Here is a 57358-nt window from a genome sequence, read left to right as displayed (position 1 = left end):
GGTGTGAACAGCAGAATAAACGGCAGCAGAATCAGCGCGTTAACCACCGCTGTCAGCAGCACCTGCTCCGGACCGTCATAGGCCTTGAACAGGGTATTCTGAATCAGGATTTTATGACCCAGATCCAGCGTGGCATTGAGAAAGGCAACGGCAACAAACGGCAGGAAGCCGACGATGCGCCAAAGGGGGCGATCCTGGATCTGCTGATGACCTTTACCGGATGCCATGCCCCCTCCCTTGAAGCAAACTTGGATCTTAGCGCCGTGTCAGATAGACACCGCACTCCAGGTGATCGGTGTAGGGAAACTGGTCGAAGATCGCAAACCGCTCGATTTGATGTGTTTTGGTAATCTCACGCAGGTTCTCGCGCAAGGTTTCCGGATTACAGGATATATAGAGGATATGCTGGTATTCGACCACCTGTGAAACCGTTTCATCATCCAGCCCGGCCCGCGGCGGGTCGACCAGCACCGTAGTGAAATCGCACTCTTCAAGCGCCAGCCCCTGTACCTTGCGGGTTTCTTTCCTGCCCTTGAGCACCAGCGAAAGGTCCTCGGATGGCATGCGCAGCACATCAATATTGTCGATGCCGTTTTGCTCAATATTGAAGCGCGCCGAACGCACGGATTCCTTGGAGATCTCGGTGGCGACAACACGGCGGAAGTTCTGCGCCAGCGGCAGGGTAAAGTTGCCGTTGCCACAGTAGAACTCGACCAGATCGCCTCCCGCATCCTTGCTGGCATCCAGCGCCCAGTGGATCATCTGGCGGCAGACTTCGGCATTGGGCTGGGTAAAACTGTTTTCAGTCTGTTTATAGCTGTATTCCCGGCCATCAATATCGAGCTTTTCGATGACAAAATCGGTATCCAGCACAATCTTGTTTTTGCGAGAGCGGCCAATGATATCGATACCGAACTGCTCACGCAGCGGACGCACCGCTTCAATCCATTCATCACCGATGGGGCGGTGATAGAGCAGACTCACCAGCAGCTCACCGGACAGGGTGCTGAGAAAATCGATCTGAAACAGTTTGAAGCGCAGCCTGGGATCCGGGCGGATAACGTCGAGCAGCTCGAACATCATGCTCTCTATCCGCTTCGACACCATCGGGCATTCATCGATCCGCACAGGCGCACGCTTGTCACCCGGTTCGAACATCACATAGTAGAGATCGTCACCGTCATGCCAGACGCGAAACTCCGCGCGCATGCGGTAATGGGATGTGGGGGAGCGGTAGAGGTCGATATCCGGCAGCTCGAACTCTGCAAAGTCGCGGGCTATTCGCTCACGCTTACGGGCAAGCTGGCTTTCATACTGGGCAGGTTCAACCTTGGGCAGCGGCATCGGATCCTCGATAGACTGGCAAAACAGGCGGCGATTCTAGCAGCCGCTCTCAAGGTCTCCAACCGCTGTCCGCATGCGGACCCTGCTCAAAGCTTTACTTGAGCTGTGCGGAGAGTTGTGCGGCCAGCCCTTCCCACTGAGCACGACGATCAAGCTCACCGATCTGATCAAGATAATCAACAGACAGCCGGCCCGCGGTTGAACAGCCGGCGCGGTTTTTGACCCCTTGCAGCATCGCATCGGCCACATGCACTGCCGTCAGCGATGTATAGGCGTTGTCTAAAGACGCCTGGGGAACATGATGATAGAGAACCGCGCGCACGGTGCGCGGGGAGATTCCCCAGTGGGTAAGAATATGAGCAGCGACCTCAGCCTGGGTGACGTTGTATTCCAGCTTTTCGATCGCGTAGATCGGCTGCTTGAGCACCGCCGCCCGCTCCATGACATGGAAATAGCGCTGCGGGTCCAGCTGCACCAGCGCACGCATACCGATATCAAGAAAGAAACCGGCCGCACAGGCATTGCTTGTATTCACCCGGTCCGAGCCCACTGTCCGCGCAATCTGTTCAGCCAGCTTGCCACAGACCAACGAGCGCTCGAACTGCGCCTGAAAAGAGAAGCCATCGAACGTTTCGGGCTGAGGAAAAGCATCCTGAACATAGGCCAGGATGCAAAGATCGCGGAATCCCCTGAGGCCCACCAGCTTGACCGCGTCTGTCAGGCTGAAGAGAAAATTCTTGGCGCCAAACAGCGGATTATTGGCCAGCGCCATAACCGCCTTCATATAACCGAGATGTCCCTTGAACAGCGGCGCCACCGGCGCGGCACTGTCGCTCAGGCGCTGATCGATCAAGGCATCCAGGCCTTCTATTTGCGACGGCAGCGGCGCGACCTGGCCGAGAAAACTGGCCACGGTATCGAATTTGCGTGCAAACACGCGGTCCTTGACCTGCTGAGCGCGCTCGATGGCATTAACGACCTGGGCCTCGTCGCAGCGGGCTGGCAGCGCGGCTTCAACGACCTCGCTGGCCTCGGTCAGGTAACGGGCGCTGGGAGCAAAGGAGATGATAACGCGCACCAGATCAGGTCGAACCCTGGCTATGCGGCGCGCAAACGCCAGCACATCGAGATTATCACCCTCGACCCTGAGGAATAGCAGGTCTACCGACCGATCCTCTATCTGGGCCAGCAACGCCTCTTCATCGGCTGCCGCCCGGCAGCGCCAGCCCTGAAAGTCGAGCGGCTCAAAAGGAGCCTCTTTGCTGTAGTCCAGGTAAACCAGTGTAGCCATCGCATATCCCTGCTATCTGCGCTTAACAAACAAAATTAAGGTTAAATAAACCAACAACAAGCGTCTGTCTACCGCACATCCTACCCGGCAGATGCCCGAACGTCTCCCTCTGCAGGTGAATACCTTCATAAACCGGGTAAACCGGCGTAGAATCACCCGCCTGTTTTCCTCTTCATGAACAAGATATTGAGCGTCCGATGACCGACAGCAAGCGCAAGATACTCGTCACCAGTGCCCTGCCCTACGCCAACGGCCCGATCCACCTGGGCCACCTGGTAGAATATATCCAGACCGACATCTGGGTCCGTTTCCAGAAACAGCGCGGTCATCAATGTACCTACGTCTGCGCTGACGACGCTCACGGCACGCCGATCATGCTCAAGGCCAACCAGATGGGTGTTTCGCCGGAGGAGCTGATTGCCAAGGTAAGCAGCGAGCACCAGCGGGATTTCGCCGGTTTCATGGTCGGCTTCGATAACTACTACTCTACCCACTCGGAAGAGAACCGGGAATTTGCCACGCTGATCTACCAGCGTCTGCATGACGCCGGTCATATCGCGCGCCGCACCATTACCCAGGCGTTCGACCCCGAGAAGAAGATGTTTCTGCCGGACCGCTTCATCAAGGGCGAATGTCCGAAGTGCGGTGCCGCCGACCAGTACGGCGATTCCTGCGAGGCCTGCGGTGCAACCTACCAGCCGATCGAGCTGAAGAACGCCTACTCGGCGATCTCCGGTGCAACACCGATCGAGAAGGATTCGGAGCACTTCTTCTTCAAACTGGGCGACTTCGAGAAATTCCTCCAGTCCTGGGTTAACGAGCACGTGCAGACCCAGATGATCCACAAGCTTAACGAGTGGTTCGAAGCCGGTCTGCAGCAGTGGGATATCTCCCGTGATGCGCCCTACTGGGGCTTCGAGATCCCCGGCGCGGAAGGTAAATACTTCTACGTCTGGCTGGATGCGCCGATTGGTTACATGGCCAGCTTCAAGAACTGGTGCGACCGCAACGGCGTCGATTTCGACGAGTACTGGAAACCGGGCACCGATGCCGAGCTGTACCACTTTATCGGCAAGGATATCGCCTACTTCCACACCCTGTTCTGGCCGGCCATGCTGCACGGTGCCGGTTTCCGCACGCCCACCGGGGTCTTCTGTCACGGCTTCCTGACCGTCAACGGCCAGAAGATGTCCAAGTCCCGCGGCACCTTCATCATGGCGGAAACCTACCTCAACCACCTGCGCCCGGAATACCTGCGCTACTACTTTGCCGCCAAGCTCAGCTCCGGTGTCGACGATATCGACCTGAGCCTGGAGGACTTCCGCTTCCGCGTGAACTCCGACCTGGTTAACAAGGTGGTTAACATCGCCAGCCGCTGTGCCGGCTTCATCCACAAGAAGTTTGATGGCCAGCTCGACAGCGAACTGACCAATGCAGCGCTCTACCACGAGGCGGTAGCCGCCGGGCGCAGCATTGCTGAAGCCTACGAGAAGCGTGAATACGGCCGCGCCATGCGCGAAATCATGCAGCTGGCGGACAAGGCAAACCAGTACATCGACAACGCCGAGCCCTGGGTACTGGCCAAGCAGGAAGGCCGCGAGTCCGACGTACAGGCCTGCTGCACCCTGGGCATCAACCTGTTCCGCGTGATCATCAGCTACCTTGCGCCGGTACTGCCAAAAGTCGCCGAGGACACCGCCCAGTTCCTGAATATCGATGGTTTCGCCTGGGATGCCGTCGAGCAGCCGCTGCTGAATCACAAGATCGACAAGTTCAAGCCGCTGATGCAGCGCGTGGAGCCGGAGGCGATCGAGAAAATCATCGAGGATTCCCGTCAGAACCTGGAAGCCGCCCAGCAAGCGCAGCCGAAGAAGCAGGCGGAAAAACCCGCCAAGGAACCGATCGCCGATACCATCGAGTTTGGCGACTTCGCCAAGGTGGACCTGCGGGTGGCGCGTATCGCCAAAGCGGAGCACGTTGAAGGCGCGGACAAGCTGCTGCGCCTGACGCTGGATCTGGGCGACGAAACGCGTAACGTCTTCGCCGGCATCAAATCCGCCTATGCGCCGGAAGATCTCGAGGGCAAGCTGACCGTCATGGTTGCCAACCTGGCGCCGCGCAAGATGAAGTTCGGCCTGTCAGAAGGGATGGTGCTGGCCGCCGGCCCCGGTGGCAAGGACCTCTGGATCCTCGAGCCGCACGCAGGCGCCCAGCCGGGCATGCGCATCATGTAATAATGGTGCGTCAGGAGTAATCCTGATCCGGGTTGAGCAGCTTGACCTCAAGCGGCTCGACCCGATCCTCCGGCATCCCGATCATTTCGTTGTAGGGAGACTGGTGAACCAGCCGGGTATCTTCAATACCCAGACCCTTGAACGCTTTTTTCGCATCCAGTTGGCTTCGAAACGTCAACGGCGTTCCGGCGGCATTACAGACGGACCAGCAGCCCTCTTCCGTTCTTACGTCGGTCAGGTAAAGACTGTTTTCGAACGACCTGAGTAGCAACTGCTGCACACGGATATTCCCGGAAAATAACTGTTCAAGTGTAATCTTCATGGTTGCCATCTCTGCTGATTGAAATCACCCGCCACGCGCGCAAACGACTTACGGGAAAAACGCCTGTATGGTTCTGCGGGATGGCCGCCACAAGCTTTAGCAAAGCGCTGACAACAAGGAACGTGAGAGGATGAGATTTTTGATTTTGGGCGCGGGCGGCATCGGCTGTTATTACGGCGCCCGCCTGATTGCCGCCGGCCACCAATGCACCTTTGTTGCCCGGGGCGAGCATCTTAAGGCTCTGCAAAATCGCGGACTGGAGGTACGTCACCCAGAGTTTCGCTTCAGCGCCAAGGTTGACGCCACGGACATTCAGGGCCTTATAAAGGGCTACGGCGCCGCAGACTTCGATCTCGCGCTGATCAGTCTGAAAGGCGGCGCCACCGCAACTATCATCAACGCACTGGCACCCTGGCTGGTCGACGGTTCAATGCCTCTGCTGTCTTTGCAAAACGGCGTCGATAATGAGCTGCTAATTGCAGAGAACGTTGGTGCTGCGCGAACCATCGGCGGGCTGGCGGTCAGGATCGGGGGCCACATTCTGGAACCGGGCGTGATCGATGCAACGGGACCGGCACAGATCATTATGGGTTCCTGGCCAAAAAGCGCCGATCACAGCGATACACAGGTCTTCGTCAGCAAAATGGCAAGGCTTTTTAACGACGCCGACATCCCGACACAGGTCAGCGAGGATATTCGTTACGAGTTATGGCGAAAGCTGCTGATCAATAACGGCGTCAACCCCCTATCGGCACTGACTGGACTGGATACCCGGACCCTGACCTCGGACCCAGTCCTCGGCCCGACCATCCTTAGCCTGATGAAGGAAACTGCCTCCGTCGCTGCCATTGATGACGTTGAGCTCACTGATCGCGACGTGGACGAAATGTTCGACCTGATCAGCCGCTTCGATGCGATCAAAACCTCCATGCTGGTCGACCGCGAAAAGGGCCGGCCGCTGGAACTGGATGGTATCTCCGGTGCGGTTCTCTCACGCGCTGCCCGCCTGGGCATCGACACACCGCTTACCGCTTTGATTCACCGGCTGCTGGAGATGAATATCGCCAGCCCGACACTGTTTTCCACCATAAAAAAGGATGAACCGATGACCCCCGAACAACTGATCGACGCTCTTGAAAACAACCAGCCCGTAGAGTTTGAAGACTCAATGGCGGTAATCGACGAACACTTTGACTACACGCCTGCGGCCTTTACCAATGGCGAACAGCAGAACGATGCGGGTCAGAACGCCGGTTCCTGCAAGATTCTGGCGTTTGGCCAGCTGATGAACCTGAGCGAAGAGCAAACCCTGCGCTGCTTTGGTCGCTTTTACCAGGACGTCCTCAATACACCGGAGGGCAGCGACCACGGAAACATCCGCAATTTCATGAAATCCGGCTGGAACGGCGTCACCTTTGCGTCGACACCGCTCCAGCGTCGCTAACTCGCACGCAGGTGGATCAACTCCTCCCGGTGCGACTTCAGCCCAGCCTGACTCAACTGCCTGGCGAGCTGCCGTAGCGGCTCGCTGACATCTGCACGGCGGAATTTACACAGCTTCGCCAGCTCTCTCTGCGCCGGTGGCAGGTTGTCTCTCAGGTGCACCATGCCACCCTCGCCATCCTCCACCAGGTAGATAATTTCACCTATGCCCGCGTAGAGAGCACGGCTCAGGCACATCGGGCAGGGCTCCAGCGACACCAGAAGGCTCAGACTCTGGCTGGGCGGAGCGCCCTCCAGCGACTCAAGACAGTCCAGCACCTGCATCTCCGCGTGGCCGGCCGAGTTGAATCGCTCAGCCAGCATCTCATTGCCGGCCTCGGCCCACACCCGGTGCTGGTCATCCATCACCAGGGCCCCTACACCGTAGGTCCCTCTCAATAATGATTTGAGTGCAAGTTCACACACATGCATCGCCTGCGCCTCATCCCTGAACCGGAGATCCGGCTCCACCCCCTCGAACTGCATCTGCAGCTCGGCAACCAGGCTTTCTGATAGATCCATTTTTTGCCTCCAGATGGCGCTGTGTTCCTATTTGAAACTATCCTGATGTTAAGATCAGTGCAAATAACAATAGGGTCCCAAGGAGTAAGCCCATGACTGACAAAAATGAATGGACAGGCCATGAACGCCGTTCAGGCGAGGATCGCCGTCAACAGCCGGATCGGCGCGAGGATATCCGCTTCGAGCCCGGCAAAAAGGATCGCCGCCAAAACCGCGGCCGTCGCAAAGGCGATCATGATCTCTGGGAAGATGCGATGCGGGAAGATGAGTAGCATTCAGCTAGCCGTCATCCCGCTGTCACGGGAGCGTCAACCCTGCGTCACTTGATCGTCTTATGCTCGTCGCAGACGTGTAACAGTGCTGAGACGAGATATGCAGATCAACGTAGAACAGGTTCTTCTGAGCAAGTACCCGGGATTCGCCACCAAGCCATCCCCGGTACGCCGCTCCACTCTTTTCTGCCTGCGGCGCCTGGTCCGCGAAGGCGAGATCAACCGTTTTCTGGAAGACAACCGCGAGGTCACAGGCTTCGAGTTTATCGACCGGGTACTCGACTATTTTGGCTTCAGCTACAGCGTATCCGCCAAGGACCGCGTAAACATCCCCTCCAGTGGGCGCGTGGTGATCGTCGCCAACCACCCCCTCGGTGCCCTCGATGGCCTGGCCCTGTTAAAACTTGTCGGTGAAGTCCGCCGTGACGTGCGCATCATCGCCAACGACGTATTGATGCACTTTGATCCGCTCCGCAACCTGTTCCTGCCGGTGGACAACCTGGGCAAGGGCACGCGCAAAAAAGATATCGCCCGCATCGTCGACAGCCTGCGCAATGAAGAGGCGGTCATCGTGTTTCCCGCCGGCGAGGTCTCCCGCGCCAGTCTCACCGGCATCAAGGATGGCCCCTGGAACAGCGGCTTCCTGATGTTCGCCCGCCGCACCAACGCCCCCATTCTGCCGATCCATGTGGGTGGCAAGAACTCGGCTATCTTCTACGGTCTTTCGACACTGAAGAAGTCTATGTCGACACTGCTGCTGGCACAGGAGATGTTCAACAAGCGCGAACGCACCCTGCCGGTGAAGATTGGAGAGCCGATCCCGTTCAGCCAGATCGATACCCTGCCGGTGCCGAGCAAGATCAAGGCAAAACTGCTGAAAAAGCATCTCTACCGCATCGCGCGCAACAAATCGCCGATGTTCAAGACAGAGAAGACCATCGCACACCCGCAGAACAGGCAGCTGCTCAAGCAGGAACTGCGTGACGCGGAGCTGCTGGGCGAAACCGGGGACGGCAAAAAGATCTACCTGTTCAGCTACCGCTGTGACTCTGCCGTTATGGCCGAGATTGGCCGCCTCAGAGAAATCGCGTTTCGCTGCGTCGGCGAAGGCACCGGCGCTCGCTCCGACCTGGACAGCTACGACCGCCACTACAAACACCTGATTCTCTGGGACGAGGATGACCTGGAGATCGCCGGCGCTTATCGGCTGGCGGAGCCCGGCAGTGACAAGTCGCTCTACAGCGCCAGCCTGTTCAGCTACAACCAGGCGATGCAGCCCTATTTCGAGCAGGGGATCGAGCTCGGGCGCAGCTTCGTTCAACCCAAATACTGGGGCCGTCGCAGCCTCGACTACCTCTGGTACGGCATCGGCGCCTACCTGCGCCGCCACCCGGAGATTCGCTACCTGTTCGGCCCTGTCAGCCTGAGCAACAGCTACCCCCAACGGGCTCGGGATCTGCTGGTCTGGTTTTACCGTCACTATTTTCCCGATACCGAAAACCTGGGCCGCTCCAACAATCCCTATGTTATCGACAACGACACCCGTGCCGAGATGAGCCGCATCTTCGATGGCGAGGATTACAGCACCGACTTCGCTATCCTGCGCGCTCAGCTTGAGTTTCTCGGCGTCTCCGTCCCCACGCTCTACAAGCAGTACAGCGAGTTGTGCGAACCGGGCGGTGTGCGCTTTCTCGATTTCGGCGTGGACGCCGATTTCAACTTCTGCGTCGACGGACTGGTGCTGGTGGACACGCAGCAGGTCAAACCGCGTAAACGTCAGCGCTATATCGGCGAAGATGCCTGAACTGCCACGCCACCCGGTCTACACTGAAACCAGATATTCAATCCGGACCGGGTGGTGCAATGGGAAAATCGTTAAAGACCGTATCCGACAGCAGGGAGATCGACACTTTTCTGAACCAGGCGCGGGAGCTTGCCACAACCTCTGCCGGCGCAGCGCGATTGATGTTTGCCATGGATGCAACCGCCAGCCGCAGCCCCACCTGGGATCATGCCTGCCAGCTGCATAACGAGATGTTTCTGGCCACCGGCGACAGTGGCAAACTTCAGATCCAGCTCTGCTACTACCGGGGCTACCGGGAGTTTCATTACAGCCGCTGGGTTAACCAGCCCGAAGCGCTGCTGCAGGAGATGAACGCTGTCACCTGCCTGGGTGGCCACACCCAGATCGGACGCGTGCTCGAACACGCCCTGCGCGAACATCAAAATCACTCGCTCAACGTGGTCGTACTGGTAGGCGACTGCTGCGAGGAGCCGCTCGACCCTCTGTGTGAACTGGCCGGCCAACTGGGTCTGCTGGGAATCCCCCTGTTCTGCTTTCACGAGGGCGACGACGCCCACGGCCGTCTCCTGTTTGAACAGCTGGCTCGCCTCTCCGGTGGCGCCTTCGCCCGTTTTGACCTGCACAGCGCCGACCGTCTCAAACAACTTCTCAGCGCCGCTGCTGTCTATGCCACAGGTGGCATCAAAGCGCTTGAAGAATTTGCCGGTAAAAACCGTGACATACTGGCACTCACTCACCAGCTAAACCGATAATCAACAGTCCATCAGTAAACCGAACGGAGAAGCCGTGAATCCAGTTGGCCTGATACTTCTCACAATTGTGGCCGGCGGCGGCCTGCTTTGGCTGAAGCGCCAACCGGCGGCCGAACGCACCAAGGCTGCATTTAAACTTGCCCTGCTGATGATTCTGCTGGGCCTGCTGTTCCTGGCCATTACCGGCCGCCTTCACTGGCTGGGCGCCCTGGTAGCGCTGATGCTGCCGTTCGCTCAGCGTATGCTGCCGCTGTTGATGCGCTTTCTGCCCTGGCTGCAACGCAATCTAAGCTATAAAAACCGGCAGAACCGGAAAAGCGGCAAACGCTCCAGCGTCAGCAGCCGGATGATCGCCATGACGCTAGACCACGATAGCGGCGCGATGGATGGCGAGGTGCTAAGAGGCTCTCTTGAGGGCCGGCGTCTTGAAACTCTGAACAGGGAGGAGTTTCTGCAACTGCTGCGCGAGTGCAGACAAAGTGATGTCGACTCCACCCGCCTGCTTGAAACCTACCTGGATAAACGCTTTGGCAGCGAATGGCGGGCGGATGATCCATACGACCATCCATCCGGCAACGACGGGCAAAACGGCTCTATGAGCCGTGACGAGGCGCTGGAGATTCTTGGCCTGCAACCGGGCGCCAGCCGCGAGGAGATCATCGAGGCCCACCGTCGGCTGATGCAGCGCAACCACCCGGACCGCGGCGGCAGTACCTGGCTCGCGGCAAGAATCAACGAAGCCAAGTCGCTGCTGCTTGCAGATTAGGGCAGCCGCAGGTTCCGCGCTTCCGGCCACTGCAGCGCTACGCCGCTGCTCACCAGGCGCAGGCCTCGCCCGAGCGCGGGATCATCGGTAACCAGACGGATAGAACCGTCAGGTTCCACAGACCAAAGCAAGGTGTCCTGGTCTCCACCGTCACGCTCGGTTTCAAGCAGCAGCCGCCCGCTGCCCAGCCTGCGCCAGTGACCGGTACGCACATCCAGCGGCTGACCCTCAGTGTTGCTGTCGACAATCAGGCGCGCTCGGCCATCCGCTCTAAGCAACAGGTGCAGGTCGCGCAGATATTCACCGGCCGGCGTGCTGTAGCGTGAAGCGAGATCCAGACGCCCAAGGTCGCCATACCTTGCACAACCATTGAACACCCAGCCCTCAAGCTCCAGTTGCGCGCTCAGAGCGTACCAGATCCCCCTACGGTCGATGCAGGGGCGTGGCTCAACACTGAGCGCCACATCGATCCGGCTCCTGCCCCTTTTGATATCCGCGCTCCAGCGTCTCAGGTTCCCCTGCCGCAGGTATTCCGGCGAGCTGAAGGTAAAGCTGCGGAAACGTTCGGCCTCACGCACTACGATACGATCCTCTGACAGATCGGCCACCCAGGCGGGCCCATGACCAAACGCCCGCAGTGCTGCGCCCTCGGCGGTCTCCTCACACTCGTCGAGACCACCGCCGATAACCCGTGGCTGCATCAGCTGCCAGCCGTCAGGGGTGTCACTTCCCCATCCTTCCACATAGACCGGTACACCTTCCCTACCTGCCGATGCCGAACTATATTGATCCATAAGAAGTTCAGGAGGTGAGCTCAGGGAATACCAGGAGAGTGAGTGACAGAGACGAAAACGGAACGCCCCGGCTTCCTGCGATACCACTCCCCGCTGATAAACCTGCCCCTCTTCTGACGGGGGTTTGACCTGACAGCCGGCAACAATAGCGGCGGCAGAAAGGATCAGAACAATATTTCGCATCCGGCAATTGAATCCCTATCCGTTGATGCAGCGATCATAGGCACTGTCGGCCCCAGGCTCAACTCCGGGAGAAAGCACGAGAAGCAGTGTCACCAATTTGCGCCTATAGTACAATTTATCATGCAAGGCGCCGTAGGGAGGACGTACCCATGACCGGACATACCTACCAGATCATTGAGATCGCGGGTTCTTCGACCAGCAGCTATGACGATGCCATCCGTGGTGCTATCGCCGAAGCTTCACAACACCATGAACACCTCAACTGGTGGGAGGTTAAAGAGATGCGCGGCCATATTGAGGACGGCGGCATTGCCCACTACCAGATCGTCCTGAAAGTCGGGTTCAGAATGAGCTGACTGCTCCCGATCGGGCGCCGCCAGCAAACACTTTACAGACGCAGCACGACTGACGAATCCGCCTTTAAACTGGTCAGATTGTGACCTGCATTAAGGCGAATTCGCTTTATCGGACTATCATGTGACGTTTGGTGGTAACTTCAACGGAACTGAAACATAAGTTCGCCGTCATACGGTTGTTTTAAATGCCGTATCAGGAGCCTTCAAAGATGACCGCTAGCCCACACGTTTTACTTGTTGACCAAAACCCGGAGCAGCTCCGGCAGCTGGAGGAATACCTCTGTGCTGCGGGCTACCGGGTCTGTGCGGCCGGCAGCGGAGATGAAGCGATCAAGCAGCTGGATGCACAGAGCCCTGAACTGGTGATATGTGATCTGCGTGAAACCGCCGCAAACGGGCTGACCTTAAGTGAGCACCTGCATCAGGATCACCCGGAAATAGCCCGCATTCTGATCGTCAATCAATCCGTGCTGCCGGAAGCACTGGAAGCGACCGCCCAGGGCGCCTTCGGAATTCTCACGCCGCCGTTCGACAAATCCCACCTGCTGGACACCGTCAGAGCCGCTCTGGATACCGCCGAGCAACGCCGCGATCAACGCTGGCGCGATGAGATCATCGGCCGCTCACCGGCCATGGATCACCTGCTCGACCAGGCGCGCCGGGTTGCCGTATCCGACGTTCACCTGATCATCAGTGGTCCGGCTGGTAGCGGCAAGGAACTGCTGGCAACAGCGGTGCACCAGGCCAGCCGCCGCGCTGACAAACCGCTGGAAGTGCTGAAGTGCAGTGGTCTGCCGGAGCAGATGCTGGAGTCAGAACTCTTTGGTCACCGCCGCGGTGCCTTTGACGGCGCCGACACTGATCAGCCCGGTCTGCTTGAGAAGGCCAGCGGTGGCACCCTGATCCTGAAAGAGGTCTGCGATCTGTCACCGCGACTGCAGATCAAGTTACTGACGGCACTTGAGAACAACCGCGTACGCTCCGTCGGCAGCAGCACCGATGCAAACCTGGATATACGGATCATCGCCACCTCGCAGCGCAATCTGGAACATGCGATGCTCAGCGGCGAGCTGAACGACGCACTCTACTATCAGTTGAGCACCGTCAGCCTCGACGTGCCGCCTCTGCAGGAGCGTGCAGAAGACATTCCCCTGCTTGCCCGCCACTTCCTCGGCAAAGAAGCGAAAGCCCAGGCACGCCGGGTACGCAACCTGTCTCCCGGCGCGATACATCTGCTGGGCCTGTCAGCCTGGCCTGGCAACATCTCCCAGCTTGCCACCGTGATCCGTCAGGCGGTATCCCAGAGCACCTCACCGGTCATCTCCGAGGCCCTGGTGTCCCAGGCGATGGACCACCAGGAACGGGTAATCCCCTCATTCAACGAGGCCCGGGCCGAGTTTGAGCGCCGCTACCTGATCAAGCTTTTGCAGATTACCGAAGGCAATGTGACGCATGCGGCACGGATCGCCGAGCGTAACCGGACCGATCTTTACAAGCTGCTGGGCAAACACGACCTGGAGCCGTCCCGCTTCAAGGTACGCCGCACCCGTAAGACCGCGAAACGGGTCAAGCAACAGACCTCACGCACCGGAACTCAGGGCTAGCCGGTAGACTCACCGCTGGCAGGTAAGCGAATCAGCTTCTTGCCAGCGGAGCCTGAGAGCCGTTGGTCAATTTCAGCAACTGCAGCGGGGACAGCTCGATATCGAGGCCTCGCCGACCGCCACTGACCAGTATGCTAGCCTGCCCCTCGGCGCTGGCATCGAGCACCGTCGGCAAGCGCTTTTTCTGCCCCAGCGGGCTGATGCCGCCGACTATGTATCCGGTGGCCCGCTCGGCATCCTCGGGCCTTGCCATCGCCACCTTTTTCACTTTCAGGGCCGCCGCCATCGATTTCAGATCGAGGTTTCTGTGTACCGGCACTATGCCCACAGCCAGCCGCCGGGCATCGCCCTCAATGGCCACCAACAGCGTCTTGAATACCTGCTCTGGCGGACAGCCCAGCTTCTCCGCAGCCTCCAGACCGTAGGCCGGTGCTGCAGGATCGTGCTCATACTCGTGGAGCGTGAACGCTACCTTGGATTTTTCCAGTGTTTTGATAGCCGGCGTCAACGGCGTTTCTCCTCAGTCAAACAGACCCAGGGCACGGTCCGTCAGATCAATCACATCCAGCACCGTGCCCCGCCCTTCCATAACGCGGACAATTCTATCGCCGATACGCAGCAGCTCGATACCGTCATTGCGACCGGTGATCCGGTTCAACAGGTCGGAAGGAAGATGCTCGGCATGTCTGTACAGGTAGGGATCAATGGTGTGACCGACCACCAGTTTGTCGCGCCATCCCGGTGGCAGGTCGCCACCGCGGCGGAGCTTTTTCTGCAGGCCCGGCGGCAAGGATTTATAACGGTGTCTCTCCGTCTCGTATTCGTAGCCATAGTGCTCTACCAGGATGCTGCGCAGCAAACGGTCCCGGTCATAGTCGGAAAGCCGGTAACGGTCGTAATCCCGGTCCCTGTCGTAATCACGCTGCCGGTCATAGTCACGGTCTCGGTCATAGTCACGGCCATAATCACGATCGCGATCTCGGTCATCGTCACGATCTCGGTCGCGACTGTCATAACGTCCACGATCTGAATTATCCTGATCTCCCTGAGCCCCCTGGGCATGAGCGGGAGCCCCTCCCTTGCCATTCTGCTTCTCTTCCACCCACTCGGGTTTAGCCGCAAGCACCGGCATCGCCGTAACCAGCAGAGCAGTTATCAAAATACGTCGCATTATCTACTCCTGTTGCCATTGGGGTAGCTCAAGCCTACTTCAGATTGCCTTAACCGCTACCGAACAGATCTCAGCTGCGTCGCAAAGGCTCAAGTACCGCCTCCAGACCGTTCAGCTTGATTTCATAAAGCAGCGCCAGACGCTCACCGAGTTTACCGGCCGGAAACCCCTTGCCGGCAAACCAGACCAGGTAGGGCTCGGGAAGATCCAGCAGTACGCGCCCCTTGTATTTGCCAAACGGCATCCGCATCTCTACCAGATCGACCAACACCTGGTTATCCAGTTCCATATCCTCTCCTTATCGATCACCACTATCGATCACAACTGCCGGACTGGAAAATCCCGCCTTTGGCAGGGTAGTATCGCCGCCATCAGGCTCGAATCAACATCTCTATTAAAAACATGACAGCACCCAACCCTCTACAACAGGCCCTGATGCTGATGCAGCAGGAGTCTTTCACCAGCGCCCAGGCAATCTGCCGCAAACTGCTGGCGCAAAAACCCGGCGACTTCAACGCGAGGCACCTCCTTGGCGTGATCATGATGCGCGCCGGCAATCCGCTGTCAGCCTGCAAAGAGCTGCAGAAAGCCGCCGCCCTGCCCGTTGCCGACCGCTTTCGTGCCCAGGCGTTGAGCAACCTGTCATTGGCGCTGCAGCAACGTGACCGGTTTGATGCCGCCCTCGAGGCAATTGAGCAGGCGCTGGCACTTTCGCCGGCCGAAGCAGCATTTCAGATCAATCGTCTCTATCTGCTGGAGCAGCTGGAGCACTGGCCAGCGGTTATCGATACGCTGGAACAGACACCCGGGCTGGCAGAGGTCGAAGAGATACAACCGCTGCTGGCTCGCGCAGAACGCCACACCGGCCGCACACACCGCGCACTGGCCCGGCTTGAGGCCTGTATGGCGAACGGTATCAGCGACACCGAGATTTTGGGGGAATATCTGCTGCTGAACCCCGAAGCGCTTCCGGCTCAGCTGGAATCGCTCAGCGAGCCGCAACTGGAACACCTGGCCGATTACCTGGCCGAAGAGGGTGCACTGGAGCGCGCACTGCCGCTTTACCGGCGTCTGCTCGAACTAAACCCGGCTAACGCGGCCGCACGGCACATGGTCGATGCCGCCGAAGGAAGGCTCGCCGAACAAGCCCCGGATCAGTACGTGCGTGAACTTTACAACACCCATGCGGAAAAGTTCGAGCAGCAGCTGGTGGGGCGCCTGCATTATCGCGCCCCCGAGCAGCTGACCTCGGCCCTGGCCAAGCACCTGCCCGACCAGCTGGGACGGGTTGCCGACCTGGGCTGCGGCAGCGGTCTGCTCGGCCAGAGCCTGACAGCAGGGTTTCAGATCGATTACCTGGCTGGCTGTGATCTCTCGGAAGGAATGCTGGCCCAGGCCCGCAGCAAAGCGGTCTACACTCAGCTGGAGCAGGCCAACCTGCTGCACTGGCTCCAGGATCAACAGCCGTTTGAACTGATCTGTGCCACCGACGTACTGATCTATATCGGCGACCTGGGGCCGGTCATGCACGCCAGTCATGGCGCCCTGCTTGAGGACGGTCTGTTTGCGTTCACGGTGGAAGCCGCCGATAACGAAGCGCTGGAACTTGGCAAGAGCGGGCGCTACCGCCACAGCGAGGCCCATATCAAGCAGCGCGCCAGCGAAGCGGGGCTGACCGTGATCAGCTGCACAACCTTCCCGTTACGTGAGGAACAGGGCAAGATGCAGCAAGGGCTGATGGCCCTGTGCCGCAAGTCCTGCGCCTGAAACGCCAGCCGATAAAGGGACAGTCATGCCAAACCCTGTAGTCAGTGGACTCTACATCTATCCGGTCAAATCCGGTGCCCAGATCGCCCTGCCCTCCGCCTGGGCCGAAACCCGCGGTCTGGCCATGGACCGCCGTTTCATGGTCTGCGACCCGGAAGGGATGTTTATCACGGCACGCAAAGATCCCAAGCTGCTGGAGCTGGTATCTACGCTGGTACACGATGGCCTGATACTGAGCGCACCCGGCAAGCTACCGCTGTACCTGCACTACGACCAGATCAGCGAAGAGCGCCGCCAGGTAGAGGTCTGGAACGACATCCTGGCCGGTCGCCGCTGCCCCGAAGCGGTCGACGCCTGGTTAAGCGACTACCTCGGCAAACCGGTACACCTGGTTTATAACGATGCCGAAAGCTTCCGCGTCGCCGGGCGGGCCGCCGAGCGTCCGGTACTGTTCGCCGATGGCTACCCTATTCTATTGACCAGCGAAAGCTCGCTGCAGGCGCTGCGGGACGCAGGCCCCGCAGATACCGAGATGCGCCGTTTCCGCCCCAATCTGGTGATCAGCGGCGCACCGGCCTGGGCAGAAGATAGCTGGAAAAAGATCAGGATCGGGGATGTGGAGCTGGCGCTGGTCAAGCCGTGCGAGCGCTGCATCCTGATAACCCGCGACCCGCTAAGTGGTGAAAAATCGCCGCACTCGGAGCCTCTGCGGACCCTCGCCCGCATCCACCGCAGCGATGATGGCCGGGTCTGCTTCGGTCACAACCTGATGGTAACCAAGCCTGGCCTGATCGAAGTGGGCCGTGAGGTAGAGATCCTGGAATAAACCGGCTTTACCTAATCGCGGCCAATAACCGGGCAGCAAGCGCGCGCATAGCCTCCAGCTGCGCCCTGCGCCCGCCGGCCCAGGCCAGCTCTGCAGGCCCTTTCTGGCGCCAGACCCGCTCCACCAGCAACTGTTGCTCCTCAGGCGCCAGGTCCAGTCCATCCCAGTGTTCCACTGTCAGCAGCAACAGCTTATCGAGCGCGGTCAGCGTGCTTTCCAGAGAGCGCTGGTGATAGGCAAACCCGGCAAGCAGGCGTTCTGACCACGGATCCAGAACAGGCTTAGGCGCAACCGCAAACAGGCCGGGGAACAGGTTGGCAGGCAGATGAGCCAGGCTACCGGCAAGGCGATACCTCAAGCCATCAACAAAGTGCTGCCTCATTCCTGGCAACCACTTCCGACTCTGCGCCGACAGCGCCCTCAGCACCAGTACCGCATGAGAGCCCGACACCGGATCCAGCTGATCACCGACCCGGACCGGCAGAAAGCCGTTGCTGCGCCAGTAGCCGAGCAGTAGCGGCGTGGCCGCAAAGCTTGCACCGAGGTAATCCACCCCTTCACGCTCGGCCTGCGCCACTATCGCCTGCAACAGTTGCGAGCCCAGCCCCTCGCTCTGCAGTGCGGGATGCACGGCGATGCGCATAATCCGCCAGGCACTCCAGGGCGCCACTTCCAGGGTGCCCTCGTGGGCGATCAGTGCCTGGGGCAGCAGGTGTCCCGTCGGTCGGCGAACGCCCTCCCAGACACCCTGCGCCAGTGTCTCAGACAGCTCTCCCTCCCGGGCCACCAGGGCGCACCCCAGCAGTCTTTGCCCGCCCCACAGTACGAAAACATCCAGGTTAGGGCTATCCAGCAATACCCGCGCATCGCCCGGCGTGGTCCGGTAATGCGCCAGCACCAGAAGCCCGAATATCTGTCGCAACAGGCGCTCATCGGTAACCAGGGCATCCCGGTCGAGCCGTTCAATACGGCGCATCGACGGTTCTGTCTGTTTGTTTGGCGCCTCAGCATCCACATCCAGCAGCAACAGTTTTGCGACTGTCGCTTCCAGCGGATCACCCGGCGCCCAGCGCACCGGGGTATCGAGACCTATCTCCCGCACAGAAGGGACAAGCTGGCGCAGCTCCGAAAAGAACCTGAGCGTAAAGCCCCGCCCGTTGCCCTCGTAACCATGCTGGGTCGTGGCAAAGAGTAAACGGCGGTAATGATGGCTAAGGGCCGAAAGCAGCGGCGTCGCGATTGCGGCGGCCTCGTCGATCACCAGCAGGTCGGCCTCAGGGAGTCGCTCGGCGACCTGTGCCGGCGTCGCATATTCAAGACTCAACGCCCCGACCCTGCCCCTGTCGCCCTGCCATTCAATGGCACCCAGTTGCGACTCCACCAGCAGCAGCAGAGAACCCAGCGCGTTCCTTGAGGGAGCGGTCAGTATCACCCTGAGCGGCTTGCCATGGCTCTTTTCACGGGACTTGTCATCGGACTTTTCATGAGATAAGCCAGCCAGCGTCAGACCCAGCGCGGCGGACTTGCCCCGCCCTCGATCCGCACTCAGCACAAAGGCGCACTGTCGCTGCCGCGCCAACCTCTGCAGCAGCGTTACCACCGCATCCCGCTGATCCTGGCTCAAATAGGGCGGGTCTGACGTTTCTACCGGCTGTTCGGCAGGCCAGACAGGCAGGCGCTCACCTGACGCACTCAGCTTGTAAACGCAAGGGTCCTGCTCCAGCAAACGGCAGAGCCTTGTCAGGTAGCGCGGCTCCAGCTCTTCCGGGCGCCAGGGTTCCACCAACAGACGCCGGTACTCGGAATCCGTAAACGCCGGCCACTGGTCCCCATCCGGCGACACCAGCACCAGCCAACCACCGGCGGCGATAGTACCGGCTACCTGGGCAAAAGCATTCGGATTGAAACCGCTGAACGCATCAAACACCACCCAGGGACGGGTCTGGCCCATAATCTCGCCACACCCTTTCATCGGCAGGGGTTCAACGCACTCTCCCAGGTCACGATCGGAGAAGATCAGGCCCGGACCATCCAGGGGCACGCCAAGCTCCCGGTTAGCGAGCCTTGGCAGAAGCAGTGCTAGCTGCCCGTCACAGAAGGCGCAATCACCGGCGAGCCAGATAAGGCCGCGCTGGCGGCGTGCCTCAAGCTGGTTCGCCAAAGACTCAAACGCGGTAACACTCATAGATTGAAGGTGGAGTTCAAGGCTTCAACGTCGGCCGGCTCGGCACGATAGCTGTAGCTGCTGGGAGGCTGGATATTGACCCTGTCAATTTGATGAATCAGGTGTTCTTTGACTTTGTCGGGCGACAGATCCGCCTTGGGCTGAAGGGTGCAGGCGGCCAGGCGGATCTCGACCCTTTCGGCCGAGAGAAGTCTTTCGGCCTGGGCGATGCAGCGCTCTGCCAGACGCTCAGCCTGTTCGTTGGTATTCGGCAGCAGCAGTTCGATATCGCCACTATCGCTGAGACCGACAAGATCTCCGGGTCGGGATACCTGATCGGTCAACATCTTCGCCAGCCTCACACGGCACGCCGCCAGCGTCGCCGGATCGGTGCACCTGAGCGTGAATTGCATAAGCGTCAGCGGCGTAAACTCGCGGATCGCCCGGCGACACTCGGTGTCGAGCGCCTGCCCGAACCACCCCGGCAGTGCGGCCCCCGTATCCTGATCGGTCATACGCTGGGTGATCAGGGAATGCTGCAGCTTTTCGATGCGCTCGTCCTGCGATGCCGACCGGGACCTTACCCGCAACAGCAGGCTGACCAACCCCACCAGGGCCAATAGACCTGGCAACATGGACGGCAGCGATGCCAGTTGATAATAGATCAACACTATCTGGGCCAGGACCAACAGCCCAACGGCCAAAAACAGCAGATTAACCGACCGCGAGTTCCCTGACGGGGTTCGGGAATCCATGATTGACGCCTATCCCTTCGCTTAGTTACTGACAGTAAAGCGTTTTTTACCCTGTACTGCAATTTGCGACAACGTCTTGCGACACTTCAACCACGATGACTCTGATGCCTTTCCAGGTTCTGCTGGCGCTGCTGGTCATTCTTGCGCAACATCACATAAACCGCGCCGGTTCCGCCATGCTGTTGCTGAGCAGAGTGAAACGCCATCACTTCATCGAGCGCGGGCAGCCACAGATGCAGACAGCTTTTGACCCGGTTGGCATGTGATTCCGGCTGGCGGCTGCGACCAAAACTGATCAGCACTGTGCGAATCCCCAGGCCGACACACTGCTGCACGAAATCAACCAGCTCGTCGGCGCACTCGGACAGGGATTTATGCATCAGGTCCAGCCGGGCATCAACGGTATAACGCCCGAGACGAAGATTGCGGTACACCCCCTCCTGAACCCCGTCGCGTTTCCACTCTATCGGATCCAACGGATCGAGCAGCTGCTCCGGTGACAGCGGCAGGCGCTCGTCGCTTCCCCCCATGGCAGCCAGACGGCGGGCACGGCGATTCGGATCAAGCCGCGGACGGGCGCTGCCATGGCGCTGCACCCGCTGTTTGGATTTGATCGGCCGAACCCCGTCGGCTTCCATCAACTCGAAGAACTCTTCATCTTCTCTCATGGCAGAGGGTCCTCCGTACACTACAATTCTGACGACCAAGATAACGCCTTTCGCGCACTCTGAACCAGTATGCTGAGGCACGCAACTTTCCAGCGCCAGTGAACTCCATTAAGGTGATCGTAAAAAACAACGTCTGGCAGGACTCTATACGTCAGACCGCTGAAAAAGGACCTGCTGGAGCCTTATGCAGAAATTAGCCGCTGTTGTCATCCTCGCCCTGGTCGCCCTGGGCGCTTATCTTTTCTGGTCGGACAGCAACCGGAGCAAAACCCCGGCCCCGGTTGAAACCGTTGACGCCGAGACCGCTTCGGCAGCCCGTTCCCATATCGCAGCACTCACCGCCAGCAGCGCGCAGGCCGCCATCGATGTGCGGGAAGCCAACAACTTTGTCAGCAGCGACCAGCTGCTGCAGTTACCAAACTCCGCGGAACAGGCCACAATCCAGGCCGATACACCCACCAGTGGCGCCAACACCTACGGCGTCGATCTTGGCCTGGTCGGCACCACCGCCGACGTATCCAGCACCGCTCTGTCCCAGCTTAACCGTATGCGTCTGGAAGAGATCCTCAACGATCCGGACAGCAACCCCAGTGACGTGTTTTACATCCATTCGGTCGACAGCTTTGATCGCCAGGGACTCTGGGGCATCATGCAACGCGGCCTGACCGCCACCTTTGCGCGCGGTATCAAGCTGGGGGCAGACAGCCGTACACTGAGCGCCACCATTCCTGAAGATGCCGATGAACGACTCGCTGACCAATCCAGCTCGTTTCTGGGTAACGTCCTTGACCAGAAAGTGAAGGACACGCTGATCTACAACTACAATCAGGGATTACTGGGACAGGACCCCAACCTGATTCAACCGGGACAGCAGCTTCTGATTATCCGTTTCAGCGAAGATGAGCTGATCCGCATCTACAACTTTTTTGCAGCGCAGCAAGAGTGACAGCCGCCTGCCCTGTGTACTCTGGAGCTTATCGTGATTGACCTTTACACCTGGTCTACCCCGAACGGAAGAAAAGTGTCCATCATGCTGGAGGCCTGCCACCTGCACTACAACGTGCACCCGGTCGACATCAAGGCCGGTGACCAGCACGCGGAGGAGTTCCTGCGCATAAGCCCCAACAACAAAATCCCCGCCATCGTCGATGAAGAGGGCCCCGATGGTGAGCCTATCAGCATTTTTGAAAGCGGCGCTATTCTGCTCTACCTGGCGGAGAAAACCGGCTTATTCCTGCCCGACACCCCGCGTAAGCGCTACCAGGCGCTGGAGTGGCTGATGTGGCAGAAAGGCGGCTTTGGTCCTTTCCTTGGCCAGGCCCACCACTTCAATCGTTTTGTCCCTGAGCCGGTACCGTACGCCGAGGAGCGATACAAAAAGGAAGCCCGACGACTCTGGTCAGTACTGGATAAGCAACTGGACGGCCGCGAGTTTGTGGTCGATGAACTCAGCATCGCCGACTTTGCCATCTACCCCTGGGCATGCCGTCACGAATGGCAGGCTATCGACACCGCTGACTATCCCAGTGTGGCGGCCTGGATGGCACGGATGGCGAGGCTTTCCTTCGTTCAGCGCGGCATGCAGGTACCCTGAAGCACACTGCCGCCAACGCCCGCACTGTTCAAAATATAACCACAAGCATTGGACTTTAGTGCCAATCATGCGTAGTATATGCGCCTTTCCTCCTGGCAACGCTGCCTGACTGTTCCTGCAGCAACGCCTCATCTCGACTTCGGGTATACAATCACAGCATGTCAAATACTGATGCTCCCACCTCTTTTGGTGATCTGGGACTTTCCACTCCTATTCTTCAAGCTCTGGCCGACGTTGGCTACGAGACTCCCTCTCCCATTCAGGCCGGCTCTATTCCGCCGCTGCTTGAAGGTCGCGACATCCTGGGCCAGGCCCAGACAGGTACAGGTAAAACTGCCGCTTTCGCTCTGCCGCTGCTGCAGCGCATCGACACATCCAAGCAGCACCCGCAGCTGCTGATCCTCGCGCCGACCCGCGAGCTTGCACTTCAGGTTGCTGAAGCCTGCGAGAAATACGCTCGCCACCTGACCGGCCTGCGCACCCTGTCCATCTACGGTGGCCAGGGCTATGACAGCCAGCTGCGCGCTCTGCGTCGCGGCGTTCAGGTTGTTATCGGTACACCCGGACGCGTTATGGACCACGTGCGTCGCGGCACCCTGGAACTGGACCGCCTGCAGACGCTGGTACTGGACGAAGCTGACGAAATGCTGCGCATGGGCTTTATCGACGACGTGGAGTGGATTCTTCAGCACACCCCGCCGCAGCGCCAGATTGCACTGTTCTCTGCCACCATGCCCTCAGTGATCCGCCGCATTGCAGACAACTACCTGCAGGAGCCGGCACTGATCAAGATCGCCGCGCAGACAGCCACCGCCAGCACTATTCGCCAGCGCGTATGGACCGTGCGCGGCATGAGCAAGATGTCTGCCCTGACTCGCCTGCTGGAACAGCATGAGCATGATGCAGCCCTGATCTTCGTACGCACCAAAACCGCTACCGAAGAGCTGGCCGAACAGCTGTCTGCTGCCGGATTCCCCGCCGCAGCCCTGCACGGCGATATCGCCCAGCAGCAGCGTGAGCGCATTGTAGAGAAACTCAAGCGTGGTGAACTGGACGTGGTGATCGCCACCGACGTGGTCGCCCGTGGTCTGGACGTGGAGCGCATCAGCCACGTTATCAACTACGACATTCCGTACGATGCCGAATCCTACATCCACCGCATCGGCCGTACCGGTCGTGCCGGTCGTCAGGGTGACGCGATCCTGTTCGTGGCACCGCGCGAGCAGCGCCTGCTGGGCCAGATCGAGCGCACTACCCGCCAGCCGCTGGAACAGCTCAAGCTGCCGACGGCCAAGGAGATCAACGCCCTGCGCATGGAGCGTTTGAAGCAGCGGATCAGTGCAGCGGCAGAGAACGACAGCAGCGCCCAGTTCGCGGAGCTGATCACCTCCCTGACCGAAGGCGAGGACGCCCTGGAGCCGGCCAAAGCCTGCGCTGCGGCACTGTCGCTGCTGTACGCAGACCAGCCGTTCCTGCTCAACGAAAACGAGCCGGACCCGAATGCCGTTCGTCCGCGCCGCGAGCGCCGTGACGATGCTCCGGGCCAGCAGCGCCGCAAGCCGGCTCGCACTGCGCCGCCGGCAGACGGCATGGAGCGTTTCTGGATCGGCGTCGGTTACCAGCACGGCGTTAAGCCTGGCAACATCGTCGGCGCTATCGCCAACGAAGCGGGCCTGGAAAGCCGCAGCATCGGCCGCATCAACATCAGCGACGAGTTCAGCACCGTGGACCTGCCGCGCGGCATGAACACCGACACCATGCAGACTCTGCGTCGTGCGCGTATCTGCGGTCAGCGCCTGGATATTCGTCCGTGGATGGATAAGGGTGCCAGCAGCAATCAGAAAGGCGGTCGTCGCAGCTTCCAGAAGCGCGACCAATAACCGCTAGCCTGGAAGCAGGCAAATAAAAAGGGGGCATCCCGCCGAGATGCCCCCTAATCGTGCCGGAAAGATTCCGACTAAAGACCATGCAAAAGCATGGAGGTATTGGATGCCTGCTACTCACCACACCTGTTGTGTGTTGGTACAAGAGCAGTATAGCCACTGATTCCGCATCCGCCCGGTCCTTGGCCGTTCATTTTCCTGAAAGATTTTCATCGCGACGCGGTTAACGCAAACACCCGTCATACAGTCGCTCCAGAGCTGCGCTTGGGTCCTGAATCGGCGACAAAAATCCCCTTACGTACTTATCCCCAAAGTTACATCCACCTCTTCTGCTAACAACCGAAGCTTGGCACTGCGCCTCATCCGCTTGATGGCATATTCGCGTTTCAGCGCGTCGGCACGGTTTGCCCGGGTCTCATGCCACACCAGTTCCACCGGACGTCGGGCGCGGGTATAGCGGGCACCCAGGCGGTTGCACTCATTGTGCTCGCGCTCACGCCGCTCCAGATCGGTGGTCACCCCGGTATAGAAACTTCCGTCGGCACACCGCAAAATATAGACATACCATTGCTGCATGTTCGCGAGTTTGCCAGCATCCCCGGCAAGCCGCCAGATTTCGGGTTCAGATTCCCATGAGCAAGCGCCGCCGTAACAGCTTTTTCCAGTGCCGCAATTTCCGTATCGAGCAACAGGGCGCCGCGATGAAGGTAACCACCGATGCCTGCGCCCTTGCCGCCTGGGCACCACTGGCGTCCTGCGGGCGCATTCTCGACATAGGCACCGGCAGCGGGGTGCTTGCTCTGTTTCTGGCGCAACGGGCGCCACAGGCACAGGTTGATGCCGTAGAGCTCAATCCGGAAGCCGCCGAACAGGCGCGCAGAAACTTCGATACCAGCCCCTACGCCGAACGGCTCAGCCTGTACACGAGCGACATCACAGCCTTTCAACCACAGCACCGCTACGACGGCATCATCTGCAACCCGCCGTTTTTTCAGGACGCCACACACAACAGCTGCCATAGCCGCGCCCAGGCCAGGCATAATGTCAGCCTTGAGCTTCCCGCGTTGCTTGAGGCTATCGCGCGCCTGCTTGCAGCCGCGGGAACCGCCTTCATCCTGCTCCCAGTGCCGGAAGCGCTGCGCGTCATCAGCCTGCTAGACAGCCTCGGGCTTTACCTGAGACACCAGCTGAGCCTGATCAGTCAGCCTGGCGATGCGCCACACCGGCTCATCTTGGGTATCTCACCCGACAAAGGGCAAGTTATCGAAGAAACGCTGACCCTTTACTGCAAACACCCGGTTCACAGCACAGCAGCGGGAGAGCTCTTTCATCCTTTTTATACCCGTCTCCGGTGTGAAGACCCCCGGTTTGAGTCGCCCTGAACACCAGCCACGGCGACAGCACAAACCCTGCTCAACCCGACAGGAATCAGGGCGCGAGGGATAGCTATCGCAAAAACTAATGGACTAGTACGAAAACACTAGGCCATGCGACTTCAGCTAGGCAGGCACCGGGAGTAGAATAAGCACCAATCCTGTGCAGTCCAACTGACTGACCCTCTGCTTCGCTCAGGGAACGAACACCGGGCCGCCAAAGCCCGACATTAACGTTACCCCCTTCAGCCTCGCATGATCGACCGCCGATATGCTGCACACTCACTTTGACTGGGGCATCATGCATGCATTTTCTGCTACTCCTGATCGCGGGCGTCGCTTTCCTGTCGATCGTTCTTGAGGACGTCATTCACGTCAACAAGGCCAAAACCACCCTCTTCCTCGGCACTCTTGCCTGGTTACTGATCTTTCTTTTCCCCGAAGCGGGCATGTCGCCGGAGATGATCCGGGAGAAACTGGACGAAAACCTGCTGGAAATCGCCAGTCTGTGGCTGTTCCTGATGGCTGCCATGACCTTCGTCGCCTTCCTTAACCACCAGGGTCTGATCGAGGCGCTGATCTATAAGGTGCTGCCACGCAGGGTCGGTGAGAAAAAGCTGATGTTCATGGTGGCCGGCTTTGCGTTTGTGTTCTCATCCCTGTCGGACAATATCACCGCGACCCTGGTCTCCATCGCGCTGGTGCTGTCGCTGCGCATGGATGCACGAAAAACGCGAAGATTTGCGGTGATGGTGGTGTTCGCGGTCAACTCCGGCGGCGTCTCGCTGATCACCGGCGATGTCACCACGCTGATGATCTTCATGGCCGACAAGGTGGAGATTCAGGATCTGCTGTTCCTGTCGCTGCCGGCACTGGTCAGCGTAATGCTGCTGGCAGCACTGCTGTCCCGGCCACTCCAGGGTGAGGTGGAGATCATTCCCACTGAGCGGCGTGACGACCGGGTCGGCATGGTGATCGCCGCGATCTTCCTGATGACCATCATCGGCACCATTATCCTCAACGTAATCGCCGGTATCCCGCCAGTCCTGACCTTCCTGTTCGGGCTGTCGATCATGTTCCTGATCGGTCGCTTTTTATACAAGGATCAACGTGAGGGTCTGCTCGATTACATCCGCGTGATCGAGTACGACACCCTGCTGTTCTTCCTGGGGATTCTGCTGCTGGTTGGCATGCTCAAGGAGATCGGCGTACTCAACTCCCTGGTCGGCATTTACGAGGTACTGCCCACTACCGCCGCGAACTTCGTCATGGGCCTGCTCTCCTCACTGGTCGATAACGTGCCTCTGACGGCGGCGATGCTCAAAGCCAATATCGCCATGACACCGGCGCAATGGCTGACACTGACCTACTCGGTGGGTGTGGGCGGTTCGCTGCTGGTGATCGGTTCGGCGGCGGGTATCGTCGCCATGAGCAAGGTGGAAGCGGTTACCTTTGGCAGCTTCGCGCGCTACTCATTTTTCCTGCTGATCGCTTACTCGGTGGGTTTCTCCGGAAGCTATATCGTCGGCAACATGCTGCACTGACAGCTACAAACCGGCAAAAAGCCAGGGCTCAGGCATCCGCCTGAGCCCCTTCCGTCTGACCGAACCAGGCCAGACGCGACTGCAGATCCACCACTTCACCCAGAATCACGATCGCCGGCGCCGGCAGCTGCGCCTCGCTCTGGCGTTCGACGATATCGTCCAGACGACCGGTCAGTACACGCTGATCCGGCGAGGTACCCTGAGAGACAATCGCCACCGGCGTATCACCGGGTTTGCCGTGATCCATCAGCCCCTGGCACAGCTTGTCCAGCGTATGCAGGCCCATGTAGAACACGATGGTCTGGTTCGGATGCACCAGCTCATCGAACTTCAGGTCCGACGTGCGGTTTTTCAACTGTCCGGTGACAAACTTCACCGACTGGGCGTAATCGCGATGGGTCAGCGGGATGCCGGCATAGGTGGAGCAGGCACTGGCCGCGGTAATGCCGGGCACCACCTGGAACGGGATACCCTGGGCCTTGAGCTCTTCGATCTCTTCGCCGCCACGACCGAAAATAAACGGATCCCCGCCTTTGAGGCGCACCACGCGGCGGCCGTTGCGCGCATGTTCCACCAGCAGCGCATTGATCCCCTGTTGAGGCACACTGTGGTTATCGCGCGCCTTGCCCACATAGATCAGATCCGCGTCACGGCGGCACAGGTCCAGCACCTCAGGTGACACCAGACGATCGTAAAGCACCACGTCGGCCTGCTGCATCAGGCGCAGCGCCTTGAACGTCAGCAGCTCGGGATCACCGGGGCCGGCACCGACCAGGTAAACCTCGCCAACGCCAGCCTCACCCTGATCGGCGTTTAGCTCCTTCTCCAGCATGGCAGCCGCTTCGTCTTCGCGACCGGCAAAGACACGCTCGGCAACCTCACCCTGGAGGATCTTTTCCCAGAATTTGCGGCGATCATTAACACTGCTGAAGCGGGCCTTCACCTGGTCACGAAAACCGCCCACCAGCTGCCCGAGACGGCTATAACTCTTGGGAATCAGCGTCTCGAGCTTGGCGCGCAACATCCTTGCCAGCACCGGAGACTGACCACCGGAGCTGATGCCGATGACGATGGGCGAGCGATCCACGATAGCCGGGAAAACGAAGGTGCAGAGCGGCGGATTATCCACCACATTCACCGGCAACGCGCGCTCCACGGCATCGTAGTGCACCCGCTCGTTAAGGGCTTCGTCATCGGTGGCCGCGATCACCAGCGCCACATCATCGAGCAGGCCGGGATGGTATTCGCCGATAACGACCTGGCCACCATGAAGCTCGACCAGATCATCCAGCTCTTCATGCACCTCACGGGAGACGACCCGCACCAGCGCGCCGGCACGCACCAGCAGCCGGGCCTTGCGCAGGGCCACGTCACCACCGCCTACTAGCAGCACGCGACGCTTCTTCAGATCAAAAAACAGCGGCAGGTAATCCACCCGATATACTCCTGAAACTCTAGTATCGCTTGTTCAGGGAAGCTGCGAACCAGTCTATATCGACCCGCTCGCGGGCATCCCTTTATCCCGGCTTCTTAATCCGGCGCATCCCTGCCGTAACAGGATCAGGGCAGTCGCGTGTAGCGATAAAGCCCCTCACCATCCTCATCAGTGTAGATGCAATCAAAACCACCCTTGGCCGGTAACAGATCGCAACGGGCAGAGTGCGGTTCCAGTTCGACCCACTCCTGGTCACAGCTGTCACGGAACTGACCCTGGTCGATATCAAACCGCAGCTGACTGCCCACCTTTTCCCAGCTGTAGCCATAGGTCAGCGTTTCACACTGGCCGGTGGGGTCGTACTCGGTATAGCGGCCGGTGTTGTCGGCGCTGATCTCTTCATGACCGATCATCGGCGGCTGGCCACAGTTCTGGCTCAGATCACGCAGCTCGTAACGACCGACAAGATCCTCTTCACTGAAGCGCTGCGCCGTTGCCGGCAGCATCTGCATATCGGTCTGTCCGGCAAGACCGCCCGCTTCCATATCAGTGCGATAACGCATCCGCATCGGCTGGTTACGCACCGCCTGGCGAATACGCGCGTGGGCCATGCAGACATCGTCGCTGCCAACGGCCGCCTGACTCAGCAGGGAGTCTGGCAGGGTCTCCATCCAGTCTGCCATCCGCGGGTAGTCCAGCGTCATCGCCATCAGGCCGTTCGGCTCCAGAGTTTCCTGAGCAAGACTTTCTGCCGCTTTGGCTCCCTGCTCGCCGGAATAGATCACCAGATGCTGGCCCTGCTTACCCAGCGTCGCGGTCAGACCGGGCGACAGGAAGCCAAGGTCCACCTCGGTCATGGCACCATCCAGCGGCAGTTTTGGCACTCGGCCACTGGACTGGGGCACGGCCGTGGTATTGAACAGGGAGATCAGCAGCTCCGGATTTTCCGTGCCGATACTGAACAGAAATTCCAGCGACTGCGGCAGACCACTGGCCTGGGAGAAGGTCAGATCATACAGCGACAGCCCCGCGCCCTTGATACCCTGCGCCATACCTGTAGCCACGCCCAATAGCGCGGGATTGGCTGCAGTCATCTGGCGCTGCATCTGCTGCAGTTTCGGGCACTGGAAACTGGCCTCGCCGGCAAGCGCCCAGAGTTTGGTCAGGGTCGGCACCAGCGCATCCATATCGATACCCAGCGCCATGCCCAGCATCTGTTCACCATCGACGTGCCCCGGCAGGTGCCCACGCAGGGAGACCAGGGCATCGGTCACGCGGGTCGACTTCATCTCCAGCAGGGAGCGCGCCCGCAGGTCGACACTCTCCCCCTCTACACTGACCGACTGGTAACCGAACACCAGGCGAGGTACCGAGTCGACCAGAGCGACGATCTCGTCACGACAGACCGGCTGCAGCTCCGCCGTCAACGGGTTGGGTTTACCGGACAGTGTTGACAGCGATGCCATATCACGGGCAAGACGGCTGTCATTGCTGCCGAGCAGGCCCTCGGCAATACGGGTCAGGTGAACAAAACCGCTGAAGGTACCGGTAAAGCCCTGCTCCTTGATGATCTGAGCCGCTTCACCGCTATCGGCCAGTGACTGCTCCGGCTGCTGCAGACCCAGGCGCTCAAGCTCCGCACTGGCTTCGTCGAGGGAGGAAAGAAAGGTGATGGTCGCCAGCATCCCCTGCTTTGCGACCACAAGATCGACAAAATCCGCCCGTCCAGCTGGCGTCAGACGCCAGCGCTTAAGACTGACCTCATCACGCAACTCTTCGACCGGCTGAATACCCGACTCCTCGGAAATCCCCTGCCAGGCACTGTCAAAGGCCGTTGCATCGGCCAGGTGCAGTTTCATCACCGGGAAGATACCGTGCATATAAAACGCCGATTCAGCGGCCGTATCCACGCCGTAATGATCAAACAGCTCACGGTAACTGGTTGCCTGGGCGGCAAAGTCGAGCAGCAACGCCCTCAGCAGCTTCTGCCCGGGTGCAGACATCTCCTGCCCGCTACCGATTTCATCAAACACCTGCTCCAGCTGGGCCGGGTCGACGTTGCTTATCGGGTAATCCATCATCCGCGCCATCACCTGATCATCAGGCGTACCGCCGAAATAGATCACCGTATCGGCCGGCACATAGGCGTTAAGTCCGTCACCGCCGCCCAAGTCTTCGGATTGCCATAGCCAGCTGCCCGCCGCCACGAGGACGAAAAACGCCAGCACCGGGATTATCAGCTTTTTCATCTGCACATCACTCCCTGAATTGAGATCGAGAACCGTCGTAAACGCTGTCCGGATTCTAACCCAGCAGGTCAGCTTTGGTGACCCACGGGACAAAAAAAGCCGGGAAGCTTGGCTGCCCGGCTTTTTCTATACATTTCAAACCCGATCAGAGCTGGGTGTGCAGCCCGCACTCGCGGGTTTCCAGCGCCTTGGTCGGATCGAAGTAGTCGGTTTCGTTGGGCAGGCCGTGCTCTTCCAGGTAAGCGTCCATCTGCGCTTCGCTCCAGTTGAACAGCGGCGCTACTTTCAGCACGCCATCCTTGCTGGCAGTCACCACATCCAGAGACTGGCGGAATTCGGTCTGATCCTTGCGGATCGCGTTGAACCAGAGGTCCGGCTTCAGCTCAGCCAGGGCACGCTGGAACGGCTCCAGTTTTACCTGGCGGGTAAACTCTTCATGCTGCGGATCGTCCACGTCCGGGATGCCCTTCATCAGCACGTTACGACGCGCTGCGGTCATTTCCGGAATGTAGGTGACGATATTCAGGTTCAGATCCTGGATCACCTTCTCCGCGAAACGGTAGGTGGCCGAGGTGTTGTAACCCGAATCCACCCACAGCACTTTGATGTCCGGCTTGATGCGGGTCACCATGTGCAGAATAACCGCTTCGTAGGGACGGAAGTTGGTGGTCACCAGCGGGTTCTCGGACTGGCCCAGCGCCCACTCGACAATCTCCTGCGGAGTCTTGCCTTCCAGTGCGGCGTTGGCCGCCGTCAGATCGATACTCATGCTCTTTCCCTCAACTCTTTTCCGTTAACCCTGCAGGTAGATCGGGCGCGGATCGTCAGCACTACCCTGGTAGCGCACGCTGATCTCTTCGAACGCTTTCAGGAAGTCGTCGGAGTAGACCTCCTCACTGAACTGGTACGCGTTGAAACCGCAGCGCTCCATATAGCCAAGCTGGTCGCGGGCCGGCTGACCCACGGCGCGCAGCTCGCCCTTGAAGCCGGCACGGCGCAGGATGCGCGCCAGGGAGAAACCACGCCCGTCGCGGAACGCCGGGAACTCCACGGCGATCATCGGGAAGCTGTCCAGCTGCTCCAGCACCGGCGTCAGGTCGTCATCACCGTTTACGCGCACGGCGATCTCGCCGGCCTGAGCGGTCAGCGCATCCTTCTGTTCGAGGTAGAGCGCCAGCGGCACCAGCAGATCACCTTCTGCCGGCAGGTTTTCAGCCTCTTCAACCAGCTGCCAGCGGTCTTCGGCTACAGGTTTGCGATCAATGAGCAGCGGCATAGACTTTCTCCTTGAACGGGGCGACGCCCACGCGGCGAACGGTATCGACGAAACGCTCTTCTTCGGTGCGCACTTCGACGTAGGTTTCGAGAAGTTTCTTCAGTGTGTCGGCCACGTCGTCAGCGGCCACCGCCCTGCCAAGCACCTTGCCAAGCGCAGCGTCTTCACGGTCAGAACCACCGATGGTGATCTGGTACCAGTCTTCACCCTTCTTATCGACACCGAGAATACCGATGGCGCCGATGTGGTGATGACCGCAGGCGTTGATGCAGCCGGACATGTTCAGGCGGATCTCACCCAGATCGTAGAGGTAATCCAGGTCGTCGAACGCCCTGTTGATCTGTTCGGCGATGTTCAGGGTCTTGGCGTTGGCCAGACCACAGAAATCAAAGCCCGGGCAGACGATCATGTCGGTCAGGGTGTTGATATTCGGACGCGCCATGTTGTGCTCGGCCAGCTTCTGCCAGACGGCATAAAGATCAGCGTTTTTCACGTCCGCCAGCACCAGGTTCTGCTCGTGAGTAGAGCGTGCCTGACCAAAGGAGTACTGCTCGGCCAGATCAGCTACCACTTCGAGCTGCAGGTCGGTGATATCACCGGCCGGCTCCAGTTGCGGCTTCAGGGAAACGACAACAGCGGTATAACCCGGCACCTTATGGTTGTGGGTGTTACGCTCGTACCAGACACGGAAATCGTCGTCGCTGTCCAGCTTCTGCTGCAGGCTGGTGTCATTGGCAGCATCGGCATCGTAATCAAACGGCTGGAAGAAGCCTTTGACGCGCTCGATCTCGGCGTCGGTCAGTTCCAGCTCGCTGCAGCGGATGCTTTCCCACTCTGCTTCGACTTCGTCGCGGAACGCATCGATACCCATGGCTTCGACGAGGATCTTGATACGTGCCTTGTACTTGTTATCGCGGCGCCCTTTCAGGTTGTACACGCGCAGGATCGCTTCCAGGTAGGAGAGCAGGTCCTTTTTCTCGATAAACGGACGGATCTGCTTGCCGATCACCGGGGTACGACCCAGGCCACCACCGACCAGCACTTCGAAGCCGATCTCTCCGGCATCGTTCTTCACCAGGTGTAGACCGATATCGTGAACCTGGGAGGCGGCACGGTCTTTCGGGCTGCCGGTTACGGCGATCTTGAACTTACGCGGCAGGTAGGCAAATTCCGGATGCAGGGTGGACCACTGGCGGATAATCTCACACCAGGGACGCGGATCTTCCAGCTCATCCGGCGTTACGCCGGCAAACTGATCCGTGGTGGTATTACGGATACAGTTACCGGAGGTCTGAATGGCGTGCATCTGCACTTCAGCCAGCTCCGCCAGAATATCGGGCACCTCTTCCAGCTTCGGCCAGTTGAACTGGATGTTGGTACGGGTCGTGAAGTGACCGTAGCCCTTGTCGTATTTGCGAGCGATATGGCCCAACTTGCGCAGCTGCGGCGAAGAGATCAGGCCATAAGGGATGGCAACACGCAGCATCGGCGCGTGACGCTGGATATACAGGCCATTCATCAGGCGTACGGCAAGGAATTCGTCGTCGGAGAGTTCGCCAGCGAGGAAACGCCGGGTCTGATCGCGAAACTGCTCGACCCTCTCGTCGACTATCTTCTGATCGACTTCGTTATAAATGTACATTTTTGGCTACCTTCAACCGGGAGCGACCCCGGGTTCACTTGAGGTTTTCTTTTATAAAAGAGTTCAATCGACTATCAGGCCGAGATCACGAATCTCAGCCCGATCGCCATCAGCAACGATCCCATTATGGGCTGCATCAGGCGGGGTGACAGGCGGACACCGAAATGACTGCCAACAAACACACCGGGCAGAGAGCCGGCCAGCAGGTACAGCAGCAGTTCCAGGTCGACACCACCCAACTGGTAGTGACCGGCACCGGCCACCGAGGTCAGCACCACCGCATGAACCAGATCCGTGCCCACGATGGCAGGCATTGTCATGCGCGGGTAAAGCACGATCAACAGCGCGGTACCCAGTGCTCCGGCACCTACGGATGACAGCGTCACCAGGGCACCCAGGACAAACCCGGTCACCACGGTAATAGCCGGACGCCAGCGACGCACCGACAGGGTCAACGCATTATCTTCAAGGGACGCTGCAAAGTTACGAATTCGGGCGCGCAGAAACACGGCGATCGACGTGAGCACCAGCGAGACGCCCAGCGTCAGGTTCATCAGATACTCGATCTGCTCCAGCCCATCCAGACCTTCAAGATAGCTCAGGGTGAACAGACTGCCCGGAATCGACCCGGCCAGCAGAAAGCCGACGATCTTCCACTGTACCAGCTGGTTACGCGCGTAGGAGATCACACCGCCACATTTGGTGATCGCCGCATAAAGCAGGTCGGTACTGACCGCCACAAACGGCGGTATGCCGAAGACGACGATCAGGATCGGCGTCATCAGAGCGCCACCACCGATGCCGGTAAGGCCGACGACAACGCCCACAAACAACCCTGCAAATATGTACGCGAACTCCATTACGGGCGCCCTGCTCCTGGGAATTTATTTCAGACGGCCATGTTAGCGGCAACAGTATATAACACAAAATAATTAATGATAATTTTGTTATTCCCATTAGTTACAAAGCAGCAGATACCACCAGAGCGCCGACTTATAACCTATTAGCATGGAAAAATTTCCATTTATTCTTTTTGATTTTATATCGACTCAGCGATAATCTCGCCCAACAATCGCTGACAGCGCCGCCCGGGTGCTTACCAGCAACGTTTTACTCATCGAACCCGAAACAGTTTTGAAGAGCGAATGATGAACCAGTTACCGGAACACCGTTTGACCCATCTGAAACAGCTGGAAGCAGAGAGCATCCACATCATCCGAGAAGTGGCGGCGGAGTTTGATAACCCGGTAATGCTCTACTCCATCGGCAAGGACAGCTCGGTGATGCTGCACCTGGCGCGCAAAGCGTTCTACCCCGGCACACCGCCGTTCCCGCTGATGCACGTGGACACCACCTGGAAGTTCAAGGAGATGATCCAGTTCCGTGACAAGATGGCTGAAGAAGCCGGCATGGACCTGATCGTGCACGTCAACCAGGAAGGCGTCGACATGGGCGTGGGCCCGTTCACCCACGGCTCCGCCAAACATACCGACATCATGAAGACCCAGTCCCTGAAGCAGGCGCTGAACAAGTACAAGTTCGACGCAGCCTTCGGTGGCGCCCGTCGTGATGAAGAGAAGTCCCGCGCCAAGGAGCGTGTATTCTCCTTCCGCGACAGCAATCACCGCTGGGATCCGAAAAACCAGCGCCCGGAACTGTGGAACATCTATAACACCCGCGTCGACAAGGGCGAGAGCATCCGTGTCTTCCCGCTGTCCAACTGGACCGAGCTGGATATCTGGCAGTACATCTACCTGGAGAGCATCCCCATCGTACCGCTGTACTACTCCGCTGTACGTCCGGTGGTAGAGCGTGACGGCATGCAGATCATGGTCGACGATGACCGCCTGCCGCTGAACGATGGCGAAGTGCCGAAGATGAAATCGATCCGTTTCCGTACCCTCGGCTGCTACCCGCTCACCGGTGCCGTCGAGTCCGAAGCCGACACCCTGCCTGAGATTATTCAGGAGATGCTGCTGACCACCACGTCGGAGCGCCAGGGCCGCGCCATCGACCATGACAGCGCCGGCTCCATGGAGCAGAAAAAGATCGAGGGCTACTTCTGATCCCCAACCCGGGTTGATCGAAGTACACCAATCTCCAGCTACAGATTTCGAACGAGTAAATATTGTTATGAGCCACCAATCTGAACTGATCGCCGACGATATCGAAGCGTACCTGCACCAGCACGAGAACAAGGAGCTGCTGCGCTTCCTTACCTGCGGCAGCGTTGACGACGGCAAGTCCACCCTGATCGGCCGCCTGCTGCACGACTCCAAGATGATCTACGAAGATCAGCTGGCCGCGATCCAGTCCGACAGCAAGAAAGTCGGCACCACCGGCGAAGAGATCGACCTGGCGCTGCTGGTCGACGGCCTGCAGGCGGAGCGTGAGCAGGGCATCACCATCGACGTGGCCTACCGCTATTTCTCCACCGCCAAGCGCAAGTTCATCATCGCCGATACCCCGGGACACGAGCAGTACACCCGTAACATGGCCACCGGCGCCTCCACCTGCGACCTGGCGATCATTCTGATCGACGCCCGTCACGGCGTTCAGGTTCAGACCCGCCGCCACAGCTTTATCGTCTCGCTGCTGGGTATCAAGCACACCATCGTTGCCATCAACAAGATGGACCTGGTGGACTTCAGCGAAGAGCGTTACGAAGAGATCAAACGTGACTACCTGGCGTTTGCCGAGCAGCTGAACCTGCCGGACATCCAGTTCGCACCGATCTCGGCGCTCAAGGGTGACAACGTGGTCAACCGCTCCGAGAGCACGCCCTGGTTTGACGGCGAGCCGCTGATGACCCAGCTGGAAAACGTTGAGATCGCCAAGGAGTTCAACAAGCAGGCGCTGCGCTTCCCGGTTCAGTACGTTAACCGTCCCAACCTGAACTTCCGTGGCTACTGCGGTACCCTGACTTCCGGCATCGTGCGCCCGGGAGACGAGATCACCGTACTGCCGTCCGGCAAGACCAGCCGGGTCAAGTCGATCGTCACCTTCGATGGCGAACTGGACGAGGCGTTCCCGCCCATGTCCGTAACGCTGACCCTGGAAGACGAGATCGACGTGTCCCGCGGCGACCTGATCGTCAACGCCCACAGCGTGCCTGACGCCACCCGTCGCTTTGACGCCAACCTGGTCTGGATGACCGAACAGGAGCTGGTACCGGGCCGCAGCTACGATATCAAGCTGGCTACCTCCCGTACCGCCGGCAGCATCACCGCCATCCGTCACCGTATCGACGTCAACACACTGGAGCACTCCCCGGCCGCTACGCTGGGTCTTAACGAGATCGCCCGTGTCGAGATCAACGTTGAACGGGAACTGGTCGCGGATGACTACCAGAGCCACGCCGGCACCGGCTCCTTTATCATCGTTGACCGTCTCAGCAACGCCACCGTCGCCGCCGGCATGATCATCGGTGATTCCCTGGCCCTGGAGGACGACTCCATCTACGCCGCGTCAGCCGTCTCCGCAGACGATCGCGCACGTCGTTTTGGCCAGAAAGCAGCGGTTGTCAGCATCGACGCCGGTGAAAACACCCTGGCCCTGCTCTACACCCTGGAGAAACGCCTGTTCGAACGCGGCCGCATGCCGCTTGTCGTTGAGGCCGGCAACCAGCCCGCGGGCAGCGACCTGGCAGCAACCGCGACCCTGCTTGAGCAGAACGGATTTATCGTGTTGACCCCGGCTAACGTGGACAACGCCTTCCGTGTCGCCTACACCGGTAACGTAGCGCTGCAGCTTGATGCCAACGCCAATATCGCCAACCAGGTCGAAACCCTGACTCAGGCCCTGGCCCAGGCGGAATTGATCTAACCGCGGTAGCGGAGACAGAGACACCCGACCCGCCCGAAGGGCGCGGGTGCTCTGCCAGACCGGTAATGCAGAACCGGTGTCCAGGCCCGATGTATCGTGCACTGTACACCGGTTTCTCCAATTCAGGTAAAATCACGGGCTTCTGATTTTTTTCGGCGGCCCCGTGCCGCCATCACAAGGTAACGACAGTCGTTATGACAGACTTCCTGCTCATACTGATCAGCACCGTTCTGGTCAACAACTTCGTCCTCGTCCAGTTTCTCGGACTCTGCCCGTTTATGGGTGTGTCCAACAAGCTGGAAACGGCGATGGGCATGTCGTTGGCCACCACCTTCGTACTGACCCTGTCATCGGTTTGCAGCTATCTGGTCTACACCTATCTGCTCAAGCCGTTCGATCTGACTTTCCTGCAGACGATCTCCTTTATCCTGGTGATCGCCGTGGTGGTCCAGTTCACCGAAATGGTGGTGCACAAAACCAGCCCGCTGCTCTACAAGCTGCTGGGTATCTTCCTGCCGCTGATCACCACCAACTGTGCGGTACTCGGTGTGGCACTGCTCAACATCAAGAAGCAGAACGACTTCTTCGAATCGATCGCTTACGGTTTCGGCGCGGCTGTGGGTTTCTCCCTGGCACTGGTGCTGTTTTCCGCGATCCGCGAGCGCGTGGCCGTGGCTGATGTCCCGGTGCCGTTTCGTGGCGCGGCGATCGGCATGGTCACCGCCGGCCTGATGTCGCTGGCGTTTATGGGCTTCACCGGTCTGGTACGGTTCTAAGGAGTAATCATGGGTACCGTACTGACAGCTATTATTGTCCTGTTAATACTCGCCGTGGTGTTTGGCGCCCTGCTCGGCTACGCCTCGGTGCGCTTCAAGGTTGAGGGTAACCCCATCGTCGACCAGATCGACGCCATCCTGCCGCAGACCCAGTGCGGTCAGTGCGGCTATCCGGGTTGCCGCCCCTACGCCGAAGCGATCGCCAACGGCGACGCGATCAACAAATGCCCGCCGGGCGGCCAGAGCACCATCGAGGCACTGGCCGACCTGCTCGACGTGGAGGCGGTGCCTCTGGATTCCGAGCACGGTGAGGAAAAACCGAAATCCGTTGCCTTCATCCGCGAAGACGAGTGCATCGGCTGCACCAAGTGCATCCAGGCCTGCCCGGTGGATGCGATTCTTGGCGCCGCCAAGCAGATGCACACCGTTATCACCAGCGAATGTACCGGCTGCGACCTCTGCGTCGAGCCCTGCCCGGTTGACTGTATCGACATGATCCCGATTGAAACCACGCCGAATACCTGGAAATGGCCGGAACCGCCGAGCCCCATGGACCTGATCGCCACCGACCGTGGCCGCGGCCTGGCCGCTTCGGAGGCGCATTAATGTCGAAGGTATTTAGCTTTCATGGCGGCATCCATCCGCCTGAAAACAAAAAGCAGTCCACCCGTGCGCCGATCGGCAAGGCACCACTGCCGGCACAGCTGGTAATACCGATGCAGCAGCATATCGGTGGCCCGGCAGACCCGCTCGTCAGCGTTGGCGACCTGGTACTCAAGGGACAGCTGATCGCAGAACCCATAGGTCGCATCAGCGCCGCCGTGCACGCGCCCACCTCCGGCAAGGTGGTGGATATCGCGCACTACCCGATCCCCCATGCCTCCGGCCTCAGCGGCGACTGCATCGTGATCGAACCGGACGGCGAGGAGCGCTGGGTCGAACACCAGGGCATCGCCGATTACAAGGCGATTGAACGCACCGAGCTGATTGAACATATCCGCCGCAGCGGCATCTCGGGGCTTGGCGGTGCCGGCTTCCCCACCGACGTGAAGCTACATCTGAGCGAAGACCATATCGTCAACACCCTGATCATCAATGCGGCGGAGTGCGAACCCTATATCACCGCTGACGATATGCTGATGCGCGAGCGGCCCCACGAGATCATCGGCGGCATCGAGGTGATCGCGCATCTGCTGCGTCCGAGCCACATCCTCATCGGTATCGAGGACAACAAGCCCAACGCGATCCATGCGCTGCAAGCGGCGGTCAAGCACTGCGGCCTGAACATCGACATTGTCGTGGTACCAACCAAGTACCCGTCGGGCGGCGAGCGCCAGTTGATCAAGCTGCTCACCGATATCGAAGTACCGGCCGGCAGAATCCCGGCGGATATCGGTATCGTCTGCCAGAACGTCGGTACAACGGCCGCCGTCTATAAAGCCGTGCACAAGGGCGAGCCGCTGATCTCCCGTATCGTCACCGTCACCGGCGATGCCGTACAGCACCCGAAAAACCTGGAGGTGCTGCTTGGCACCCCGTTCAGCAGCCTGCTGGAAGCCTGCGACCTGCGCCCCGGAGCGCTGTCGCGGCTGGTAATGGGCGGACCGATGATGGGTGTCACCGTCGATAACGACCGCATCCCGGTCATCAAAACGACCAACTGCCTGATCGCCGCCACCGCACAGGAAATGCCGCCAGCGCCGCCGGCCCAGGCCTGCATCCGCTGCGGCATGTGTGAACAGGCCTGCCCCGCCGACCTGCTGCCCCAGCAGCTTTACTGGTTCGCCAAGGGGCGCGAGTTCGACAAGGCCAGTCACCACAACCTGTTTGACTGCATCGAGTGCGGCGCCTGCGCCTACGTCTGCCCGAGCAACATCCCGCTGGTGCAGTACTACCGGTTCGCCAAGTCGGAGATCCGCACCGAGCAGCGCGAACAGCAGAAAGCAGACCACGCCCGTGAGCGCTTTGAAGCCCGCCAGGCCCGACTTGATCGGGAAGCCGCCGAGAAGGAAGCCAAGCGCAAGGCACGGGCTGCCGAAGCGGCCAGAGCCCAGGAGGCACGCAAGGCCGCGGCCAGCAAGCCCGCCGAGGGCAAAGCCGAAGCCGCCGCCCCCGATATCAAGCAGCTGAAAACCGCGGCTGCCGTGGCGCGCACCAAGCTGAAAAAGGCACAAAAAGCTTACGACGAAGCCGCCGCTGGCAACGGCGAAAACCTGGCCGAACTGGAGCAGGCACTCACCGATGCCCGCAGCAAGGCGGAAGCCGCAGAAAAAGCCCTGGATGCCGGTGCCCCGGCGCCCAGCGAAGGCGGTGATGACAGCGCCCTGAAACAGCTCAAGGTCGCCTCCGCCGTGGCCCGCACCAAGCTGAAAAAGGCGCAGGACGCACTGAAGAGCGCGGAGGACAAGGGACTGGACGGCATCGACAAGCTGCGCGCTACTGTCGAGACGCTGGAGAAAAAGGCCGAGGAGGCCCAGCAGGCGTTCGAGGCAGCGCAGAAAACTGACAAGCCATCTGATACCAGCGCCAAACCGGAGGCCGCAGCTGCAGAGCCCCAGCTCGACGCCAAGGCGCTGAAACAGCAGGTATCGATCATGCGTACCAAGCTGAAGAAGGCCGAAACTGCGCTGGAGACCGCCGAGTCTGACGACCAGCGAGCGCAACTTCAGACAGAGGTCGACGAACTGAAAAAACGGTTCGACGAGGCCACCGAGGCGTTCAACAAGGTGGAAAAAGCCAAGATGGACGCCGCCGCCCAGGCCGGTATCGACCTGAAGCAGCTGCGTATCGATGCGGCGATGGCCAAGGCCGCCATCACCAAGGGCGAGCGCGCACTGAAAAAGGCCGAAGCCGACGCGGAGCGCGAGCAGATCGAACAGGAGCTGGTCGCTGCGAAAGCCAAATCGGACGAGCTGCACAAGACACTGAGCCAGTATGACTAACTTCTGCCACAGGAATGTTGACCGATGGCACTGATACACCTGAGTTCGCCCCACGTATCCAAAGCCAACAGCACCGCCAATGTGATGCGTCTGGTGCTGCTGGCCACCCTGCCCGGCATCCTGGCGATGACGGTGTTTTTCGGCTGGGGCACGCTGATCCAGATCATCCTCGCCTCGGTACTGGCGCTCGCTTTCGAGGCTGCCATGCTGAAGCTGCGCAAGCGCCCGCTGGGCTTCTTCCTGTCCGATGGCAGCGCCCTGGTCACCGCCGTGCTGATCGCCGTGGCGATTCCGCCGTTCTCGGCCTGGTGGGTTACCGCCACCGGTGTGTTCTTTGCCATCGTTATCGCCAAGCAGCTCTATGGCGGGCTGGGAAACAACCCGTTCAACCCGGCCATGGTCGCCTACGCCCTGCTGCTGGTCTCCTTCCCGGTGGAGATGACCCGCTGGACTGCACCGATCACCCAGGCGGGTGAAGGCTGGCATGTTGCAGGCTTCCTGGACACCCTGCAGGTCATTTTCGGCAGCGTGGAGCAGCAGTGGTACGACTCCTTTACCGGTGCCACCCCGCTTGACGTGCTCAAGCACCGCGCGGGCCTGACCACCGAAGAGCTCTGGCGCCAGTCCGACGTACTGATGAACGGCGTCGCCGCCTGGTACGCGATCAGCGCGGCCTGGTTCATGGGTGGCATCTTCCTGCTGTCACGCAAGATCTTCACCTGGCACGCACCGCTGTCGATGCTGATCGCCCTGTTCCTGATGGCAAGCATGTTCTACGGCTTCGACCCGGACAATTACGTCAGCCCCATCGTTCATCTGGGTGTAGGTGCCACCATGCTGGGTGCGTTCTTCATCGTCACCGACCCGGTATCGTCGGCCACCAGCAACCGCGGCAAGATCATCTATGGCGCGCTGATCGGCGTCCTGATCTACATCATCCGCACCTGGGGCAACTATCCGGACGCAGTGGCCTTCTCGGTACTGTTGCTTAACCTCTGCGCGCCGTTTATCGATCAGTACACCCAGCCACGCACCTACGGCCACAAACGCGCCAATCGCGGCGTGAAAGGAAAGAACCAATGATGACAGAGATGTTTGCCGCCCTTCGTCGCAGCACTCTGGGGATCGGCGTATTCGCCGTGGTCACCGCCGGCGTTATTGCCGTAACCCAGGTCGCCACCAGTGCGCGCATCGCCGAGAACATCGAGAAAGCCGAAGCGAAAGCACTGTACGAGATCGTGCCGCGCTCCGTGGATAACGAACTGCACGAACACCGCATCCGCTTCGACGCGCCGGAGCTGGATCTGAGCGCACCCAGGGTCGCCTGGCAGGCAATTGTCGATGGCCAGGTGCAGACCGTGATTATGCCGGTGGTCGCGCCGGACGGTTACAGCGGCGACATTCACCTGCTGGTAGGGATCAACCGCGATGACACCGTCGCCGGTGTGCGCGTGCTGTCACACAAGGAGACTCCGGGGCTTGGTGACAAGATCGAGCCGTCGAAATCCAGCTGGCTGCAAGGCTTTGTCGGCAAGACCCAGAGCGGTCCTGGCGATGACAGCTGGGCGGTTGCAAAGGATGGCGGCCAGTTCGACCAGTTTACCGGCGCCACCATCACACCGCGGGCCGTGGTCAACGCCACCGGGCGCGCCATACAGTATTTCCGTGCTCACAGGGCACGACTGCTCACACCGGCCACCGATTCCGCCGGCCAAGAAGGGAGCAACGCATCATGAGCGTCGATTATCGCAAAATCACGTTGAATGGCCTCTGGCACAACAACCCCGCACTGGTACAGCTGCTCGGACTCTGCCCGCTGCTGGCGGTCACCAGTTCAGTAGTCAACGCCATCGGCCTGGGCGTAGCCAGCACGCTGGTTCTGACCAGCTCCAACCTCACCGTTTCCCTGTTTCGCCGCCTGGTTCCGGAAACCGTGCGCCTGCCGATTTTCGTCATGATTATCGCCTCGTTCGTCACCGCCATCGAACTGTTGATGCAGGCGTTCACCTACGAGCTCTACCTGATCCTGGGTATCTTTATTCCGCTGATCGTTACCAACTGCGTGATCATGGGCCGCGCCGATGCCTTTGCTGCCAAGAACCCGGTTTCGGCTTCGGTTGTGGACGGCTTCATGATGAGCACCGGTTTCACCGCGGTACTGGTATTGCTGGGCGGAATCCGCGAGGTACTGGGCACCGGCGCAATTTTCGCCAATATGCACCTGCTGTTTGGTGAAAGTGCACGCTCCTGGACGCTCACCCTGGCGGAGAACTACGACGGCTTCCTGTTTGCCATCCTGCCCCCCGGTGCCTTCGTGGGCCTTGGCCTGCTCATCGCTTTGAAAAACGTGATCGATGCACGACTGGAGAAGCGCCGGAAGCCAGCCGCGAAACCAGAAAGCAGCGAACCCGGCACCAAGCGCGTACGCGTCACCGGCTAACAGTTGACCCTTGAGTGATAATCGACTCAAATACTTAACAGCTAGCGTAGCGTCTCGGAAAAGCCACGCTTTCTGAGCTATCAATGGGGCGCTGTGTGATCTGATTTCAGATCTTCCACACTTTGAGGAGTTCCGGTGAGCGCCCCCATTCCCGTCGTAATCTGTGATGATTCCCCGCTGGCGCGTAAACAGATGATACGCGCGCTGTCGCCCTGGAACCTGGACATCACCCAGGTCTCCCATGGACTTGAAGCGCTTGAGGCGGTCCGTGCCGGCAAGGGCCACCTGCTGTTTCTCGATCTGAACATGCCGATCATGGACGGCTACCAGTGTCTCGAACGTATCCGCTCTCAAGACCTGCCCGGCCTGGTGGTGGTGGTCTCCGGCGATATACAGGAAGAAGCCCGAAAAAGGGTCATGGCCCTCGGCGCCATCGGTTTCATCCGCAAGCCGATCAACACCCAAAACCTGCATGACGCCCTGGCCGCCTACGGCATACTGAATGAGCTGGAAGAGCTCCCGGAAGAGACAGAGACCCGGCCGGCCAACCTCTCCGGCGAGACGCTGGCGCTGCAGGATTACTACCAGGAGCTTTCAAATGTCGCCATGGGTCAGGCCGCCGAGAAACTGGCCCGACTCCAGGGTGCATTCATTGAGATTCCGGTGCCACGGGTGAGACTGATCGATGGCGAGGAGATCGCTGAGATGCTCGACGATCTGCGCATCGACAGCAGGCGCACGGAAACGCTGTGCCAGGGCTTCCTCGGCCCCGGTATTGCGGGCGAGGCGATCCTGACATTCGACCGGCACAGTCTTGAAGACATGTCCCGGCTGATGCAGGTCAACGAGGAGCCCACACCTTCACTGAGACGTGAAATGCTGATGAGTGTCGCCAATGTGCTGATCAGCGCCTACCTGGTATCACTCGGCGATCAACTGGACGTACGCTTCAGCCAGAGCCCGCCGGTCATTCTCGGCACACACTATCACATGCCATCGGCCGCTCACCTGAAAGAGGTCAGGACTTCACTGTCCATCGAGGTCGGTTACCGGCTGGAAGGTTACGACATCAGCAGCAAACTCCTCTTACTCTTCACCGAAGACTCGCTGCAGACACTCAACGAACGGACCCGGTATCTCTAATGAGTGACAAGCCAAAGACCATCAGTATCGACGAATTTCACTGGCACATCGGCTTGCTGAAAAACCTGCACGAAGGCCTGGTGGTCATCGACAAAAACTACCGCATTCAGCTCTGGAACGACTTCATGGCCAACCACTCAGGCCATACAGCGAGCGAGGTACTGGATCAGCCGCTGTTCTCGCTTTTTCCGGAGCTACCCGAGCAGTGGCTCAGACGCAAGATGCAGATGGTGTTCACTCTGCGCAACCGGGCCTTCATCACCTGGCAGGAACGCCCCCGCCTGTTTAACTTCAAAGCCGATCGCCCCTTCAGTGGCGAATCGAAACTGATGCATCAGAACCTGACCCTGATACCGCTAACCTCGCCCAATGGGCAGGTCGAGCACCTGGGGCTCATCATCGACGATATGACCGATGCCGCCACCAGCCATCTTCAACTTGCACAGGCCAACCGCGAACTTCAGGTACTGAGCCGCACCGACAGCCTCACAGGGCTCAATAACCGCGGCTACTGGGAAGAGTGTCTTGAGCACGAGTACAACCGCTTCCTGCGCAGCGAACAGCCCTGCTGCCTCGTCATGCTCGATATCGACCACTTCAAAACGATCAACGATACCTACGGACACCCCGCCGGCGACAAAGCCATACGCGCCCTCTCCGAGCTGATCAGGCGCCATATCCGCAACACAGACATAGCCGGTCGTTACGGTGGCGAAGAGTTCGGCATCCTGCTGCCCGACACTAGGGACACCCAGGCAGAAGTGCTCGCGGAACGCCTGCGGCTGGCCGTGCAGGGGCTGGAGATCACACACCGAGATCATCAGAGTTTTGTCTTCACCGTGAGCCTTGGCATTGCCCAGGCGACCCTTGACGACTCGGATCACGATCACTGGCTGCGCCGGGCAGACCAGGCGCTCTACCAGTCCAAACTGCAGGGACGTGACCGGACCACCCTGCTCTAACCTTTTGCAGACCAGACGCTATTAATGAACGCCGAGAAACGCTACCAGATCTTCTCCCGCCTCAGGGAGGCGAACCCCAACCCGACAACGGAATTAAACTACAGCACCCCGTTTGAGTTATTGGTTGCCGTCACCCTGTCAGCACAGGCCACCGATGTGGCCGTCAACAAGGCCACCGACAAGCTCTTCCCCGTTGCCAACACCCCTCAGGCGATACTCGATCTTGGTCTCGACGGCCTGAAGTCCTATATCAAGACAATCGGTTTGTATAACAGCAAGGCCGAGAACGTTATCAAGACCTGCCGAATACTGCTGGATGAACACAATGGCGAAGTACCCGAAACCCGGGAAGCGCTGGAAAAACTGCCAGGCGTGGGACGCAAAACCGCCAACGTGGTATTGAACACGGCATTTGGGCAGCCCACGATGGCCGTGGATACACATATCTTCCGCGTATCCAACCGCACCCGCATCGCGCCGGGAAAAACCGTTCTGGAAGTGGAAAAGAAGCTGCTGCGCTTCGTGCCGAAGGAGTTTTTACACGACGCTCATCACTGGCTGATCCTGCACGGACGTTATGTGTGCACTGCACGCAAACCACGCTGTGGAGCCTGCACTATAGAGGATCTCTGTGAGTTCAAAGAGAAGAGTGAATACGTGTGAAAGAGGCCGAGTTATACCCAGTTTCTGTGGATAAAACTGTGCATATACACTTACAAAACGGCTAGAGAATGCGTACTTACTGGGCTTGAGACAAACTGGATTCTAATTAGACAGATGCTGTTAACTAGTTGTTTTTAATACATAAGAACTAAAAAAAAGGTAAAAATCAAGTATTGACACGAAGATGTGCAGCAAAAAAATCACCGCGGTGGATAAAACGACCACCGCACTAAAGCAGACCTCAAGCATCACCAACAAAGTGCACGCCACAACCCAGTGACCCAACACCGCCACATGACGCACAATAAGGGCAGTGTTAAGGCGCCATTTCGGGGTTACCAGTGCACAGCTTTGGCGCTCTACTCTTACAGCACCACGCCAGAGCGACCTGCCCTCTCCACATCGAGCATTCGAGAAACAGACCGATGCCGACCAGGGTTCGGCTTTCACTTTGCAGCATTGCAGACTGAGTCGGACCGGCGCCACCAGGAAAAGCGATCACCCGGCGCCGCAGAGCAGCGTTGCTACAGCGCATGGAAAGGAAAGGAAAGTGAGCCAGCAACGCCTCCAGAACCCTTGTCAGGTGAAGGCGCGGGGTAAGCCTGCCCGACTCAGGAGTCGGGCATCTCTATTTCGATATGCGTTACCGGGCGGCAACAGCAGGTAAGAATTTCATCATCGGCCAGGTCAACCAGGTTGTCCTGAACTTCCTCGACCTCTCCATCGATCAACCGCACCTTGCAGCAACCACAATAGCCACCACGACAGTTGTAGGGCGCCGGAATCTCCTGAGCCTCCAGCGCATCCAGTAGCGAGAACTCGTACTGGTAAAAGAAGGTATGGTAATTGTTGACCTTTATTCGCGGGATACCAGACATGAGCCCAGCCTTTTAGAGATCAAAGCCATCAAAATCATCGGAGTCGACATCGTTGTCGATCTGCCCCACCAGGTAAGAGCTGATCTCCGCTTCCTGCGGCGCCACCTGGACGTTATCACTGATCAGCCAGGCGTTCATCCAGGGCAGCGGGTTCTGACGCGACTCAAAGATCTCATCCAGCCCCAGCGCCTTCATACGTACGTTGGTGATGTACTCAACGTAATCGCTCAAAATACGCGCATTCAGACCGATCATCGAGCCTTCACTGAACAGGTACTCCGCCCAGTCTTTCTCCTGCTGCGCCGCCTCCTTGAAGATGCGGTAAACCTCTGGCTTGCACTCTTCAGCAATCTGCTTGAAGTCAGGGTCATCGCTGCCTGACTTCATCAGGTTCAGGATATGCTGGGTGCCGGTCAGATGCAGCGCCTCATCCCGTGCAATCAGACGGATGATTTTCGCATTACCTTCCATGATTGCGCGCTCGGCAAAGGCAAAGGAGCAGGCGAAACTGACGTAGAAACGGATCGCCTCCAGCACATTCACCGACACCATGGTCAAGTAGAGCGCGCGCTTGAGGTTATACAGCGAGGTATCCACCTTGCGGCCGTCAACGTCGTGTACGCCTTCACCGTGAACGGTGTAAAGGTTTGTCAGCTCAATCAGTTCGTCGTAGAGCTTAGTCACCGACTCCGCACGGCGGATGATCTCGTCGTTAGTCACGATCTCGTCAAACACCGAGGACGGCTCGTTGACGATGTTACGGATGATATGGGTGTAGGAGCGGCTGTGAATCGTTTCACTGAACGCCCAGGTCTCGAACCAGGTTTCAAGCTCAGGCAGCGACACGATCGGCAGGAAGGCTACGTTGGGCGAGCGTCCCTGTACGGAATCCAGCAGGGTCTGATACTTGAGGTTACTCAGAAAGATATGCTGCTCATGCTCAGGCATTTTCTGGAAGTCCTTGCGGTCGGTGCTCAGATCGACCTCTTCCGGACGCCAGAAGAATGACAGCTGCTTCTCGATCAGCTTTTCGAAAATCGGGTATTTCTGCTTGTCGTAACGGGCAACGTTTACGCTACGACCAAAAAACATCGGCTCACGAGTGGCATCGTGATCGCTATGACTGAAAGTTGAGTAGGCCATTCAATCTATCCTGAAGAGCAACAGCAAAATGGCTCCTCCCGCGGCGCGGGAGGAGATAAACAGGTTTAACTATCGAAAGAAGCGGCGTTACAGCTTGCAGGCACCGCCTTCACAGCCCATGTCATCGTGCGAGTCCTTCGCGCCATCACGGGTGTTGTGGTAGTAGAGGGTCTTCACGCCGTACTTGTACGCGGTCAGCAGATCTTTCAGCAGCTGCTTCATCGGCACCTTCTCGCCCGCGAACTTGGTCGGGTCGTAGTTGGTGTTGGCCGAGATCGACTGATCCACAAACTTCTGCATGATGCCGACCAGCTGCAGATAACCATCGTTGCTCGGAATCGACCAGAGCAGCTCGTAATCATCTCTCAGCTTGAGGTATTCCGGCACAACCTGCTTCATGACGCCGTCCTTGCTGGACTTGACCGAAACAAACCCACGCGGCGGTTCGATGCCGTTGGTGGAGTTGGTGATCTGCGACGAGGTCTCACAGGGCATCAGCGCGGTCAGAGTGCTGTTACGCAGGCCAAACTCGCGGATATCTTCACGCAGCGTTTCCCAGAAGTAGTGCAGCGGCTCTTCGCAGAAATCATCGACATCACGCTTGTAGGTGTCGATCGGCAGCAGACCCTGGGCATAGGTGGTCTCGTTGAATTTCGGGCACGGACCCTTCTCTTTTGCCAGCTGGTTGGACGCTTTGAGCAGGTAGTACTGGATCGCCTCGAAGGTGCGGTGCACCAGACCGTTGGCGGAGCCATCGGAATAACGCACCCCATGCTTGGCCAGGTAGTAAGCGAAGTTGGTAACGCCAACACCCAGCGTACGGCGGTTCATGGTGGCGTTATAAGCCGCCGGTACCGGGTAGTCCTGGTAATCCAGCAGGCTGTCCAGCGCACGCACGATCAGGTCGGAGAGGTTTTCCAGCTCATCCAGGTTTTCCAGTGCGCCCAGGTTGAAGGCGGACAGAGTGCAGAGCGCAATCTCACCTTCCGCATCGTTAACGTCCTTCAGCGGCTTGGTGGGCAGCGCGATCTCCAGGCAGAGGTTGGACTGCTTCACCGGTGCCACTTTCGGGTCGAACGGGCTGTGGGTGTTGCAGTGGTCCACGTTCTGCACGTAGATACGACCGGTAGAGGCACGCTCGGAGGCCATCAGACCAAACAGCTCGACCGCCTTGATGCTCTTCTTGCGGATGCTCGGGTCCTGCTCGTACTGAACGTACAGACGCTCGAACTCTTCCTGGTCGGCAAAGAACGCATCGTACAGACCCGGCACATCGTGCGGGCTGAACAGCGTGATGCTCTCACCCTTGATCAGACGGGTGTACATCAGTTTGTTGATCTGCACGCCGTAGTCGATATGGCGAACACGGTTCTCTTCAACACCACGGTTGTTCTTAAGCACCAGCAGGGATTCAACCTCCAGGTGCCAGATCGGGTAGAACAGGGTTGCCGCACCACCACGAACACCGCCCTGGGAGCAGGACTTAACCGCGGTCTGGAAGTGCTTGTAGAACGGGATACAGCCGGTATGGAAAGCTTCACCGTTACGGATCGGGCTGCCCAGTGCGCGGATACGGCCGGCATTGATACCTATCCCGGCACGCTGGGACACATACTTCACGATCGCCGCAGCGGTGGCGTTGATGGAATCCAGGCTGTCGTCAGTCTCGATCAGTACGCAGGAGCTGAACTGACGGGTCGGCGTACGCACACCGGCCATGATCGGGGTCGGCAGAGACAGCTTGAACAGCGAGGTCGCGTCGTAGAAGCGCTTGACGTAATCAAGACGGGACTCTTTGTCGTAACCGGAGAACAGGCAGGCAGCGACCAGCATATAGAGCAGCTGCGGACTTTCGAATACATCACCGCTGACACGGTTCTGCACCAGGTACTTGCCTTCCAGCTGTTTTACCGCCGCGTAGCTGAAGTTCATGTCACGGCTGTGGTCGAGGTAAGTGTTAAGCTCATCGAGCTCTTCACGCGTGTAATCGGTCAGCAGATGCTGGTCGTAGCGCTTATCCTCCACCAGCTTGACCACGTGGTCATACAGGTGCGGCGGTTCAAAGGTACCGAAAGCGCGCTTACGCAGATGGAAGATCGCCAGGCGTGCAGCCAGGTACTGATAGTCCGGAGCTTCTTCCGAGATCAGGTCAGCCGCTGACTTGATCAGCGTCTCATGAATATCTGAGGTCTTGATACCATCGTAAAACTGCAGATGGGCCTTGAGCTCAACCTGAGAAACCGAAACGTTTTCCAACCCTTCGGCGGCCCAGATGATTACCCGGTGAATCTTCTCAAGATCGATCGATTCACGCCGCCCGTCACGTTTGGTTACCATCAGATCTTGCTGCATCTAGCCTACCCTTAAATTACAAATTAGAAGCGTGAAGAATAGCTGCGGGAACCAGTTCCATGCCGATCCCTCAGCAGATTTTTTGTGATCTTTGGTACAGATATTGCGGCGTGTTAACTATTGGTTAAAAAAGCGCCAAAACACAATATCTAGTACTACATCTGAGTATGGGCACTAAATATAGTGCGGATAGTGTTTATTTCAAGAGTTGAAATCATCGGCCTTTGTCGTTCTTGGAACAGGCAAATCGGCGACAGCCCAAGTGTTACAGGGCTTTGAAAGCAGCGCAGGATACAGAAGATTTTTTTTCATTCCAGTACGATTTTTTGCGCACATCACGCATATCAAAAAATTCGCAAAATCATCGCCCCAAGCCCTTTACAGACCCGCCGAGCCACACTACTATACGCGCCCTCTGGTGAGGTTCCCGAGTGGCCAAAGGGATCAGACTGTAAATCTGACGCGCAAGCTTCGGTGGTTCGAATCCACCCCTCACCACCACCAGATTCCACAACAAAGCCTCGCCTCACCGCGGGGCTTTGTTGTTTCTGCACCAATCCAAGGGTGGATGAGAACCGCCGAAGGTGGTTCGAGCCGCCGCCCAATCCCATTCAGTCGTAAATCAGACTTGACGCATCGGGTAGATAACCTGAAATGGGTAACAGCATGACAACCTCCAACGATCTGCTGTATTACGGGTGACAAGCTGAAGACGCGGCGAATCTCATCACCGCGTAAAAAGACGGAAATACCTTTTCGGCATCCCCGAAAACCACGTCCCCGGTGCGCCGGACTCCGTGATCACATCACATTCGCCGGCCTCCAGGACGAGCCAGGGGCAGGAACCCAACTGCGAGAGAGTAGGGTTTTTGATCAGATAGCCTGGCGCTGCAGCGCTGCCGAGGCACCAAGCAACCCAGGCTGCTCGGCGATTACCACCTGCGTCGGAATCGCCGCCATATAAGGCTGAAAACGCCCTTTGGCCTCGAAACGCTCACGGAAGCGACTGTTTGCAAAGCGCTCCAGCATACGGGGAATAATGCCACCGGTGATATAAACACCGCCCTGGGCCCCCAGGGTCAAGGCGGTATTTCCTGCAACGCTGCCGAGGACCGCGCAGAACAGGTCCAGCGTCTCGCTGCAAAGACTATCCCCCTGCTCCAGTGCGCGGGCACTGATCTGTGCGGGCGTCAGAGGTTCAGCACTGCCACCGCGGATCTCCGACAGAGCCTGATGCAGATTGGTAAGCCCCATACCCGAGAGCAGGCGCTCCACCGATACATGACCGTGACTGCGCCAAAGGAACCTAAGCACCTCCATCTCCAGCTCATCGCAGGGTGCGAAATCCACATGACCGCCCTCCGTCACCAGCGCAACAGGCCCCCCTCCATTGCGGACAAGGCCAGCTGCGCCAAGCCCAGTGCCGGGACCGATCAAAGCAATGGGATAGCCGTCCAGCGCCTCACCACCACCGACCGGGAACAACTCGTGCGGCTTCAAATGCGGTGCTGCATACGCCTGGGCGGCATAATCATTGATCACCTGCAACCGTCTCAAGCCAAGCTCAGGCTGCAGTTTGCTGCGGGAGAAACACCAGCCGTTGTTGGTCATACTGATCAGATCACCGCTCGTGGGGCAGGCGATCGCGAGACAGGCCTCAAGCGGCATCCGCTCAGCGCCGATGCCGGTCTGCCCGAGATAGGTATGAATAGCCGCATCGATCGTATCGAAATCGTCGACAGACAGCGTCAGCTGCTGCTCTGGCTGTAACTGCCCCGGTGCTACTAGTGCAAAACGCGCGTTGGTACCGCCGATATCGGCCACTAAGCCGTAGCGATCACTCAGTCCGGAACTCATCGTTAACTCCTCACTAAAAGCACGGCCGGCAGAAAACAACCTCCGCACCCGCGCGACTCGGGTCTGGGGCGGCGATTACAGGTAATGAAGTTACCTAACGTTATACAGAATACCTATTACTGCAGAGCCATTCGGCCGGGGATCGCTGTACGCCTCAAGAAAACCTGCCGGAAAGCCAGTAACATCCGATCGCCCAACCTAAAATTTGTTTTTATTACTTACATTTTAATCTAATTCTACAAACCTAAACAAACAAACAATGTTCTTTTACTACATCGATGTTAGTCTAGCCCTCGACGATCCCGAACTGGAGGAGCTGTGGAAAGGCATAAGCAACTGACCGCCTCGCTTTCGGCAGCACCCGCCAAAACTGATATCAGCGACGAAGCCGAGCGACATCTTCCATCTGTACACCAAGGCTATAACCCTGAAGAACCTGCGCCTCGTCACTTCTAAACGAACAATAAGAGACCGAAGCATGTATCAGCTAAGCTCATCAGTCACCTGGAAGAAACTCCAGACCCTGGCAGACAAAACCCAGGATGACCGCATTGCCGACTACTTCACCAGCGATCCCAACCGATTCGACAAGATGAGCCTGCGCCTGGGCGAGTTGTTTCTCGACTACTCCAAGAACAAGGTCAGTGACGAGGTACTGAAGACGCTGATCGCTCTGGCCGAGCACTCGCCACTGCGTCAACGTCGGGCTCAGATGTTCTCGGGAGACATCATCAACATCACCGAGAAACGCCCGGTCTTGCATACCGCACTGCGTAACCGGGGCGACGAGCCGGTGGTGGTAAACGGCAAGGATGTGATGCCCGATATCCGCGCCGGTCTGAAAAAGCTTGAAGCGTTCAGCCACAAGGTACGTAGCGGCGAGTGGAAAGGCTTTAGCGGCAAACGCATTCGCCATGTGGTTAATATCGGCATCGGCGGGTCTGACCTGGGTCCGAACATGGTGTGCCGTGCCCTGCTCAACGACAAACATCCCGAGCTGAGCTTCCACTTCATCTCCAACGTGGACGGCCAGCACATCAAAAAGGTATTGAGCGACCTGAACCCGGAAACCACCCTGTTTATCGTCTCCACCAAGACCTTCTCCACCCAGGAAACCCTACTCAACGCCAAAACCGCACGCCGCTGGTTCCATGAAAAAACCAGTGCACAAACCGACATGAGCCAGCACTTTGTCGCGGTCTCGACCAACCAGAACGCGGCCATGAAGTTTGGCATCAGCCGCGAAAACATCTTCGAGTTCTGGGCCTGGGTAGGCGGGCGCTACTCGCTCTGGTCCACCATCGGCCTGCCGATCGCACTGAGCATCGGTTACGACCGCTTTATCGAATTGCTCGAAGGCGCCTATGAGATGGATCGCCACTTTGTCGAAGCACCGCTGGAGCAGAATATGCCGGTGCTGATGGCATTGATCGGCATCTGGTATATCAATTTTCTCGGCGCCGAGACTCAGGCGATCATCCCCTACGACCAAGCACTGCACCAGCTACCGTCCTTTCTGCAGCAGCTGGATATGGAGAGTAACGGCAAGTCGGTAGACATCGACGGTCACCCGGTGGATTTCGCCACAGGTCCTATTGTCTGGGGACAGACCGGCTCCAATGGCCAGCACGCCTTCTTTCAGCTGCTACACCAGGGAACCCGTTTCGTGCCGATCGATTTCATCGCCTCACTGGCGCCGGACGAGAAGACCGAAGAGCATCACTTTGCCCTGCTGACCAACATGCTGGCCCAGGCCAACGCCTTTATGAACGGCGACCAGAAAAGCGGCATACTCGACTTCGCCAGCTGTCCGGGTAACCGCCCCAGCAACATTCTGCTGCTGGAAAGTCTGAGTCCGCGCAACCTGGGGGCGCTAATCGCACTCTACGAACACAAGGTTTTCGTGCAGGGCGCCATCTGGAATATCAACTCCTTCGACCAGTGGGGTGTGCAGCTCGGCAAGCGCCTGGCCACCGAAATCAGTCGCAATATCGAGCTGAAAAGCTCCGACTACGACCCATCCACCCAGGGACTGATGGATATCGTGCGCGAGCATATGCACAGCAAGAATACCGCGCAGCAGCCAACTTCTGCTGCGAAGGCAAAAAAGAGCGCCAAGTTAGAAGCAGCACCAACGACAGGGAATAAAGAGCCATAACAACCCAGTAGTCCGTTATACAGACGTATGGACTGGCTACCGGGACTCTAATCGCCTGAGCGCAAAACAAAAGCCCCCGTTGTTTTCAGCGGGGGCTTAATCATCGGGCCGCTCGTTGGGCGGCCCATACGCCGGATTCCGGCTCTTATCTCAGCACCAGGTAGAACACACCGCGCCCGCGGCGGATCTGCAGAAGCAGTTTGTCATCGACCCGCGACAGCACCTGGTCAAGGTCTTCAACGGTACTTACCTTGGTACGGTTAACGCTCAGGATCACATCATCGGAGCGCAGACCGGCAGCGGCAGCATGTGACTGGGGATCCACATCGGTGATCACCACACCTTCGCCATCCGGTGAATTAGCCACTCCGATACCCTTCAGTAGCTTATGCAGACGCACATCGCCGGAACGGGAGGTGGAGCGACCCACTTTCACATCCAGGGTCATCGGATCGCCGTCACGGATAATTTCCAGTTCGACGCTGTTACCGATTCCGGAGAAGGCGATACGATGGCGCAGCTGACCGGCATTTGGGGTTTCTTTGCCATCAACCGACAGGATCACGTCACCGGACTTCAGACCGGCTTTTTCCGCTTCGGAATCCTCCAGCACGTCGGTTACCAGCACACCTTTCTGGCCATTGGCCAGGTCGAAGGCTTCCTGCAGTTCCGGGGTAATATCCTGGATCGCCACGCCGATCTGACCCCGCGTGACCTCACCGTGATCGAGAATCTGGTCAGCCACCCGACGCATCATATTGGCAGGTATCGCGAAACCTATACCGACGTTACCGCCGCCCGGCGCAATGATCGCGGTGTTGATCCCCACCAGCTCACCGTTCAGGTTAACCAGCGCACCACCAGAGTTACCCGGGTTGATCGAGGCATCGGTCTGGATGAAGTTTTCATAACCTTCGATCCCAAGCCCGGTGCGCCCCAGCGCGCTTACCACGCCGGTGGTTATCGTCTGACCAAGTCCGAAGGGGTTACCGATGGCGACAACGAAATCGCCCACATTCAGCTTGTCAGAGTTGCTGATCGGCAGATCGCTAAGCTCGTCGGCTTCGATATGCAGCACCGCGATATCCACTTCCGGGTCGGCACCCACCAGTTTCGCATCGAAGTTACGCCCATCCACCAGGGAGACCTCGATCTCATCCGCGCCCTTGATGACATGGTAATTGGTGACGATAGTCCCCTCACCCGCATCGACAATAACGCCAGAGCCGGCGCTGGCCTGACGGCGCTGCTGCTGAGGCCGGGCCTGCTCTTCCGGCACATTGAAGAAGCGACGGAAGAAGGGGTCGTTCAGCAACGGGTTGTACACCTTCTGGGTGGAGAAGGTCGCAATATTAACCACCGCCGGGTTGACCTCCTTCAGCATCGGCGACAGCGATGGCAACTGGTTGCCCTGCGAATCACTGATCGGCAGAGCCGCGTTCGCATTCAGTGAAAGCACCGAGAACAGTGCCAACACACCTAACCACACTCTTTTTTTCATAACAGATTCCTTAGCTTCCTATCCCACCCTTTCAGATAAGGGCAGCACAAAAGCGATTCAAGTCAGCCCGCGCGACGCTTGCGGCTGCGACGGTTCAAACTGCCACTGAGCGCCATGTTGAGGCGGTCGAAGGCATCATCTATCGCCATATCCGGCTGCCGTTTGTCGGCCCTTATATCCAGGCGTTGCTTTTCCTTGCCGCGAAAGGAGATATGACATTCATAGTTACAGCCGGGGTTACCGTCGTAAGCGATCCTGTCGAGCACCACCTCTATGCGACGCGCCTGGATGGTTTTTGATGCGATTCGTTCGAGCCTCCGCTGGATGCGCTGCATCGCGGCCGGATTATCGATTCCGTGACGAAAATTCACTGCAGTAATCATCTGACCTCCCTAGACCGGCGCAGAAATACCCTCCCACCGGCAGGACGTTGATAACGTGTAAAAGGCTAAATCGAAGTCAGAGCAATGCGGGTGGCGCGCGGATATGGCGGGCGTGCTCAACACGAGTTGCACCAGGCTGGCTGGGCAGCAGTGTCGGCGTATAAGCAAGCACGGGAAGCAGTGACGAAACCGCTGCAGGGCAGACGGCCTCGTCACTGACGGGAGACATTCCCAGATCGGCGGGGGCAGAGGAGGCATCACA

Annotated in this window: 53 protein-coding genes and 1 tRNA gene (2 of these 54 only partly in view); 28 read left to right on the top strand and 26 right to left on the bottom strand. The window is 58.7% G+C overall.

Going from position 1 to position 57358, the window contains the following annotated elements; genetic code table 11:
* The 3 genes from ACQUQP_RS09555 to ACQUQP_RS09545 form a co-directional block, all read right to left on the bottom strand.
* A protein-coding gene (locus ACQUQP_RS09555) for an acyl-[ACP]--phospholipid O-acyltransferase (RefSeq protein WP_432698567.1) crosses the window boundary here: on the bottom strand, positions 1 to 227 show its 5' portion. Its footprint begins 3274 nt before the window's first position; only the first 227 of its 3501 coding nucleotides appear in the window; its start codon is at positions 225 to 227; its stop codon lies off the left edge, out of view.
* 28 nt (positions 228 to 255) lie between these two features.
* Entirely contained in the window at positions 256 to 1344 is a 1089-nt protein-coding gene (gene trmA, locus ACQUQP_RS09550) for a tRNA (uridine(54)-C5)-methyltransferase TrmA (RefSeq protein ID WP_432698566.1), read from the bottom strand.
* Positions 1345 to 1438: 94 nt separating this feature from the next.
* Positions 1439 to 2635 carry an HDOD domain-containing protein gene (locus tag ACQUQP_RS09545; RefSeq protein WP_432698565.1) on the bottom strand — a complete coding sequence of 399 codons (1197 nt, stop codon included), beginning with the start codon at positions 2633 to 2635 and terminating at the stop codon, positions 1439 to 1441.
* A gap of 197 nt (positions 2636 to 2832) precedes the next feature.
* Between ACQUQP_RS09545 and metG the strand changes: the two genes are divergently transcribed.
* Complete coding sequence (gene metG / locus ACQUQP_RS09540; RefSeq protein ID WP_432698564.1) at positions 2833 to 4869, top strand: methionine--tRNA ligase; 2037 nt, start codon at positions 2833 to 2835, stop codon at positions 4867 to 4869.
* Positions 4870 to 4879: 10 nt separating this feature from the next.
* Here the strand turns inward: metG and ACQUQP_RS09535 are convergent, their stop codons facing one another.
* Positions 4880 to 5191, bottom strand: coding sequence for a DUF6482 family protein (locus ACQUQP_RS09535; RefSeq protein WP_432698563.1), 312 nt, complete (start codon positions 5189 to 5191; stop codon positions 4880 to 4882).
* A 130-nt stretch (positions 5192 to 5321) separates the two neighbouring features.
* On the opposite strand from ACQUQP_RS09535, the gene ACQUQP_RS09530 reads away from it, so the two are divergent.
* The gene (locus ACQUQP_RS09530; RefSeq protein WP_432698562.1) at positions 5322 to 6635 is read left to right on the top strand and encodes a HopJ type III effector protein; all 1314 of its coding nucleotides are present in this window, start codon (positions 5322 to 5324) and stop codon (positions 6633 to 6635) included.
* On the opposite strand, the gene ACQUQP_RS09525 is transcribed toward ACQUQP_RS09530, so the two are convergent.
* Positions 6632 to 7195, bottom strand: coding sequence for a deaminase (locus ACQUQP_RS09525; RefSeq protein WP_432698561.1), 564 nt, complete (start codon positions 7193 to 7195; stop codon positions 6632 to 6634). The two genes, ACQUQP_RS09530 and ACQUQP_RS09525, sit on opposite strands and share 4 nt — an antisense overlap.
* Positions 7196 to 7287: 92 nt before the next feature.
* Here ACQUQP_RS09525 and ACQUQP_RS09520 point away from each other — a divergent pair, with 92 nt between their 5' ends.
* From ACQUQP_RS09520 to ACQUQP_RS09505, 4 genes are all read left to right on the top strand, one after another.
* On the top strand, positions 7288 to 7467 hold the full coding sequence (locus ACQUQP_RS09520; RefSeq protein ID WP_432698560.1) for a hypothetical protein: 180 nt from the start codon (positions 7288 to 7290) through the stop codon (positions 7465 to 7467).
* 100 nt (positions 7468 to 7567) lie between these two features.
* Entirely contained in the window at positions 7568 to 9271 is a 1704-nt protein-coding gene (locus ACQUQP_RS09515; RefSeq protein WP_432698559.1) for a GNAT family N-acyltransferase, read from the top strand.
* 59 nt (positions 9272 to 9330) lie between these two features.
* Positions 9331 to 10023 (top strand): VWA domain-containing protein, encoded by a 693-nt coding sequence (locus ACQUQP_RS09510; RefSeq protein WP_432698558.1) that lies wholly within the window; start codon positions 9331 to 9333, stop codon positions 10021 to 10023.
* Positions 10024 to 10057: 34 nt separating this feature from the next.
* Positions 10058 to 10789, top strand: a complete 732-nt coding sequence (locus ACQUQP_RS09505; protein WP_432698557.1) for a molecular chaperone DnaJ — start codon at positions 10058 to 10060, stop codon at positions 10787 to 10789.
* On the opposite strand, the gene ACQUQP_RS09500 is transcribed toward ACQUQP_RS09505, so the two are convergent.
* Positions 10786 to 11766: a hypothetical protein gene (locus ACQUQP_RS09500; RefSeq protein ID WP_432698556.1), complete on the bottom strand. Its 981-nt coding sequence runs from the start codon at positions 11764 to 11766 to the stop codon at positions 10786 to 10788. The genes ACQUQP_RS09505 and ACQUQP_RS09500 overlap by 4 nt on opposite strands.
* A 149-nt stretch (positions 11767 to 11915) precedes the next feature.
* On the opposite strand from ACQUQP_RS09500, the gene ACQUQP_RS09495 reads away from it, so the two are divergent.
* A complete protein-coding gene (locus tag ACQUQP_RS09495) occupies positions 11916 to 12122 on the top strand; it encodes a dodecin (protein ID WP_432698555.1) in 207 nt (68 codons plus the stop codon).
* A gap of 209 nt (positions 12123 to 12331) precedes the next feature.
* Positions 12332 to 13726 (top strand): sigma 54-interacting transcriptional regulator, encoded by a 1395-nt coding sequence (locus tag ACQUQP_RS09490; protein ID WP_432698554.1) that lies wholly within the window; start codon positions 12332 to 12334, stop codon positions 13724 to 13726.
* A gap of 31 nt (positions 13727 to 13757) precedes the next feature.
* On the opposite strand, the gene ybaK is transcribed toward ACQUQP_RS09490, so the two are convergent.
* The 3 genes from ybaK to ACQUQP_RS09475 form a co-directional block, all read right to left on the bottom strand.
* Complete coding sequence (gene ybaK, locus ACQUQP_RS09485; protein ID WP_432698553.1) at positions 13758 to 14234, bottom strand: Cys-tRNA(Pro) deacylase; 477 nt, start codon at positions 14232 to 14234, stop codon at positions 13758 to 13760.
* 12 nt (positions 14235 to 14246) lie between these two features.
* Entirely contained in the window at positions 14247 to 14897 is a 651-nt protein-coding gene (locus ACQUQP_RS09480) for a hypothetical protein (RefSeq protein ID WP_432698552.1), read from the bottom strand.
* A 70-nt stretch (positions 14898 to 14967) separates the two neighbouring features.
* Positions 14968 to 15186, bottom strand: a complete 219-nt coding sequence (locus ACQUQP_RS09475) for a DUF3820 family protein (protein WP_432698551.1) — start codon at positions 15184 to 15186, stop codon at positions 14968 to 14970.
* Between the two features lie 146 nt (positions 15187 to 15332).
* Here ACQUQP_RS09475 and ACQUQP_RS09470 point away from each other — a divergent pair, with 146 nt between their 5' ends.
* On the top strand, positions 15333 to 16664 hold the full coding sequence (locus ACQUQP_RS09470; protein WP_432698550.1) for a methyltransferase domain-containing protein: 1332 nt from the start codon (positions 15333 to 15335) through the stop codon (positions 16662 to 16664).
* 25 nt (positions 16665 to 16689) lie between these two features.
* Complete coding sequence (locus ACQUQP_RS09465; protein WP_432698549.1) at positions 16690 to 17490, top strand: MOSC domain-containing protein; 801 nt, start codon at positions 16690 to 16692, stop codon at positions 17488 to 17490.
* Between the two features lie 7 nt (positions 17491 to 17497).
* Here ACQUQP_RS09465 and ACQUQP_RS09460 read toward each other — a convergent pair whose 3' ends face one another.
* The 3 genes from ACQUQP_RS09460 to smrA all read right to left on the bottom strand — a co-directional run bounded on the left by ACQUQP_RS09460 (position 17498) and on the right by smrA (position 21077).
* Positions 17498 to 19675 (bottom strand): tRNA(Met) cytidine acetyltransferase TmcA, encoded by a 2178-nt coding sequence (locus ACQUQP_RS09460; RefSeq protein WP_432698548.1) that lies wholly within the window; start codon positions 19673 to 19675, stop codon positions 17498 to 17500.
* Positions 19672 to 20409 (bottom strand): hypothetical protein, encoded by a 738-nt coding sequence (locus ACQUQP_RS09455; protein ID WP_432698547.1) that lies wholly within the window; start codon positions 20407 to 20409, stop codon positions 19672 to 19674. Before ACQUQP_RS09455 ends, ACQUQP_RS09460 begins: the two co-directional genes overlap by 4 nt.
* 86 nt (positions 20410 to 20495) lie before the next feature.
* Entirely contained in the window at positions 20496 to 21077 is a 582-nt protein-coding gene (gene smrA / locus ACQUQP_RS09450; protein WP_432698546.1) for a DNA endonuclease SmrA, read from the bottom strand.
* A gap of 184 nt (positions 21078 to 21261) precedes the next feature.
* Between smrA and ACQUQP_RS09445 the strand changes: the two genes are divergently transcribed.
* The 3 genes from ACQUQP_RS09445 to ACQUQP_RS09435 all read left to right on the top strand — a co-directional run bounded on the left by ACQUQP_RS09445 (position 21262) and on the right by ACQUQP_RS09435 (position 24551).
* The gene (locus tag ACQUQP_RS09445; protein WP_432698545.1) at positions 21262 to 22023 is read left to right on the top strand and encodes a hypothetical protein; all 762 of its coding nucleotides are present in this window, start codon (positions 21262 to 21264) and stop codon (positions 22021 to 22023) included.
* 33 nt (positions 22024 to 22056) lie between these two features.
* The gene (locus tag ACQUQP_RS09440; RefSeq protein ID WP_432698544.1) at positions 22057 to 22671 is read left to right on the top strand and encodes a glutathione S-transferase N-terminal domain-containing protein; all 615 of its coding nucleotides are present in this window, start codon (positions 22057 to 22059) and stop codon (positions 22669 to 22671) included.
* 158 nt (positions 22672 to 22829) lie between these two features.
* Entirely contained in the window at positions 22830 to 24551 is a 1722-nt protein-coding gene (locus tag ACQUQP_RS09435; protein ID WP_432698543.1) for a DEAD/DEAH box helicase, read from the top strand.
* A 297-nt stretch (positions 24552 to 24848) separates the two neighbouring features.
* On the opposite strand, the gene ACQUQP_RS09430 is transcribed toward ACQUQP_RS09435, so the two are convergent.
* Positions 24849 to 25130 carry a GIY-YIG nuclease family protein gene (locus ACQUQP_RS09430; RefSeq protein WP_432698542.1) on the bottom strand — a complete coding sequence of 94 codons (282 nt, stop codon included), beginning with the start codon at positions 25128 to 25130 and terminating at the stop codon, positions 24849 to 24851.
* A gap of 56 nt (positions 25131 to 25186) precedes the next feature.
* Here ACQUQP_RS09430 and ACQUQP_RS09425 point away from each other — a divergent pair, with 56 nt between their 5' ends.
* Both ACQUQP_RS09425 and nhaD read left to right on the top strand, forming a co-directional pair.
* The gene (locus ACQUQP_RS09425; protein WP_432698541.1) at positions 25187 to 25936 is read left to right on the top strand and encodes a tRNA1(Val) (adenine(37)-N6)-methyltransferase; all 750 of its coding nucleotides are present in this window, start codon (positions 25187 to 25189) and stop codon (positions 25934 to 25936) included.
* 296 nt (positions 25937 to 26232) lie between these two features.
* Complete coding sequence (gene nhaD / locus ACQUQP_RS09420; protein WP_432698540.1) at positions 26233 to 27471, top strand: sodium:proton antiporter NhaD; 1239 nt, start codon at positions 26233 to 26235, stop codon at positions 27469 to 27471.
* A 28-nt stretch (positions 27472 to 27499) separates the two neighbouring features.
* On the opposite strand, the gene cysG is transcribed toward nhaD, so the two are convergent.
* From cysG to ACQUQP_RS09390, 6 genes are all read right to left on the bottom strand, one after another.
* Positions 27500 to 28906 carry a siroheme synthase CysG gene (gene cysG / locus ACQUQP_RS09415; protein WP_432698539.1) on the bottom strand — a complete coding sequence of 469 codons (1407 nt, stop codon included), beginning with the start codon at positions 28904 to 28906 and terminating at the stop codon, positions 27500 to 27502.
* A 125-nt stretch (positions 28907 to 29031) separates the two neighbouring features.
* Complete coding sequence (locus tag ACQUQP_RS09410) at positions 29032 to 31155, bottom strand: hypothetical protein (protein ID WP_432698538.1); 2124 nt, start codon at positions 31153 to 31155, stop codon at positions 29032 to 29034.
* A gap of 145 nt (positions 31156 to 31300) precedes the next feature.
* A complete protein-coding gene (locus tag ACQUQP_RS09405; RefSeq protein WP_432698537.1) occupies positions 31301 to 31924 on the bottom strand; it encodes a phosphoadenosine phosphosulfate reductase family protein in 624 nt (207 codons plus the stop codon).
* Between the two features lie 24 nt (positions 31925 to 31948).
* Entirely contained in the window at positions 31949 to 32431 is a 483-nt protein-coding gene (locus tag ACQUQP_RS09400) for a DUF934 domain-containing protein (RefSeq protein ID WP_432698536.1), read from the bottom strand.
* On the bottom strand, positions 32415 to 34073 hold the full coding sequence (locus ACQUQP_RS09395; protein WP_432698535.1) for a nitrite/sulfite reductase: 1659 nt from the start codon (positions 34071 to 34073) through the stop codon (positions 32415 to 32417). Before ACQUQP_RS09395 ends, ACQUQP_RS09400 begins: the two co-directional genes overlap by 17 nt.
* Before the next feature lie 74 nt (positions 34074 to 34147).
* The gene (locus ACQUQP_RS09390) at positions 34148 to 34933 is read right to left on the bottom strand and encodes a sulfite exporter TauE/SafE family protein (protein ID WP_432698534.1); all 786 of its coding nucleotides are present in this window, start codon (positions 34931 to 34933) and stop codon (positions 34148 to 34150) included.
* Between the two features lie 288 nt (positions 34934 to 35221).
* Here ACQUQP_RS09390 and cysD point away from each other — a divergent pair, with 288 nt between their 5' ends.
* The 11 genes from cysD (at position 35222) to nth (ending at position 46824) form a co-directional block, all read left to right on the top strand.
* Positions 35222 to 36139 carry a sulfate adenylyltransferase subunit CysD gene (gene cysD / locus ACQUQP_RS09385; RefSeq protein WP_432698533.1) on the top strand — a complete coding sequence of 306 codons (918 nt, stop codon included), beginning with the start codon at positions 35222 to 35224 and terminating at the stop codon, positions 36137 to 36139.
* Positions 36140 to 36206: 67 nt separating this feature from the next.
* On the top strand, positions 36207 to 37898 hold the full coding sequence (gene cysN / locus ACQUQP_RS09380; RefSeq protein ID WP_432698532.1) for a sulfate adenylyltransferase subunit CysN: 1692 nt from the start codon (positions 36207 to 36209) through the stop codon (positions 37896 to 37898).
* A gap of 194 nt (positions 37899 to 38092) precedes the next feature.
* Positions 38093 to 38674, top strand: a complete 582-nt coding sequence (gene rsxA / locus ACQUQP_RS09375) for an electron transport complex subunit RsxA (protein ID WP_132287075.1) — start codon at positions 38093 to 38095, stop codon at positions 38672 to 38674.
* Positions 38675 to 38683: 9 nt separating this feature from the next.
* A complete protein-coding gene (gene rsxB, locus ACQUQP_RS09370; RefSeq protein WP_432698531.1) occupies positions 38684 to 39280 on the top strand; it encodes an electron transport complex subunit RsxB in 597 nt (198 codons plus the stop codon).
* Positions 39280 to 41616 carry an electron transport complex subunit RsxC gene (gene rsxC, locus ACQUQP_RS09365; protein WP_432698530.1) on the top strand — a complete coding sequence of 779 codons (2337 nt, stop codon included), beginning with the start codon at positions 39280 to 39282 and terminating at the stop codon, positions 41614 to 41616. Before rsxB ends, rsxC begins: the two co-directional genes overlap by 1 nt.
* 24 nt (positions 41617 to 41640) lie before the next feature.
* Positions 41641 to 42699, top strand: a complete 1059-nt coding sequence (gene rsxD / locus ACQUQP_RS09360) for an electron transport complex subunit RsxD (RefSeq protein ID WP_432698529.1) — start codon at positions 41641 to 41643, stop codon at positions 42697 to 42699.
* A complete protein-coding gene (rsxG, locus tag ACQUQP_RS09355; protein ID WP_432698528.1) occupies positions 42696 to 43352 on the top strand; it encodes an electron transport complex subunit RsxG in 657 nt (218 codons plus the stop codon). Before rsxD ends, rsxG begins: the two co-directional genes overlap by 4 nt.
* Entirely contained in the window at positions 43349 to 44056 is a 708-nt protein-coding gene (locus ACQUQP_RS09350) for an electron transport complex subunit E (protein ID WP_432698527.1), read from the top strand. Before rsxG ends, ACQUQP_RS09350 begins: the two co-directional genes overlap by 4 nt.
* Positions 44057 to 44191: 135 nt before the next feature.
* Positions 44192 to 45199: a response regulator gene (locus ACQUQP_RS09345; RefSeq protein WP_432698526.1), complete on the top strand. Its 1008-nt coding sequence runs from the start codon at positions 44192 to 44194 to the stop codon at positions 45197 to 45199.
* The gene (locus ACQUQP_RS09340; protein ID WP_432698525.1) at positions 45199 to 46161 is read left to right on the top strand and encodes a diguanylate cyclase; all 963 of its coding nucleotides are present in this window, start codon (positions 45199 to 45201) and stop codon (positions 46159 to 46161) included. The genes ACQUQP_RS09345 and ACQUQP_RS09340 overlap by 1 nt, the downstream gene beginning before the upstream one ends.
* A 24-nt stretch (positions 46162 to 46185) precedes the next feature.
* Positions 46186 to 46824, top strand: a complete 639-nt coding sequence (nth, locus tag ACQUQP_RS09335) for an endonuclease III (protein WP_432698524.1) — start codon at positions 46186 to 46188, stop codon at positions 46822 to 46824.
* Positions 46825 to 47435: 611 nt separating this feature from the next.
* Here the strand turns inward: nth and yfaE are convergent.
* From yfaE to nrdA, 3 genes are all read right to left on the bottom strand, one after another.
* Positions 47436 to 47702: a class I ribonucleotide reductase maintenance protein YfaE gene (gene yfaE, locus ACQUQP_RS09330; RefSeq protein WP_432698523.1), complete on the bottom strand. Its 267-nt coding sequence runs from the start codon at positions 47700 to 47702 to the stop codon at positions 47436 to 47438.
* A 12-nt stretch (positions 47703 to 47714) separates the two neighbouring features.
* Complete coding sequence (gene nrdB / locus ACQUQP_RS09325) at positions 47715 to 48845, bottom strand: class Ia ribonucleoside-diphosphate reductase subunit beta (RefSeq protein ID WP_432698522.1); 1131 nt, start codon at positions 48843 to 48845, stop codon at positions 47715 to 47717.
* 87 nt (positions 48846 to 48932) lie between these two features.
* Positions 48933 to 51197, bottom strand: coding sequence for a class 1a ribonucleoside-diphosphate reductase subunit alpha (gene nrdA / locus ACQUQP_RS09320; RefSeq protein WP_432698521.1), 2265 nt, complete (start codon positions 51195 to 51197; stop codon positions 48933 to 48935).
* A 417-nt stretch (positions 51198 to 51614) separates the two neighbouring features.
* Here nrdA and ACQUQP_RS09315 point away from each other — a divergent pair.
* Positions 51615 to 51698, top strand: a tRNA-Tyr gene (locus ACQUQP_RS09315).
* Positions 51699 to 52070: 372 nt separating this feature from the next.
* On the opposite strand, the gene ACQUQP_RS09310 is transcribed toward ACQUQP_RS09315, so the two are convergent.
* Positions 52071 to 53054 (bottom strand): glucokinase, encoded by a 984-nt coding sequence (locus ACQUQP_RS09310; RefSeq protein WP_432698520.1) that lies wholly within the window; start codon positions 53052 to 53054, stop codon positions 52071 to 52073.
* 478 nt (positions 53055 to 53532) lie between these two features.
* Here ACQUQP_RS09310 and pgi point away from each other — a divergent pair, with 478 nt between their 5' ends.
* Positions 53533 to 55212 carry a glucose-6-phosphate isomerase gene (pgi, locus tag ACQUQP_RS09305; RefSeq protein ID WP_432698519.1) on the top strand — a complete coding sequence of 560 codons (1680 nt, stop codon included), beginning with the start codon at positions 53533 to 53535 and terminating at the stop codon, positions 55210 to 55212.
* 145 nt (positions 55213 to 55357) lie between these two features.
* Here pgi and ACQUQP_RS09300 read toward each other — a convergent pair whose 3' ends face one another.
* The 3 genes from ACQUQP_RS09300 to ACQUQP_RS09290 form a co-directional block, all read right to left on the bottom strand.
* Positions 55358 to 56713, bottom strand: coding sequence for a DegQ family serine endoprotease (locus ACQUQP_RS09300; RefSeq protein WP_432698518.1), 1356 nt, complete (start codon positions 56711 to 56713; stop codon positions 55358 to 55360).
* Positions 56714 to 56775: 62 nt separating this feature from the next.
* Positions 56776 to 57096: an HPF/RaiA family ribosome-associated protein gene (locus ACQUQP_RS09295; protein WP_432698517.1), complete on the bottom strand. Its 321-nt coding sequence runs from the start codon at positions 57094 to 57096 to the stop codon at positions 56776 to 56778.
* A 76-nt stretch (positions 57097 to 57172) separates the two neighbouring features.
* Positions 57173 to 57358: the 3' portion of a hypothetical protein gene (locus ACQUQP_RS09290; protein WP_432698516.1), read on the bottom strand. The gene runs 75 nt beyond the window's last position; the window shows 186 of its 261 coding nt (coding positions 76-261); its start codon lies off the right edge, out of view — the gene reads right to left on this strand; it ends in the stop codon at positions 57173 to 57175.

Source organism: Marinobacterium sp. YM272 (assembly GCF_050908845.1).
In the GTDB taxonomy this organism is placed as follows: Bacteria; Pseudomonadota; Gammaproteobacteria; order Pseudomonadales; family Balneatricaceae; genus Marinobacterium_D.
Note: the sequence above shows the minus strand (reverse complement) of the source record. Positions and strands in the feature narration are given on the sequence as shown.

Excerpts from the sequence above, each read along its gene's own strand:
- pgi (WP_432698519.1), top strand. The coding sequence starts at position 53,533 with ATGTATCAGCTAAGCTCATCAGTCACCTGGAAGAAACTCCAGACCCTG.
- ACQUQP_RS09310 (WP_432698520.1), bottom strand. The coding sequence starts at position 53,054 with ATGAGTTCCGGACTGAGTGATCGCTACGGCTTAGTGGCCGATATCGGC.
- nth (WP_432698524.1), top strand. The coding sequence starts at position 46,186 with ATGAACGCCGAGAAACGCTACCAGATCTTCTCCCGCCTCAGGGAGGCG.
- ACQUQP_RS09295 (WP_432698517.1), bottom strand. The coding sequence starts at position 57,096 with ATGATTACTGCAGTGAATTTTCGTCACGGAATCGATAATCCGGCCGCG.
- ACQUQP_RS09435 (WP_432698543.1), top strand. The coding sequence starts at position 22,830 with ATGTCAAATACTGATGCTCCCACCTCTTTTGGTGATCTGGGACTTTCC.
- ACQUQP_RS09520 (WP_432698560.1), top strand. The coding sequence starts at position 7,288 with ATGACTGACAAAAATGAATGGACAGGCCATGAACGCCGTTCAGGCGAG.
- ACQUQP_RS09530 (WP_432698562.1), top strand. The coding sequence starts at position 5,322 with ATGAGATTTTTGATTTTGGGCGCGGGCGGCATCGGCTGTTATTACGGC.
- ACQUQP_RS09500 (WP_432698556.1), bottom strand. The coding sequence starts at position 11,766 with ATGCGAAATATTGTTCTGATCCTTTCTGCCGCCGCTATTGTTGCCGGC.
- ACQUQP_RS09445 (WP_432698545.1), top strand. The coding sequence starts at position 21,262 with ATGCAGAAATTAGCCGCTGTTGTCATCCTCGCCCTGGTCGCCCTGGGC.
- yfaE (WP_432698523.1), bottom strand. The coding sequence starts at position 47,702 with ATGTCTGGTATCCCGCGAATAAAGGTCAACAATTACCATACCTTCTTT.
- ACQUQP_RS09400 (WP_432698536.1), bottom strand. The coding sequence starts at position 32,431 with ATGCCGCTGCTCATTGATCGCAAACCTGTAGCCGAAGACCGCTGGCAG.
- nrdA (WP_432698521.1), bottom strand. The coding sequence starts at position 51,197 with ATGCAGCAAGATCTGATGGTAACCAAACGTGACGGGCGGCGTGAATCG.
- ACQUQP_RS09395 (WP_432698535.1), bottom strand. The coding sequence starts at position 34,073 with ATGTACATTTATAACGAAGTCGATCAGAAGATAGTCGACGAGAGGGTC.
- rsxG (WP_432698528.1), top strand. The coding sequence starts at position 42,696 with ATGATGACAGAGATGTTTGCCGCCCTTCGTCGCAGCACTCTGGGGATC.
- smrA (WP_432698546.1), bottom strand. The coding sequence starts at position 21,077 with ATGAGAGAAGATGAAGAGTTCTTCGAGTTGATGGAAGCCGACGGGGTT.
- rsxA (WP_132287075.1), top strand. The coding sequence starts at position 38,093 with ATGACAGACTTCCTGCTCATACTGATCAGCACCGTTCTGGTCAACAAC.
- cysD (WP_432698533.1), top strand. The coding sequence starts at position 35,222 with ATGAACCAGTTACCGGAACACCGTTTGACCCATCTGAAACAGCTGGAA.
- ACQUQP_RS09510 (WP_432698558.1), top strand. The coding sequence starts at position 9,331 with ATGGGAAAATCGTTAAAGACCGTATCCGACAGCAGGGAGATCGACACT.
- ACQUQP_RS09430 (WP_432698542.1), bottom strand. The coding sequence starts at position 25,130 with ATGCAGCAATGGTATGTCTATATTTTGCGGTGTGCCGACGGAAGTTTC.
- ACQUQP_RS09460 (WP_432698548.1), bottom strand. The coding sequence starts at position 19,675 with ATGAGTGTTACCGCGTTTGAGTCTTTGGCGAACCAGCTTGAGGCACGC.
- cysN (WP_432698532.1), top strand. The coding sequence starts at position 36,207 with ATGAGCCACCAATCTGAACTGATCGCCGACGATATCGAAGCGTACCTG.
- ACQUQP_RS09405 (WP_432698537.1), bottom strand. The coding sequence starts at position 31,924 with ATGAGTATCGATCTGACGGCGGCCAACGCCGCACTGGAAGGCAAGACT.
- ACQUQP_RS09340 (WP_432698525.1), top strand. The coding sequence starts at position 45,199 with ATGAGTGACAAGCCAAAGACCATCAGTATCGACGAATTTCACTGGCAC.
- ACQUQP_RS09455 (WP_432698547.1), bottom strand. The coding sequence starts at position 20,409 with ATGGATTCCCGAACCCCGTCAGGGAACTCGCGGTCGGTTAATCTGCTG.
- ACQUQP_RS09490 (WP_432698554.1), top strand. The coding sequence starts at position 12,332 with ATGACCGCTAGCCCACACGTTTTACTTGTTGACCAAAACCCGGAGCAG.
- ACQUQP_RS09425 (WP_432698541.1), top strand. The coding sequence starts at position 25,187 with ATGAGCAAGCGCCGCCGTAACAGCTTTTTCCAGTGCCGCAATTTCCGT.
- metG (WP_432698564.1), top strand. The coding sequence starts at position 2,833 with ATGACCGACAGCAAGCGCAAGATACTCGTCACCAGTGCCCTGCCCTAC.
- ACQUQP_RS09350 (WP_432698527.1), top strand. The coding sequence starts at position 43,349 with ATGAGCGTCGATTATCGCAAAATCACGTTGAATGGCCTCTGGCACAAC.
- ACQUQP_RS09535 (WP_432698563.1), bottom strand. The coding sequence starts at position 5,191 with ATGAAGATTACACTTGAACAGTTATTTTCCGGGAATATCCGTGTGCAG.
- ACQUQP_RS09515 (WP_432698559.1), top strand. The coding sequence starts at position 7,568 with ATGCAGATCAACGTAGAACAGGTTCTTCTGAGCAAGTACCCGGGATTC.
- trmA (WP_432698566.1), bottom strand. The coding sequence starts at position 1,344 with ATGCCGCTGCCCAAGGTTGAACCTGCCCAGTATGAAAGCCAGCTTGCC.
- ACQUQP_RS09495 (WP_432698555.1), top strand. The coding sequence starts at position 11,916 with ATGACCGGACATACCTACCAGATCATTGAGATCGCGGGTTCTTCGACC.
- rsxB (WP_432698531.1), top strand. The coding sequence starts at position 38,684 with ATGGGTACCGTACTGACAGCTATTATTGTCCTGTTAATACTCGCCGTG.
- ACQUQP_RS09300 (WP_432698518.1), bottom strand. The coding sequence starts at position 56,713 with ATGAAAAAAAGAGTGTGGTTAGGTGTGTTGGCACTGTTCTCGGTGCTT.
- ACQUQP_RS09475 (WP_432698551.1), bottom strand. The coding sequence starts at position 15,186 with ATGGAACTGGATAACCAGGTGTTGGTCGATCTGGTAGAGATGCGGATG.
- rsxD (WP_432698529.1), top strand. The coding sequence starts at position 41,641 with ATGGCACTGATACACCTGAGTTCGCCCCACGTATCCAAAGCCAACAGC.
- nrdB (WP_432698522.1), bottom strand. The coding sequence starts at position 48,845 with ATGGCCTACTCAACTTTCAGTCATAGCGATCACGATGCCACTCGTGAG.
- ACQUQP_RS09410 (WP_432698538.1), bottom strand. The coding sequence starts at position 31,155 with ATGAAAAAGCTGATAATCCCGGTGCTGGCGTTTTTCGTCCTCGTGGCG.
- ACQUQP_RS09465 (WP_432698549.1), top strand. The coding sequence starts at position 16,690 with ATGCCAAACCCTGTAGTCAGTGGACTCTACATCTATCCGGTCAAATCC.
- rsxC (WP_432698530.1), top strand. The coding sequence starts at position 39,280 with ATGTCGAAGGTATTTAGCTTTCATGGCGGCATCCATCCGCCTGAAAAC.
- ACQUQP_RS09470 (WP_432698550.1), top strand. The coding sequence starts at position 15,333 with ATGCTGATGCAGCAGGAGTCTTTCACCAGCGCCCAGGCAATCTGCCGC.
- ACQUQP_RS09545 (WP_432698565.1), bottom strand. The coding sequence starts at position 2,635 with ATGGCTACACTGGTTTACCTGGACTACAGCAAAGAGGCTCCTTTTGAG.
- ACQUQP_RS09480 (WP_432698552.1), bottom strand. The coding sequence starts at position 14,897 with ATGCGACGTATTTTGATAACTGCTCTGCTGGTTACGGCGATGCCGGTG.
- ACQUQP_RS09390 (WP_432698534.1), bottom strand. The coding sequence starts at position 34,933 with ATGGAGTTCGCGTACATATTTGCAGGGTTGTTTGTGGGCGTTGTCGTC.
- nhaD (WP_432698540.1), top strand. The coding sequence starts at position 26,233 with ATGCATTTTCTGCTACTCCTGATCGCGGGCGTCGCTTTCCTGTCGATC.
- ACQUQP_RS09525 (WP_432698561.1), bottom strand. The coding sequence starts at position 7,195 with ATGGATCTATCAGAAAGCCTGGTTGCCGAGCTGCAGATGCAGTTCGAG.